This window comes from Nocardia gipuzkoensis (assembly GCF_021183645.1).
Lineage (GTDB): Bacteria > Actinomycetota > Actinomycetes > Mycobacteriales > Mycobacteriaceae > Nocardia > Nocardia abscessus.
In genome coordinates, this window is sequence record NZ_CP089225.1 from 2,569,280 (window position 1) to 2,626,950 (window position 57,671).

The 57,671-nt window shown below is 66.6% G+C and carries 51 protein-coding genes and 1 tRNA gene (1 of these 52 cut by a window edge); 41 read left to right on the forward strand and 11 right to left on the reverse strand.

The features are described from left to right. Positions 1-69 precede the first annotated feature (69 nt). The 5 genes from LTT66_RS11765 to rpmH form a co-directional block, all read right to left on the reverse strand. Positions 70-576 (reverse strand): Jag family protein, encoded by a 507-nt coding sequence (locus LTT66_RS11765; RefSeq protein WP_181722293.1) that lies wholly within the window; start codon positions 574-576, stop codon positions 70-72. Between the two features lie 158 nt (positions 577-734). Next, positions 735-1,811, reverse strand: a complete 1,077-nt coding sequence (gene yidC / locus LTT66_RS11770) for a membrane protein insertase YidC (protein WP_195067104.1) — start codon at positions 1,809-1,811, stop codon at positions 735-737. A 4-nt stretch (positions 1,812-1,815) separates the two neighbouring features. Continuing rightward, complete coding sequence (yidD, locus tag LTT66_RS11775; protein ID WP_233066731.1) at positions 1,816-2,214, reverse strand: membrane protein insertion efficiency factor YidD; 399 nt, start codon at positions 2,212-2,214, stop codon at positions 1,816-1,818. Beyond that, on the reverse strand, positions 2,211-2,642 hold the full coding sequence (rnpA, locus tag LTT66_RS11780; RefSeq protein ID WP_233066733.1) for a ribonuclease P protein component: 432 nt from the start codon (positions 2,640-2,642) through the stop codon (positions 2,211-2,213). Before rnpA ends, yidD begins: the two co-directional genes overlap by 4 nt. Positions 2,643-2,663: 21 nt before the next feature. Then, on the reverse strand, positions 2,664-2,807 hold the full coding sequence (rpmH, locus tag LTT66_RS11785; protein ID WP_003942540.1) for a 50S ribosomal protein L34: 144 nt from the start codon (positions 2,805-2,807) through the stop codon (positions 2,664-2,666). Positions 2,808-3,441: 634 nt separating this feature from the next. On the opposite strand from rpmH, the gene dnaA reads away from it, so the two are divergent. The 14 genes from dnaA (at position 3,442) to LTT66_RS11855 (ending at position 24,609) form a co-directional block, all read left to right on the forward strand. After that, complete coding sequence (gene dnaA / locus LTT66_RS11790) at positions 3,442-5,379, forward strand: chromosomal replication initiator protein DnaA (RefSeq protein WP_233066736.1); 1,938 nt, start codon at positions 3,442-3,444, stop codon at positions 5,377-5,379. An 880-nt stretch (positions 5,380-6,259) separates the two neighbouring features. Then, the gene (gene dnaN / locus LTT66_RS11795; protein WP_233066738.1) at positions 6,260-7,435 is read left to right on the forward strand and encodes a DNA polymerase III subunit beta; all 1,176 of its coding nucleotides are present in this window, start codon (positions 6,260-6,262) and stop codon (positions 7,433-7,435) included. Between the two features lie 243 nt (positions 7,436-7,678). Further along, positions 7,679-8,944, forward strand: a complete 1,266-nt coding sequence (gene recF / locus LTT66_RS11800) for a DNA replication/repair protein RecF (protein WP_233066741.1) — start codon at positions 7,679-7,681, stop codon at positions 8,942-8,944. A gap of 361 nt (positions 8,945-9,305) precedes the next feature. Continuing rightward, the gene (locus LTT66_RS11805; protein ID WP_195067100.1) at positions 9,306-9,866 is read left to right on the forward strand and encodes a DUF721 family protein; all 561 of its coding nucleotides are present in this window, start codon (positions 9,306-9,308) and stop codon (positions 9,864-9,866) included. Positions 9,867-9,998: 132 nt separating this feature from the next. Then, positions 9,999-10,910: an alpha/beta fold hydrolase gene (locus LTT66_RS11810; RefSeq protein ID WP_233066743.1), complete on the forward strand. Its 912-nt coding sequence runs from the start codon at positions 9,999-10,001 to the stop codon at positions 10,908-10,910. Between the two features lie 300 nt (positions 10,911-11,210). Further along, the gene (gene gyrB / locus LTT66_RS11815) at positions 11,211-13,256 is read left to right on the forward strand and encodes a DNA topoisomerase (ATP-hydrolyzing) subunit B (protein WP_181722261.1); all 2,046 of its coding nucleotides are present in this window, start codon (positions 11,211-11,213) and stop codon (positions 13,254-13,256) included. Positions 13,257-13,315: 59 nt separating this feature from the next. Further along, positions 13,316-15,835 (forward strand): DNA gyrase subunit A, encoded by a 2,520-nt coding sequence (gyrA, locus tag LTT66_RS11820; RefSeq protein ID WP_195100970.1) that lies wholly within the window; start codon positions 13,316-13,318, stop codon positions 15,833-15,835. A 39-nt stretch (positions 15,836-15,874) separates the two neighbouring features. Continuing rightward, entirely contained in the window at positions 15,875-17,122 is a 1,248-nt protein-coding gene (locus tag LTT66_RS11825; protein ID WP_233066747.1) for a DUF3566 domain-containing protein, read from the forward strand. A gap of 198 nt (positions 17,123-17,320) precedes the next feature. Next, positions 17,321-17,394: transfer RNA gene (locus LTT66_RS11830), tRNA-Ile, on the forward strand. A 124-nt stretch (positions 17,395-17,518) separates the two neighbouring features. Further along, the gene (locus LTT66_RS11835; RefSeq protein WP_233066750.1) at positions 17,519-18,763 is read left to right on the forward strand and encodes a tyrosine-type recombinase/integrase; all 1,245 of its coding nucleotides are present in this window, start codon (positions 17,519-17,521) and stop codon (positions 18,761-18,763) included. A gap of 86 nt (positions 18,764-18,849) precedes the next feature. Next, positions 18,850-19,809, forward strand: coding sequence for a hypothetical protein (locus LTT66_RS11840; protein WP_233066753.1), 960 nt, complete (start codon positions 18,850-18,852; stop codon positions 19,807-19,809). 1,065 nt (positions 19,810-20,874) lie between these two features. Continuing rightward, complete coding sequence (locus LTT66_RS11845) at positions 20,875-21,798, forward strand: abortive infection family protein (RefSeq protein WP_233066756.1); 924 nt, start codon at positions 20,875-20,877, stop codon at positions 21,796-21,798. Between the two features lie 1,177 nt (positions 21,799-22,975). Next, a complete protein-coding gene (locus LTT66_RS11850) occupies positions 22,976-23,182 on the forward strand; it encodes a hypothetical protein (protein WP_233066760.1) in 207 nt (68 codons plus the stop codon). Positions 23,183-23,796: 614 nt separating this feature from the next. Then, positions 23,797-24,609 (forward strand): hypothetical protein, encoded by an 813-nt coding sequence (locus LTT66_RS11855; protein ID WP_233066762.1) that lies wholly within the window; start codon positions 23,797-23,799, stop codon positions 24,607-24,609. A 266-nt stretch (positions 24,610-24,875) separates the two neighbouring features. On the opposite strand, the gene LTT66_RS11860 is transcribed toward LTT66_RS11855, so the two are convergent. Further along, positions 24,876-25,169, reverse strand: a complete 294-nt coding sequence (locus LTT66_RS11860) for a hypothetical protein (protein WP_233066765.1) — start codon at positions 25,167-25,169, stop codon at positions 24,876-24,878. A 152-nt stretch (positions 25,170-25,321) separates the two neighbouring features. Between LTT66_RS11860 and LTT66_RS11865 the strand changes: the two genes are divergently transcribed. Next, a complete protein-coding gene (locus tag LTT66_RS11865) occupies positions 25,322-26,137 on the forward strand; it encodes a hypothetical protein (RefSeq protein WP_233066767.1) in 816 nt (271 codons plus the stop codon). After that, positions 26,115-27,239, forward strand: coding sequence for an XRE family transcriptional regulator (locus LTT66_RS11870; RefSeq protein WP_233069153.1), 1,125 nt, complete (start codon positions 26,115-26,117; stop codon positions 27,237-27,239). The genes LTT66_RS11865 and LTT66_RS11870 overlap by 23 nt, the downstream gene beginning before the upstream one ends. A gap of 20 nt (positions 27,240-27,259) precedes the next feature. On the opposite strand, the gene LTT66_RS11875 is transcribed toward LTT66_RS11870, so the two are convergent. The 3 genes from LTT66_RS11875 to LTT66_RS11885 all read right to left on the reverse strand — a co-directional run bounded on the left by LTT66_RS11875 (position 27,260) and on the right by LTT66_RS11885 (position 30,416). After that, positions 27,260-29,041, reverse strand: coding sequence for a hypothetical protein (locus LTT66_RS11875; RefSeq protein ID WP_233066768.1), 1,782 nt, complete (start codon positions 29,039-29,041; stop codon positions 27,260-27,262). A 251-nt stretch (positions 29,042-29,292) separates the two neighbouring features. Beyond that, entirely contained in the window at positions 29,293-29,505 is a 213-nt protein-coding gene (locus tag LTT66_RS11880; RefSeq protein WP_233066770.1) for a hypothetical protein, read from the reverse strand. 119 nt (positions 29,506-29,624) lie between these two features. Further along, complete coding sequence (locus tag LTT66_RS11885) at positions 29,625-30,416, reverse strand: hypothetical protein (protein ID WP_233066772.1); 792 nt, start codon at positions 30,414-30,416, stop codon at positions 29,625-29,627. A gap of 256 nt (positions 30,417-30,672) precedes the next feature. Here LTT66_RS11885 and LTT66_RS11890 point away from each other — a divergent pair, with 256 nt between their 5' ends. Next, entirely contained in the window at positions 30,673-31,329 is a 657-nt protein-coding gene (locus LTT66_RS11890; protein WP_233066774.1) for a histidine phosphatase family protein, read from the forward strand. 84 nt (positions 31,330-31,413) lie between these two features. Here LTT66_RS11890 and LTT66_RS11895 read toward each other — a convergent pair whose 3' ends face one another. Continuing rightward, positions 31,414-32,172 carry a helix-turn-helix domain-containing protein gene (locus tag LTT66_RS11895; RefSeq protein ID WP_233066777.1) on the reverse strand — a complete coding sequence of 253 codons (759 nt, stop codon included), beginning with the start codon at positions 32,170-32,172 and terminating at the stop codon, positions 31,414-31,416. Positions 32,173-32,427: 255 nt separating this feature from the next. Next, on the reverse strand, positions 32,428-33,285 hold the full coding sequence (locus LTT66_RS11900; RefSeq protein WP_332909676.1) for an SDR family oxidoreductase: 858 nt from the start codon (positions 33,283-33,285) through the stop codon (positions 32,428-32,430). Positions 33,286-33,616: 331 nt separating this feature from the next. Here LTT66_RS11900 and LTT66_RS11905 point away from each other — a divergent pair, with 331 nt between their 5' ends. The 24 genes from LTT66_RS11905 to LTT66_RS12020 all read left to right on the forward strand — a co-directional run. Continuing rightward, the gene (locus LTT66_RS11905; RefSeq protein ID WP_233066780.1) at positions 33,617-34,345 is read left to right on the forward strand and encodes a helix-turn-helix domain-containing protein; all 729 of its coding nucleotides are present in this window, start codon (positions 33,617-33,619) and stop codon (positions 34,343-34,345) included. Positions 34,346-35,715: 1,370 nt separating this feature from the next. Further along, on the forward strand, positions 35,716-36,531 hold the full coding sequence (locus tag LTT66_RS11910; RefSeq protein ID WP_233066783.1) for a hypothetical protein: 816 nt from the start codon (positions 35,716-35,718) through the stop codon (positions 36,529-36,531). A gap of 11 nt (positions 36,532-36,542) precedes the next feature. Beyond that, a complete protein-coding gene (locus tag LTT66_RS11915; RefSeq protein WP_233066786.1) occupies positions 36,543-37,781 on the forward strand; it encodes a cutinase family protein in 1,239 nt (412 codons plus the stop codon). Then, complete coding sequence (locus LTT66_RS11920) at positions 37,778-38,899, forward strand: lipase family protein (RefSeq protein ID WP_233066789.1); 1,122 nt, start codon at positions 37,778-37,780, stop codon at positions 38,897-38,899. Before LTT66_RS11915 ends, LTT66_RS11920 begins: the two co-directional genes overlap by 4 nt. 137 nt (positions 38,900-39,036) lie before the next feature. Then, complete coding sequence (locus LTT66_RS11925; RefSeq protein ID WP_233066793.1) at positions 39,037-40,491, forward strand: cutinase family protein; 1,455 nt, start codon at positions 39,037-39,039, stop codon at positions 40,489-40,491. 129 nt (positions 40,492-40,620) lie between these two features. Further along, positions 40,621-41,331 (forward strand): hypothetical protein, encoded by a 711-nt coding sequence (locus tag LTT66_RS11930; RefSeq protein WP_233066796.1) that lies wholly within the window; start codon positions 40,621-40,623, stop codon positions 41,329-41,331. A gap of 45 nt (positions 41,332-41,376) precedes the next feature. After that, the gene (locus LTT66_RS11935) at positions 41,377-41,991 is read left to right on the forward strand and encodes a hypothetical protein (protein WP_233066799.1); all 615 of its coding nucleotides are present in this window, start codon (positions 41,377-41,379) and stop codon (positions 41,989-41,991) included. Further along, the gene (locus LTT66_RS11940; RefSeq protein WP_043739091.1) at positions 41,988-42,284 is read left to right on the forward strand and encodes a hypothetical protein; all 297 of its coding nucleotides are present in this window, start codon (positions 41,988-41,990) and stop codon (positions 42,282-42,284) included. The genes LTT66_RS11935 and LTT66_RS11940 overlap by 4 nt, the downstream gene beginning before the upstream one ends. Positions 42,285-42,451: 167 nt before the next feature. Continuing rightward, positions 42,452-43,237, forward strand: a complete 786-nt coding sequence (locus LTT66_RS11945; protein ID WP_233066801.1) for an alpha/beta fold hydrolase — start codon at positions 42,452-42,454, stop codon at positions 43,235-43,237. Further along, entirely contained in the window at positions 43,234-43,467 is a 234-nt protein-coding gene (locus LTT66_RS11950; protein WP_233066804.1) for a hypothetical protein, read from the forward strand. Before LTT66_RS11945 ends, LTT66_RS11950 begins: the two co-directional genes overlap by 4 nt. A 314-nt stretch (positions 43,468-43,781) precedes the next feature. Next, positions 43,782-44,129, forward strand: coding sequence for a hypothetical protein (locus LTT66_RS11955; protein WP_233066806.1), 348 nt, complete (start codon positions 43,782-43,784; stop codon positions 44,127-44,129). An 18-nt stretch (positions 44,130-44,147) separates the two neighbouring features. Continuing rightward, positions 44,148-44,948, forward strand: a complete 801-nt coding sequence (locus LTT66_RS11960) for a hypothetical protein (protein WP_051047565.1) — start codon at positions 44,148-44,150, stop codon at positions 44,946-44,948. A gap of 152 nt (positions 44,949-45,100) precedes the next feature. Continuing rightward, positions 45,101-46,396: a hypothetical protein gene (locus LTT66_RS11965; RefSeq protein WP_051047564.1), complete on the forward strand. Its 1,296-nt coding sequence runs from the start codon at positions 45,101-45,103 to the stop codon at positions 46,394-46,396. Beyond that, positions 46,393-47,859, forward strand: coding sequence for an SCO6880 family protein (locus LTT66_RS11970; protein ID WP_233066808.1), 1,467 nt, complete (start codon positions 46,393-46,395; stop codon positions 47,857-47,859). Before LTT66_RS11965 ends, LTT66_RS11970 begins: the two co-directional genes overlap by 4 nt. Beyond that, complete coding sequence (locus tag LTT66_RS11975) at positions 47,856-49,568, forward strand: hypothetical protein (protein WP_233066810.1); 1,713 nt, start codon at positions 47,856-47,858, stop codon at positions 49,566-49,568. The genes LTT66_RS11970 and LTT66_RS11975 overlap by 4 nt, the downstream gene beginning before the upstream one ends. A 6-nt stretch (positions 49,569-49,574) precedes the next feature. Continuing rightward, positions 49,575-50,702 carry a C40 family peptidase gene (locus tag LTT66_RS37055; RefSeq protein WP_269822002.1) on the forward strand — a complete coding sequence of 376 codons (1,128 nt, stop codon included), beginning with the start codon at positions 49,575-49,577 and terminating at the stop codon, positions 50,700-50,702. 118 nt (positions 50,703-50,820) lie between these two features. Then, positions 50,821-51,789: a hypothetical protein gene (locus LTT66_RS11985; protein WP_233066812.1), complete on the forward strand. Its 969-nt coding sequence runs from the start codon at positions 50,821-50,823 to the stop codon at positions 51,787-51,789. Between the two features lie 167 nt (positions 51,790-51,956). Beyond that, positions 51,957-52,331, forward strand: a complete 375-nt coding sequence (locus LTT66_RS11990) for a hypothetical protein (protein ID WP_051047562.1) — start codon at positions 51,957-51,959, stop codon at positions 52,329-52,331. Further along, on the forward strand, positions 52,328-53,407 hold the full coding sequence (locus LTT66_RS11995; RefSeq protein ID WP_233066813.1) for a hypothetical protein: 1,080 nt from the start codon (positions 52,328-52,330) through the stop codon (positions 53,405-53,407). The genes LTT66_RS11990 and LTT66_RS11995 overlap by 4 nt, the downstream gene beginning before the upstream one ends. Before the next feature lie 48 nt (positions 53,408-53,455). Continuing rightward, on the forward strand, positions 53,456-53,752 hold the full coding sequence (locus LTT66_RS12000) for a hypothetical protein (RefSeq protein ID WP_233066816.1): 297 nt from the start codon (positions 53,456-53,458) through the stop codon (positions 53,750-53,752). A 29-nt stretch (positions 53,753-53,781) separates the two neighbouring features. Then, positions 53,782-54,360, forward strand: a complete 579-nt coding sequence (locus LTT66_RS12005) for a hypothetical protein (RefSeq protein ID WP_233066819.1) — start codon at positions 53,782-53,784, stop codon at positions 54,358-54,360. Positions 54,361-54,422: 62 nt separating this feature from the next. Beyond that, a complete protein-coding gene (locus tag LTT66_RS12010; protein ID WP_233066822.1) occupies positions 54,423-55,361 on the forward strand; it encodes a hypothetical protein in 939 nt (312 codons plus the stop codon). 12 nt (positions 55,362-55,373) lie between these two features. Then, on the forward strand, positions 55,374-56,345 hold the full coding sequence (locus LTT66_RS12015; RefSeq protein WP_233066825.1) for a hypothetical protein: 972 nt from the start codon (positions 55,374-55,376) through the stop codon (positions 56,343-56,345). Positions 56,346-56,627: 282 nt separating this feature from the next. After that, a protein-coding gene (locus tag LTT66_RS12020; RefSeq protein WP_233066827.1) for a hypothetical protein crosses the window boundary here: on the forward strand, positions 56,628-57,671 show its 5' portion. The gene runs 51 nt beyond the window's last position; only the first 1,044 of its 1,095 coding nucleotides appear in the window; it begins with the start codon at positions 56,628-56,630; its stop codon lies beyond the right edge, outside the window.

The following is a 57,671-nucleotide window of genomic DNA, read 5'->3' on the forward strand; positions in this document are numbered from 1 at the left end:
CAGAGGCCCTATCCAACCACTACCCAGGCGGGGCGCGAAACATGCCGCCCGCTTCGGGAATACCGTCGCTCAGCCGGGAACGACCACCACGTGGCGGTTCGGTTCGACGCCTTCGCTCTCGCTGCTGACGCCTTCCACCGCGGCCACGGCGTCGTGCACGATCTTGCGCTCGAACGGAGTCATGGCCGCGAGCGACTCCGGCTCACCGGACTCCAGCACGCGCTGCGCCGCAGCCGCGCCGAGTTCGCTCAGTTCGGACCGCCGCTTCGCGCGCCAGCCCGCCACGTCCAGCATCAGGCGGCTGCGCACGCCGGTCGTCTGCTGGACGGCGAGGCGAGTCAGTTCCTGCAGGGCGTCGAGCACCTCGCCGTTGCGGCCGACGAGCTTCGTCAGGTCACGGCCGCCGTCGATGCTCACCACGGCACGGTCGCCTTCGACGTCGAGATCGATGTCGCCGTCGAAGTCGAGCACGTCGAGCAACTGCTCGAGGTAGTCGCCGGCGATCTCGCCTTCCTCGATGAGAGCTTCCTCGGTATCACTCACGGCATCGCCGGTGTCCGCCCCGGCGTTCACCATCGTCGTCGCCACGGTGGCGTCCCCTCCGTCGGTCTCCACAGTCATTTGATTTCCTTCATCTGCTCATCGCGCGCGCCGGGCAATCGCCGCCGGGCGGTATTCGCGATCAAGGGTTGCTCAGTGCTCCAGGCGGGCGGCTCGTCCCGCCGATCATGAGGTCAGCGCCTGCGCTTCTGGTTCGCCCTGCCCCGGTTGCCCGGCCGTTTCTGGCCCGCTGGACGGCGTTGCCCCGATGCCTGCTTCGACGGCTTAGCGGTGCCGTTCGTCGACGGAGCAGCGGTGTCCTCGTCCGGTGCGGTATCGGTGGCGGATGCCGGCTTCTTCTTGACGTTGACCGGTTTGGCGCCGGGCTTCGGCGCGTTCTGCGCGCGCTGCTCCAGCTTCGCCTGCTTCTTGGCTTCCTCTTCCTTCTCCATGCGGCCGAAGACGAGGTGCTGCTGCCCGTAGGTCCAGATGTTGTTGGCGACCCAGTAGAGCAGGATGGCGATCGGCAGGAACGGACCACCGACGAGCACGCCGAGCGGGAACACCCAGAGCGCGAGCTTGTTCATCATCGCGGCCTGAGGGTTGGCCGCAGCTTCCGGTGTCTGCCGCGCCACGGAAGCGCGCGCGTTGAAGTGGGTGGCCAGACCGGCGATGACCATCAAGGGGATCGCGACGAGCGCGATGCTCAACCGGCTCGGCACGCCGCCGTAATCGGCGAACGCCTGCAACTCGCTGACGGGTGTGGTGATGAACGCCGAGATCGGTGCGCCGAAGATGCGCGCGCTCAGGAAGGACTGGACGTCGGTGGCGCTGAACACATAGTTCGCGGTGTTCGCGTTCTGCTCGGGCGTCAGGCCCAACTGCCCGAAGCCGTGACCGGTTCGGTTGAACGAGCGCAACACGTGGAACAGTCCGAGGAAGACCGGCACCTGGGCGAGGATCGGCAGGCAACCCATCAGCGGGTTGAAGCCGTTCTCCTTCTGCAGCTTCTGCATCTCGAGCGCCATCTTCTGGCGATCGTTCTTGTACTTCTTCTGCAGCTCTTTGATCTGCGGCTGCAATTCCTGCATCTGCTTGGTGGTGCGCACCTGCTTGACGAACGGCTTGTAGAGCACCAGGCGCAAGGTGAACACCAGGAACACCACGGCCAGCGCCCAGGTGAGACCGTTGTCCGCGCCGAACGCGAACCCGAAGACCCGATGCCAGAACCAGAGGATCCAGGACACCGGGTAATAAATGAAGTCGAGCACGGCTCTATGCACTCCCGTCGTTCGTGTCGCCGATCACCGCGTGCGGCGATCCTTTACAAGCGTTCGGCTCCGACCGAGGTCCGGCGGGCAGGCTCGGGTCCTGCGGCGCCGCGTCGGTCGCTGCCCCGTCCGCCGGATCGGCGCGCACGGTGCTCCGCGTCCGTTCCGGGACGGGGTCCCACCCACCAGGGTGCCAGGGCGCGCATTTGGCCAAGCGCACGACCGTCAGTCCGAGCCCGATGAACATGCCTCGGGTGCGTAGTGCGGTCACCGCGTACTCGCTACAGGTCGGTGTGAATCGGCACACCGGCATGCGGGTGGGGGAGACGTAGGTCCGATACAGCTCGATCAGAAAGATCAGCACGTTCGCGGGCAGTCTGGCGATCGTCGCCGAGCGGCTCATACCGAACCACCCGTTGCCACGCCCGCCGCGGCGCCGACGCCGAGCTTGCGCAGGGCGGTGCGCAGTTGGCGCAGCAGGTCCTCCGACGACGCCGTAGCCGCGCCCGGGAGCGCACGGATCACGACATCGGTCCCGGGTGGCACTTCATCGACCACCTGGGCGCACATATGACGCAGGCGGCGGGCCACGCGATGTCGAATCACCGCGTTGCCCACCGCCTTGCTGACGATCAGCCCGAAGCGCGGTCCGCCTACGCGGACCAGCACGTCGTCCGGGATCTGATCATGTCGTCCCTTCGCGCCCATACCTCCGTCATACTCGTGCACGAGCGCATGCACGACCAGATCGCGCCTCCCGATTCGCTGGCCGCGGCGCACCGTCCGGGAGAAGTCGGCACGATGATGCAACCGATACGGCTCAGGCAACACCCGAGCGTCCGAGAGCGAAGATCAGGCAGTGAGGGAATCGCGGCCCTTACGGCGACGCGCCGAAACGATGGCGCGGCCCGCACGGGTGCGCATCCGGAGGCGGAAGCCGTGAACCCGCGCCCGACGACGGTTGTTCGGCTGGAACGTCCGCTTGCCCTTGGCCACGGTCAACACTCCTCGAGTAGGCGGGCACCAGGTAGTGCCCGAAGCTTGTCGGTGATACGTATATTGCGCGAATGAATCGCAGGTCTGGTCATCATCGGCGCGCGTCGGTCCTGGCGCACAGTCGGTCGATCACGACCTAAACGCGGTCAGCACAAGACCGCCACCGCACCAAGGGGTGACTGTACGAGGGTACTGATCGGCTCGGGTCGGGTCAAACTCGCCCCACCCCATCGGCCCGGTCCCGACGACCAGGCAGAACCGGCTCCCGCGTCAGGCTTTTTGGCAATGACCGTGACCTCGTCCACACCCCTAGCCATCGCGCCGCCGGGGCCGGTAGGCTGCTTAGCCAGGCGATTGCTACAGAACCGCAGGTCGTGGCGTTGCTCCTCTCGCGCGTACGCGCGTTCCACAGCTCCCCAGGGTTCTCCACATCTGTGGATAATTGTGTGGAAAGACCCCTGGAGTGGCATATTCGTAGGGCCGACGGTGCCACGCCGCTGTCCAGATGGGGGACCCGGGCAGCGTCCGAACCGGTTACGGACGCACGCAGGATCACGGGACCGACCAAGAGCGTCGCACTCCACGCGTGCCCCGGCCGTCTGCTCCTATCGACCTACTCCGGGGAGGAAACTGCATGGACGACGAGCAGAACGTGTTGGCCACCGTATGGCCCGAGGTTGTCACCGAGCTGACCACCGGCTCACCCGACGGCGCGATTCCTCCGGTGACCCGAGCACAGCAGGCCTGGCTGAAGCTGGTCAAGCCGCTGACGGTCGCACAGGGGTTCGCCCTGCTCTCGGTGCCCTCGTCACTGGCTCAGGAGGCCATCGAACGCGATCTGCGCGAGCCCATCCTCCGTTCCCTCGCCCGTCGGCTCGGTCCCCAGGTGGAAGGACTCGGTGTGCGCATCGCCGCCCCGACGACTCCGACCGTCGACCGGCAGACCAACACGCCACGGCACGCGCGGATGACGAGCAGGCCCGAGCGCACCAGGGAAGGCCGCGGCCCCGCCGCCTATCCCGGTTCGGAATTCCCCGGCCGGGATGCCTACCCGGGGCCGCGTTATGCACAGCCCGCCGACTTCGCACAGGCCTCGCCGTATCACGACGGCTCCGACTACCCGGGCACCGAATACGGCCAGGACTTCGCACCGCCGGAGGAGTACCGCCAGTCCGATTACGCCCACGCCGACTACCCGCCGCGCGGCGAGTACTCCACGACGGCCGAGCTGCCGACGATGTCCGGGCCGGACGTCGCCCCCCGCCGCGAGTCCGGGCTCCCGCCGCGCCGGGAGCCGGCCATCCCGCCGGGGCAGGAGTCTTTGTTCAATCCCGAACCGTCCCCGGGCGGCATGCGCAATCCGATCCGCGCTCAAGTACGCGAAACCACCGACGACGACACGGGACTGGCCCACGATCCGGTGCGTGAGCCGGTGGGTGACCACCAGCGCGGCGATCACGACGACGAGCCCGTGGTGAACGTCCGTAACTCCTGGCCCACCTACTTCGCCAAGTCGCAGGAAACGCCTGCTCCTTCGACGTCCTCGGCCAGCCTGAACGCGAAGTACACCTTCGAGACCTTCGTCATCGGCGCGTCCAATCGTTTCGCCCACGCTGCCGCCGTCGCCATCGCCGAAGCCCCCGCCCGCGCCTACAATCCGCTGTTCGTCTGGGGCGCTTCGGGGTTGGGCAAGACCCACCTGCTGCACGCGGCGGGCCACTACGCGCAGCGTCTGTTTCCGGGCATGCGGGTCAAATACGTGTCGACCGAAGAGTTCACCAACGACTTCATCAACAGCCTGCGCGACGACCGCAAGGTGGCGTTCAAGCGCCGCTACCGCGAGACCGACATCCTGCTGGTCGACGACATCCAGTTCATCGAGGGCAAGGAAGGCATCCAAGAGGAGTTCTTCCACACCTTCAACACCCTGCACAACGCGAACAAACAGATCGTCGTCTCCTCGGACCGTCCGCCCAAGCAGCTGGCCACGCTGGAGGAGCGGCTGCGGACGCGATTCGAGTGGGGCCTGATCACCGACGTGCAGCCGCCGGAGCTGGAGACGCGCATCGCCATCCTGCGCAAGAAGGCGCGGATGGACCGGCTCGATGTGCCGCACGACGTGCTGGAGCTGATCGCCAGCCGGGTGGAGCGCAACATCCGGGAGTTGGAGGGCGCGCTGATCCGAGTGACCGCGTTCGCCTCGTTGAACGGCCAGCCCCTGGATCTGCCGCTGGCCGAAGTGGTGTTGCGCGATCTGATGCCGGACACCGCGACGCTGGAGATCAACGCGGCCACCATCATGGCCGTCACGGCGGAGTACTTCAACACCACCTTGGAAGAGCTCACCGGTCCCGGCAAAGCGCGGCCGCTGGCGCAGGCCAGGCAGATCGCCATGTACCTGTGCCGTGAGCTGACCGATCTATCCCTGCCGAAGATCGGGCAGGCGTTCGGCCGCGACCACACCACGGTGATGTACGCGGAGAAGAAGGTGCGCAAGGAGATGACCGAGCGGCGCCGCGTCTACGACCAGGTGCAGGAACTCACAGCCCGGATCAAGCAGCGTTCCCGCTGAGCGCTATACACACCTGAGCACCGCCCCTGACCTGGGGCGGTGCTTTTTTGTGCCTGTGGATTCCTCGAGGAATTCTTGTGGAGTCCTCGAGGAATCCCCTGGTTTGTCCACCGATTCGTGCACAGGCTGGGGCGATGGCCCCCGCGGGTTCCCTCACAGGCCGAATTCAACAGTTTCCCCAGGCTCGGTTGCGCACAGGCGCTGACCAGCGGAGTGTCCGGATCAGGCCCTGTGGATTCCTCGAGGAGTCCATGTGGAGTCCTCGAGGATTCCTCGAGCTGTCCACGATTTCGTGCACATGTGTGAACAACTGGGTGAATCCGGTGGAACAACTCGAGGAGTGCTCGAGGATGAATCTGGGACAACCTGGGAACTCCACAGACGCCTCGTGTTCATCCTCGAGACACCCCATAGCCATCCCCACGGCACCACGCCCTCTGACCAGCAGATTCGGCCGCAGTCCACAGAATCCACAGTGCCTACTACTACTTCAGTTCTTCTCATTAGAGATCTCTCTTGAAAACAGGGTGTGTGGAAAGTCGGTCGAGCAGCGCACCTTCGGCACCGGGCGGGTTTCCCGCAAGGACGACAGCGCGGACGGAACACGGACTCGTCGATCCGATGGGCGATCGGGGCACGCGATCCGCGTCGCCATGGCGTGTGCGGCGATCCCGCGTGGCCGCCCTCTCGTCCCTGCTCCGGACGTGACCGTCCGTCACGCCGGAGGGTCGGGCTAGGTGCACGTCCCGCGCGCGGGTACGGTTTGATGTCGGTCGCCTGTGCCAGACTGCGAAGGCGGCCGATTCGGCAGGACCCTTTCGAGCACCGACACTGACGAGCCGACAACAGATCACGGAACCGGGAGAGGACAGATCGGGCCATGGAGCTTGCAAGCATGAAGTTTCGGGTCGCCCGCGAGGATTTCGCCGAGTCCGTCGCCTGGGTGGCGCGCAGTCTTCCGTCCCGGCCTCCGGTTCCGGTGCTCGGCGGTGTACTGCTGGTCGCCGACGAGGACGGTCTCACCGTGTCCGGCTTCGACTACGAGGTCTCCGCGCAGGTGCGGGTCGCCGCCGAGGTCGCCGGCCCCGGCCAGGTGCTCGTCTCCGGTCGTCTGCTGGCCGACATCACCAAGGCGCTGTCCAACAAGCCGGTCGACGTCTCGGTGGACGGCACCCGCGTCCTGATCGCCTGTGGCAGTGCGAAGTTCTCGCTGCCCACCATGCCGGTCGAGGACTATCCCCAGCTGCCCGAGGTGCCACAGCAGACCGGTGAACTGAGTGTGGAGGTCTTCGCCGAGGCCGTCGGTCAGGTCGCCGTCGCCGCGGGCCGGGACGACACCTTGCCCATGCTGACCGGTATCCGGGTGGAGATCGAGGGATCGCAGGTCGTTCTCGCGGCGACCGACCGGTTCCGCCTCGCCGTCCGGCACATCGAATGGCAGCCCGCGCGCGCCGACATCGAGACTTCGGTGCTGATTCCGGCCAGGACGCTGTCGGAAGCCGCCAAGACACTCGGCCCCTCCGACGCTCCCGTTCAGCTGTCCCTCGGCAGCGGCGCGGGGTCGGACGGACTGCTCGGCATCGTGAACGCGGGCCGCCGGACCACCACCCGCCTGCTCGACGCGGAATTCCCCAAGTTCCGCCAGTTGCTCCCCAAGGAGCACACCTCGATCGCCACCCTTGCCGTCGCCGCGCTCACCGAAGCGATCAAGCGCGTCGCGCTGGTCGCCGAGCGAGGCGCCCAGGTGCGGCTGGAGTTCTCCGCCGACGGCCTGCTGCTGTCCGCGGGCGGTGACGACGCGGGCCGGGCCGAGGAATGGCTGGAGGCCGATTTCCGCGGCGAATCGCTCACCATCGCGTTCAATCCCGGTTACCTCATCGACGGCTTGTCCGCGCTGCACGCGGACCGGGTCACCTTCGGATTCACCACGCCGAGCAGGCCGGCGGTGTTGCTGCCCGCGTCCGAGGAAGAGCCCGAGGCGCTCGATTCCGGGACGTTCGCGGCGCTGTCGAGTCCGTACATCTACCTGCTGATGCCGGTCCGGCTCCCGGGCTGATCCCCTGTGCACGAGTGGGTATCGTGCGGATCCGCGCCGCGTGATCCAGTGCGGGTGAGCGGCCACGCCGCTGGAGAATCCCCAGCGACGTCGGAGAACTCGGTTTCGGCGGGTCTGGGGGCAGACGTTATCCACAGGTGTTCCACAGGGGTGCGGCCAACAGCACGGCATTCGTCGGACGCGGTGCCGACGTGCCGTTCGGCGGAAATGTCCGCTTCGGCCCAGGCAGGGGCACGATAGCGGATGTTCGTCCGAACTCTGTCGGTGCGTGACTTCCGCTCGTGGGAGCATGCGGAACTCGAATTATCCCCAGGTCGAACCGTTTTCTTGGGATCGAACGGCAACGGTAAGACAAACCTGCTGGAAGCGATCGGCTATCTCGCCACCCTGGGTTCGCATCGTGTCGCCACGGAAGCTCCGTTGATCCGCACCGGGACCGAGCGAGCCCGGATCGGCGCCACGGTGGTCAACCTCGGCCGCGAGCTGCGCATCGATGTCGAGCTGAACCAGGGCAGCCCCAATCGCGCGCAGATCAACCGCTCACCGGTCCGCCGGACCAGGGAGATCCTCGGGATTCTGCAGACGGTGTTGTTCGCGCCGGAGGATCTCGCACTGGTGCGCGGCGATCCCGGGGAACGCCGTCGATTCATGGACGAGTTGTGCACAACCCGCCTGCCCAGATTGGCCGCGGTCCGCGGCGACTACGACCGGGTCCTGCGCCAGCGTTCGGCGCTGCTGAAAACCGCCGGGCGCCAAGCCAGATCGAAGGCGGATCTCAGCACCCTCGACGTCTGGGACGGGCACCTGGCCGAGCATGCCGCCGTCCTGCTCGCACAGCGGCTGCGCTTGGTGCACGATCTCGCGCCTTATCTCGCCCGGTCCTATGCCTCGATCGCTCCGGAGTCGCGGCCGGCCTCGATCGTCTATCGCAGCGCCGCGCTGCCCCCAGAGTTCCTGGATCCGGCCAGACCGCCACGCCCGGAGGACACCGGGGACCTGGAGGCGATCGTGCTGCGCGAACTCGCCGCCGCGCGACCGAAGGAACTCGAGCGCGGGGTGTGCCTGGTCGGCCCGCATCGCGACGAACTGGACCTGATGCTCGGGGATTCCCCCGCGAAGGGATTCGCCAGCCACGGTGAATCCTGGTCGTTCGCGCTGGCCCTTCGGTTGGGCGCGTTCGAACTACTGCGTGCCACCGGCGCCGAACCGGTACTGCTGCTCGACGATGTGTTCGCCGAACTCGATCGCCGTCGCCGCGCCGCGCTCGCGGCCGTCGCGGCGGACGCGGAGCAAGTGCTGATCACGGCGGCCGTGCCGGAGGACGTGCCCGCCGAGCTGGCTGCCGTGCCGCTGCGGGTGGAAACCGCGGGCGGCCCCGATAGCCGTGTCTCGCGGATCGTTCAGGGCGGGTCCGAGAGCGGCGAATCGGGGAACGACGATGCCGAGTATCCGCCGCTCGAGCGAGAGGGAGATCCGCTCACCGGTGCGCCGGAATCCCGCACACCATAGTTATCCACAGGAGGAATGGACAGGTGATCCGAGCGTCGGCGTCGGCCGCTCCCGTCCACGACAGTGACCTGTCATCGGGAAGACCGCTCGAGCTTTCAACAGCCGAATCCGATTCCCTAACACCTGTGGAAAACTCCTCCGGCCATGACGGAACGATTCTGTGGAACGTGACTTGGCAACAGCCGAGCAAGCGACCCGTGTCGTTGGGAAATCCGGCCTTCTGGGCGTCGAACAGGGCATTTTGGCACGCCGGATCAGTGGTCGGCCCACATGGTCTGCGGGACTGGCAACCTTCCGTACAGGCTGGGGACAACTTGAACAAAACTGGGGACAAACTACCGGCCGCGAAGGGAGAGGGGCGATGAGCGATCAGCCCGCGGAACCCGAATCCGCAGGCCCGGAGCCTGAATTGCGCGGGATCGATCTGGCGCGGCGGGCCCTGGAGGAGGCGCGCGCCGCGGCACGGGCGAGCGGCAAGGCGGTCGGGCAGGGGCGTTCGTCGCCCCAGCGCAGGCTGCGGGCCGGCGGCCGCAGGCGGACCGGCTGGTCCGGCGCAGGCCCGGACGACCGTGATCCACAGCCGCTGTTCAAGCTGACCGGCTCCATCGCCAAGAACCGCGGATGGTCGAACAAGGTGGCCGAGGGCATGGTGTTCGGCCGCTGGGCGGCAGTGGTCGGCGAGGACATCGCCGCGCACGCCACGCCGGTCACCCTGAAGGACGGCGTGTTGAGCATCGCCGCCGAGTCGACCGCTTGGGCGACCCAGTTGCGCATGCTGCAGGGCCAGATCCTCGCGAAGATCAACGCCGCCGTCGGCCAGGGCGTGGTGACCTCGCTGAAGATCTCGGGGCCTGCGGCGCCGAGCTGGCGCAAGGGCGAGCGTCATATCAAAGGTCGCGGACCCCGCGACACCTACGGGTGACCACCCCGAGCGGTATCTGATACTTGGTGTTACGTTTACCTTGTGCCAGCGTTTCACGTGGAACGCCTCGCCCGACGTCGCGCCCGGAGCTCGCCACGTCGGATCGGAATCGTCCGGGCAGAAGGGGGTTCGATGACCATCACCACGGCGGTCGGCCCATTTCCGGCGACCGCGACCCGGACCGTTCGCCGGGACGACGTCGAACTAGCGGTCTTCGAATGCGGCAATCCCCAGGGGGTGCCGGTCCTGTTGATCCACGGGTGGCCCGATACCCATCTGCTGTGGAGCCGGGTGGCCGCCCTACTCGGCGGCCGGTACCGCGTGATCGCCTTCGACAACCGGGGCGCGGGCGACAGTTCGATGCCGACCGCGGTCGAGGCATACCGGATCGAGGAGCTCGCGGCCGATGTTCGCGCGGTCATCGACGCGGTGGCGCCGGGCGAACGGGTGCATGTGCTCGGACACGACTGGGGATCGGTGATCGGGTGGGAGGTGGTCGCCGCCGCGGAGGCCGCCTCGGCAATCGCGTCGTTCACCTCGGTGTCGGGTCCGAATCTGGACTTCCTCGGCGCCTACCTGCGTGGCCCTCTCACCGCGGCTCGGCTGCGGGGCGCGCTAGCCCAAGCCGTCGCCTCGGCCTACACCGTCGCGTTCCAGATCCCCAAGTTGCCGGATCCGGTGCTGCGGCTGTTGTCCGGCCGCTGGCCGCGCTTCCTCGCGTTCTTCGACGGCCTCGACCCCGCGCTGGTGGAGACGGCGCCGACGCTGCGCGCCGATATGATCAACAGTCTGAAGCTCTACCGTGCGAACATCCGCTCCCACCTGCGCCATCCGCGCCCGCGTCGGATCGAGGTGCCCGTCCAGCTGATCGTCGCCACCGGTGACCGTGCCGTGCGGCCGGTGGTGAACGCCGAGGCCGACCGATGGGTCCCGCGTTTGTCCCGGGTGGAGATACCGGCGCGGCACTGGTCGCCGATCTCACACCCGGCGGAACTGGCGCGGCACACCGCCGCGTTCATCGCTCGGATCGACGCCGGGCGCTGATCCGCGCCTACGATTCGCCACGCATCTCTCAGCCCACTTCTGATGGATCAAAAATGCCGCAAGGCTGATCCGAGTCGCCGAGATCCGTTTTCTCGCATCCACGGCGCTGTGAGGGGTGTCGTAGGTGGGCTGTAAGTTGGGTGTACCAGTAGGATGGTGACGTAACTAGCGGCGACACCTTCGGCGCGTTCCGCACAGTCCGCGCGTGGACCCTAATTCTCGAGCAGGCATATCGGGGCCTCACGCGCGCTGTCCGATCGCTCTATGCCGGGATCAGCAAGTAAGGAGAGCTACCGACCAGTGGCTGCCAAAGACTCCACCGCATCGGGTTCGACCAGAGCGACCGGGAAGCAGGACTACGGTGCCTCCTCCATTACGGTTCTCGAGGGGCTCGAGGCGGTTCGCAAGCGTCCGGGCATGTACATCGGCTCTACCGGTGAGCGTGGTCTGCACCACCTGATCTGGGAGGTCGTCGACAACTCCGTCGACGAGGCGATGGCCGGGTACGCGACGAAGGTCGAGGTCACCCTGCTGGCCGACGGCGGCGTCGAAGTGGTGGACGACGGTCGCGGCATCCCCGTGGCGATGCACGCCCAGGGCGTGCCGACCATCGAGGTCGTCATGACGCAGCTCCATGCGGGCGGCAAGTTCGACTCGGATTCCTACGCGGTGTCCGGTGGTCTGCACGGCGTCGGTATCTCCGTGGTCAACGCGCTGTCGAGTCGGCTGGAGGCCGAGATCGACCGCGACGGTTACCACTGGAGCCAGACCTACAAGGATTCCACCCCCGGCAAGCTGGTCCAGGGTGAGCCGACCAAGAAGACCGGTACGACCATCCGTTTCTGGGCGGACCCCGAGATCTTCGAAACCACCACCTACAACTTCGAGACGGTGGCCCGCAGGCTGCAGGAGATGGCATTCCTGAACAAGGGACTGACCATCAAGCTCACGGACGAACGCGTCAGCGAATCCGACGTCACCGACGAGGTGGTCAGCGAAACCGCCGAAGCGCCCAAGCACGCCGACGAGAGCGCCGCGCCCGCCGAGCACAAGGTGAAGACCCGGACCTATCACTATCCGGGCGGTCTGGAGGACTTCGTCCGCCACATCAACCGCACCAAGCAGGCGATCCACAACTCGGTCGTCGGGTTCACCGGCAAGGGCACCGGCCACGAGCTCGAGGTGGCGATGCAGTGGAACTCCGGTTACTCCGAGTCGGTGCACACCTTCGCCAACACCATCAACACCCACGAGGGCGGCACGCACGAAGAGGGCTTCCGCGCGGCGTTGACCACGGTGGTCAACAAGTACGCGAAGGACAAGAAGCTCCTCAAGGAGAAGGACGGCAACCTCACCGGTGACGACATCCGTGAGGGCCTGGCCGCCATCGTGAGCGTCAAGGTCGGCGAGCCGCAGTTCGAGGGCCAGACGAAGACCAAGCTCGGCAACACCGAGGTGAAGTCGTTCGTGCAGCGCACCTGCAACGAGCACCTCACCCACTGGTTCGAGGCCAACCCGGCCGACGCGAAGACCATTGTGAACAAGGCGGTCTCCTCGGCGCAGGCCCGTGTCGCGGCGCGCAAGGCGCGCGAGCTGGTGCGGCGCAAGTCCGCGACCGACCTGGGCGGCCTGCCCGGCAAGCTGGCCGACTGCCGGTCCAAGGATCCGAGCAAGTCCGAGATCTACATCGTCGAGGGTGACTCCGCGGGCGGCTCGGCCAAGTCCGGCCGCGACTCGATGTACCAGGCGATCCTGCCGCTGCGCGGCAAGATCATCAATGTCGAGAAGGCGCGAATCGACAAGGTTCTCAAGAACAACGAGGTCCAGTCGATCATCACCGCGTTCGGCACGGGTATCCATGACGAGTTCGACATCGGCAAGCTGCGGTATCACAAGATCGTGCTGATGGCCGACGCCGACGTCGACGGCCAGCACATCTCGACGCTGCTGCTCACGCTGCTGTTCCGTTTCATGCGCCCGCTGGTGGAGCACGGGCACGTGTACCTGGCGCAGCCTCCGCTCTACAAGCTCAAGTGGCAGCGCAGCGATCCGGAGTTCGCCTATTCCGATCGCGAGCGTGACGGTCTGCTCGAAGCGGGGCTCGCCGCGGGCAAGAAGATCAACAAGGACGACGGCGTGCAGCGCTACAAGGGCCTCGGTGAGATGAACGCCAAGGAGCTGTGGGAGACGACCATGGATCCCGCGGTGCGGGTGCTTCGTCAAGTGACGCTCGATGACGCGGCTGCTGCGGACGAACTGTTCTCGGTCCTGATGGGCGAGGACGTGGAGGCGCGTCGCAGCTTCATCACCCGCAATGCCAAGGACGTTCGCTTCCTCGACGTATAGGCCGGCGTGCGTTCACTGCTGCACAGCCCCTTTGACGTCAGGCCCGGTAAGGAGACCGCATGACCGAGACCACGCTGCCCCCCAACGGCGGTGCGGGCGACCGTATCGAACCGGTCGACATTCAGAACGAGATGCAGAGCAGTTACATCGATTACGCGATGAGCGTGATCGTCGGCCGCGCGCTACCGGATGTGCGCGACGGCCTCAAGCCGGTGCACCGGCGCGTGCTCTACGCGATGTACGACAACGGCTACCGCCCGGACCGCGGTTACGTGAAATCCGCCCGCCCGGTCGCCGAGACCATGGGTAACTATCACCCGCACGGTGACGCGTCGATCTACGACACGCTGGTCCGCATGGCCCAACCGTGGTCGCTGCGTTATCCGCTCGTCGACGGGCAGGGCAACTTCGGTTCCCGCGGCAACGACGGTGCCGCCGCGATGCGGTACACCGAGTGCCGACTGACCCCCCTCGCGATGGAACTGCTGCGGGAAATCGACCATGAGACGGTCGATTTCACGCCCAACTACGACGGCCGTTCCCAGGAACCCGTGGTGCTTCCGAGCCGGGTGCCGAACCTGCTCATGAACGGCAGCAACGGCATCGCGGTGGGCATGGCGACGAACATCCCGCCGCACAACCTGAACGAGCTCGCGGACGCGATCTATTGGGCTCTGGACAACTACGACGCGGACGAGGAAGCCACGCTGGCGGCCTGCATGGAGCGCGTCAAGGGTCCGGACTTCCCCACGCACGGACTGATCGTCGGTAGTCAGGGCATCCACGACGCCTACACGACCGGCCGCGGCTCGATCCGGATGCGCGGTGTCGTCGAGATCGAAGAGGACAACCGGGGCCGCACGACGATTGTCATCACCGAGCTCCCGTACCAGGTCAACACCGACAACTTCATCAACTCGATCGCCGAGCAGGTGAAGGACGGCAAGATCGCGGGTATCTCCGACATCCACGACGAGTCCTCCGACCGCGTGGGGATGCGGATCGTGGTGACGGTGAAGCGCGATGCCGTCGCCAAGGTGGTGCTGAACAATCTCTACAAGCACACCCAGCTGCAGACGAGCTTCGGCGCGAACATGCTGTCGATCGTCGACGGTGTGCCGCGGACGCTGCGACTCGACCAGATGATCCGGTTCTACGTCGAGCACCAGTTGAACGTCATCGTCCGGCGGACCCGCTACTTGCTGCGCAAGGCGGAGGAGCGGGCCCACATCCTGCGCGGTCTGGTCAAGGCGCTCGACGCGCTGGACGAGGTCATCGCACTGATCCGGCGGTCGGCCAACACCGACACCGCACGGCTCGGGCTGATGGAGCTGCTGGATATCGACGAGATCCAGGCGACGGCGATTCTCGACATGCAGCTGCGTCGCCTGTCCGCCCTGGAGCGGCAGAAGATCATCGATGAGCTGGCCAAAATCGAGGCCGAGATCGCCGACTTGAAGGACATCCTGGACAAGCCGGAGCGCCAGCGCGCCATCGTGCGCGACGAACTGGCCGAGATCGTCGACAAGTACGGCGACGACCGCCGGACCCGCATCATCGCGGCGGACGGCGACGTGGCCGACGAGGATCTGATCGCCCGCGAGGACGTGGTCGTCACGATCACCGAGACCGGCTACGCCAAGCGCACCAAGACCGACCTCTACCGCAGCCAGAAGCGCGGCGGCAAGGGCGTGCAGGGCGCCGGCCTCAAGCAGGACGACATCGTCAAGCACTTCTTCGTCACCTCGACGCACGACTGGCTGCTGTTCTTCACCAACAAGGGCCGGGTCTACCGCGCCAAGGCCTACGAACTGCCCGAGGCCAACCGCACCGCGCGCGGCCAGCACGTGGCGAACCTGCTGGCCTTCCAGCCGGATGAGAAGATCGCTCAGATCATCCAGATCAAGTCCTACGAAGACGCCCCGTATTTGGTGCTCGCCACCAAGAACGGCTTGGTGAAGAAGTCCAAGCTCACCGACTTCGACTCCAACCGCAGCGGCGGCATCGTCGCGGTGAATCTGCGCGACGAGGACGAGTTGGTCGGCGCCGTACTCTGCTCGGCCTACGAAGACCTGCTCCTGGTTTCCGCGCTCGGACAGTCGATTCGCTTCTCGGCGACCGACGAGGCGTTGCGTCCGATGGGGCGCGCCACCTCCGGCGTGCAGGGCATGCGGTTCAACACCAGCGATGAACTGCTGTCCCTCAATGTGGTTCGCGACGGCACATATCTGCTGGTCGCGACATCCGGCGGCTACGCGAAGCGGACCGCGATCGAGGAGTACACCGCGCAGGGCCGCGGCGGTAAAGGCGTATTGACCATCCAGTTCGACGCGAAACGTGGCACGCTGGTCGGGGCGCTCATCGTCGACGACGACGACGAGTTGTACGCGATCACCTCCGGGGGCGGCGTCATCCGGACGGCGGCGAAGCAGGTTCGTAAGGCTGGACGACAGACCAAGGGCGTGCGATTGATGAACCTCGCGGATGGCGATACCTTGCTTGCGATCGCGCGCAATGCCGACGAGCCCGATCCCGATCAGGTCCTCGGTGGCGGCGACACCGGCTCCTCCGAGAATTAATCCATCAGCGGCGGCAACGAACGGATCTAAGGATTCCCATTGACCACTCCGAATCAGCCGAATGACGAGCGGCACCAGACGAACGGTGTGACCGAGCGGATCGCACCGTCACCGATCCCGCCGCGGCCGATCCCACGGCCGGTCGCCTCGGCCGAGAACGGTCAGCCCGGTGGCGGCCAGCAAAGCGCCGGTCAGCCGGGCGGTCACCCTGGTGGCGGTCACCCCGGTGGCGGACAACCCGGTGCCGGACAACCCGGCGGTCACCCCGGTGGCGGTCAGCCGGGTAGTCACCCGGGCCAGCCGAACGGGCCGCAGTCCGGCGGGCATCCGGGTAACCAGCCCGGCGGCAACCAGCCGCACGCCCAGCCGCACGAGATTCGCGAGCAGCAGGGTGATTTCGCACCGCAGCAGGGCGGGCCGAACCAGGCGCCCGATGGTGACGGTCAGGACCGTTTCGACCAGAAGACGGCGCGGATCAGCAACCAGGCTCCGCAGTCCGCGCCCGAGAACGAGGACAAGCAGCCGGTCGGCGCTGCCACCAACGGCGGACAGCAGTCCCCGTACCAGGACGGGTGGGCGCAGCTGCCGCAGCGGGAGCCGCAGTCCAATCTGTACCGTCCCGGTCAGGCGCCGGTCACCGGCCGCCCGAACTCGAGCGGCGGGGGTGGTCTCGGCGGCGGCACGTCCAACGCGCGCACTACCGCCGACTTGGCGGCCAAGGCGGCACGCAAGGAAGCTGCCATGGTGAAGTCGGTCGGCATCGACGGGCCCACCCGCAGCATCGCGCGACCGGAGCTGATCAAGGACATGCCGGACCTGTCCGAGATCCGGCATCCACTACCGCCGAGCGAAGCTCCCGGGGGCCCGCAGTCCGGGCCGGTCTCACCCGCGGTTCCGGTCGCGGTGGCCGCCGCGGTCGCCGCCGGTGAGCCGCTGCGGGCCACGGTGCAGATCCGTCGCATCGACCCGTGGTCGACGCTGAAGATCTCGCTGGTCATCAGCGTGGCCATGTTCTTCGTGTGGATGCTGGCGGTCGGCCTGCTGTACATCGTGCTCGAGGGCATGGGCGTGTGGGAGCGGCTGAACAACACCTTCACCGACATGGTGTCCCAGGACAGCGGCTCGGTGGGGCTGATCGACGCGGGCACCGTCTTCGGCTACGCGGGCGTGATCGGCCTGATCAACGTCGTGCTGTTCACCGCGCTCGGTACCGTCGGCACCTTCATCTACAACCAGTGCTGCGATCTCGTCGGCGGCATCCAGGTCACCCTGGCCGACCCCGACTAGTACGGCGTCGAGAACGGCCGGTACTCCCACCGCGGGGGTACCGGCCGTTTCCGTTCGTGCCGTCCGACCATGTGGACCGACACTGCCGTTGCGGCCGCAAGTGAGGGTAAGTGGGGCTTCTACCAGCCGTTTTGGTCCAGTGGAGAGGTGTTGTGTAGTCTCTACACGTTGTTGTTCACCGCGAACGACACCAGGTACGGGCCTATAGCTCAGGCGGTTAGAGCGCTTCGCTGATAACGAAGAGGTCGGAGGTTCAAGTCCTCCTAGGCCCACCCACGAACCTGCAGGTCAGGACCACATTCGCGGCTCTGAGCACCTGCGTTATGTCACAATGGTGTCACAGCAGGGCTTTTGACCCGCATCTCGAGGCGTTTCCGACCCAGGAGACACCTTCACATGTTCACTCCACGCCCCCGGCGCCGCTCCGACGGTTCGATCGCCTGGCAGGTCCAGTTCGAATACCACGACGAGGACGGCGTCCGTCGCCGCTCCTCGGAAACCTTCGACGACTTCGCGCCCGCGGAACGCTGGGCCGGACTCGTCGATCGCATCGGCGTCCACGAGGCGCTGAAAGTGCTGGAAGTCCAGCGCCGCGATGGCAGCGGTGTCCGCTTGACCGACTGGCTGACCCGCTACACCGACCGGCTGCGCGGCGTCTCCGAACCTGTCCGGCGCAAGTACCACGCCTACATCCGCAACGACATCGCGCCGTTCTTCGGCGACACCACCGTCGACGCCGTCACCCAGGATCTCGACGCCGCGTGGATCGGATACCTGGAACAGGACAAGGGCAACTCACCCAAGACCATCCACAACAAGCACGGCTTCCTCTCGGGCGGGATGCGGGCGGCCACGCTGGAACGACCCGAACCGCTGATCACCTACAACCCCTGCGCGGGCATGCGGCTGCCCCGCCACGACGCGCCCGAACTCGACATCTTCGACAACGACGAGTGGGAACTGTTCGAACAATTGCTCGGACAGCGCTGGCGCGCGCTGGCGGAGTTCGGCCTGGTATCCATGGCCCGGCCCAGCGAGATCTTCGCCCTGCTCGTCGACGACATCGAGCCCGACACCGGCGCGGTGCGCATCAGCAAGGCGTGGAAGGACAGCGGCAGCCGCCTCACCCTCGGCAAGCCCAAGACGAAACGCGGCGTGCGCACGATTCACGTGCCGCTGGCGACACTCGAGCGACTGGACCTCGATCGTCCCGGCGACGAGCTGCTGTTCCACACCGTCAACGACACGCCGATCACGGCGGGCTACTTCCACAATCGCGGCTGGCAGCCCGCGTTGCGCCGACTGAAGGCCCTCGCGGAAGGTGATTTCGAGCCGTTCAGCAAGAAGGCGTTGTGGCGCGGCGCGAGCCCCGAGCAGTTGATCGCCCACTACAGCAAGGCGATCACAACACTGCAGCGCAAGCGCCTGACTCCGTACACGCTGCGGCACACCGGCATCTCGTGGAAGTTGCAGGACGGCGTACCGATCTTCGTGGTCTCCCGTGACGCCGGACACGAATCGGTCACCATCACCGACCGCCGCTACGGCCACAACGACCGCACCGCGAGCGCCTCCGCGGCCCAGGTCATCGCCGCGCGACTTCCCCAAGTCCGCGCGCGCATGCTCACCCTCGTCGCCTGACCGACCGCATCCAGCCCCCTGATCCGCATTCCGTTCCATTCCAGAGATGGAATGGAACGGAATGCAACGGAATGGAATGGAATCCCATGCTGACAGCCGTTGACCTCGCGGCGACCGGCACCGAACCGGCCCGCTGCCACTTCCCCCACTGCACAGCCCCCGTCCCGCCACGCGCACCCGGACAGCCCGGAGCGCCGCGCCAATACTGCGACAACCCCGAGCACAACGCGCAGAAGGCACTGCGCCGCCGGATGAAAGAAGCCGACCGCGATGCCAGCGCTGCACCCACGCGGCCGTCGCTGCGGCCGGTCACCGACGGCATGCTCACTCTCGCCGCGCTTCTGGACCGCTACGAGCACCTTCGAGGAGACCTCGCTGCGGTCGCCACCGACACCGCCGAGCTGATCACCGAACTGACCGACCCGGGCGTGGTCGACCGGGAGATCGCCGAGATCCAGCGCGAGGCCACCCGCCGCATCACCGCCGCCGAACAAGCCCGCGCCGACGCCGAGCAAGCGGCAGCGACGATGCGCGAGCGCCTCGATCGAGCCGTCGAGCTCGAACAGCTCGCCATCGCCGCTGCCGAGGAAGCGACCGAGAATGCCGAGCAGGCCACCGCCCGCCTCGCGCAGGTGGAGTCGGAGGCAGCGGCGCGGATCGCCGAGGCCGAGGCGGACCGGGACCGGGTGTATGAGGAAGCCGAAACGGTACTCGCCGAGATGCGCGGCCACGTCGACAACGCTCGCGTCGCACACGCGCGAGCCGAGGCAGAACGCGATGCGGCTCGTCAGCAAGTCGAGTCGACCGCTGCGGAGAACCAGCGGCTAAGTGACCAACTCGACCACGAGAGAACCGAACACCGCCAGCAGCTCGAACGCCGGGATGCCGACTACTCTCGCGCGATCACCGCAGCCCACGCAATGGCCGACCGCGCGGCCCGCGAGCACCGTCAGCAGCTGACCGAGGTGCTACGCGGAAACAGCCACGGGGAACAACCGCCCGTTCTGCTCGCGGGCGCAGCTGGCGAGGACGATGACGATCGCTGACTCATAGGTCTCACCGTTCGCAGGTGGACCCGGCACCGCCCTGGGTTCGGGCCAGGAGGATAAAACTCCTGGCCCGAACCCATGGCGCACCCGTCACGCTCCTGCTCATCCTCCATCAGGACAACGCGGCGAGAGACCCAGTGCGCTAGATCCATCATTGCAGTCGGGAGAACACCTGGAGGACTCGTCTCCTTGCCCTGCGGATCGTGCGGCATCGCGGCGTTGACGGAGAAACTCGGACCAGATTCGGGCCGATTCCGCAGACGTAGGTCCGCCGTTGAGCGGCGGTTCAGGGTTCGGCGCAGGACGCAGGTGAAGTGTCATGCATTCTTTGACGTGCCCGCTGCTAAGCCGGTTCCGCTGTCGCCGATGCTCTCAATGCGCGTTGGCGCACGGCGGTCCGACGGATTCGCGGTGAGGCCCCGGTTGCACCTGCCGGTCACGCTCTCGCCCAACTCGATCGCGAGCTCGACGCGCACATGGTCACGCAGCGCGACGGTGTCCGTAGTCGCTCAGCGGAATCCGCTGGTCAAGCGCTGGGCTCGGTAGCTGTGGTACGACGTATACCGCGGCCATCCCCAGGAACTCGACAGTTGATCAACACGTGCAGCCAAGTTATCCACAGCTGCGTGCACAGCTCGGTTTGGTGTTAGCCGGTGGGGTCGCCTAGGTTCGCCCTCAGTTGCCCAGCGACAGAGGAAATTCGACGCCGCGATGGGGAGATATGTGTGTTTCACATCGCTGTTTCACGGCGCTCTTTTGCGTCGGCCCTCATGGCTAGGCTTCCACCCACCGAACGTCGATTGCGGCTTCCGCATCCCGGGAACCGCTGTGTCGCTATCGACCTCGGCACCAGCGCGGCCCCCGCCTGGGCATAGGCAGGGGCCGCAGTACACCTACACCTCCACTGTGTCAACAGATGAAAGGAAGTACAGGCAGCATGAGCTTATCGGTCGAGCCTGACAACACCCAGCCGTATCCCGTCGATCCGAAAGGGCCGGAGACCCATCCTCTGGTGGTGTTGTCTCTGACGCCGGGCTTGTCAGTGGCCATAAAGGTGGGGTCATGACCCGGTCCGAGTTGGTGAACAAACGCACTCGGGAGGCAGTGCGTGATCAGATGAGCGGCACTGTGCTGCGTGAAGTCGACGAGATGTGGCAAGACGAACTCTTCGCTCCACCGGAGCAAGATCCTGAGCCGGTCGGCGGTGAGCGTGTGACCCGCTTTCAGGGGTACCTGGATCAGGTCGACTGGACTGACCCGGGACAGGTCTCCCGCGCGCTACGTGTTTTCGAAGTGGCGCTACGACATCTCTTCCACCATCCCTGGGCGCCTGACTGGGACCCCTCCGAGAACATCGAGCGACTCCGAAGGCTCTTCGCGCGTGACGGCTATACCTTCGACAACCAAGGCCGGATCACTGGCGGGCCGCCGATCGTGCTGAGGCGGGAGGATTTGGGCGATCTCCGCGACGCAACGGTGATCTTCGAGCACCTGGACCGTATCGATCATGCCGTTTCCCGAGACGACCCTGCGCTGGCGATCGGTTCAGCGAAAGAACTTGTGGAGAGCACTGCGAAACTCGTGCTCCGGGAGCGGGGCGTGCCTTTCGACAGCGGCCACGACCTTCCGAAGCTCGCCCGTATGGCCGAAGAAGCGCTACTGGTCCATCCCTCCCAGGCGAAGCCCGGACCGGACGGCTCCTCGACCATCCGGAAGGTACTCGGCGCAGCGCTTACGATCACTAGCGGAATCGCCGAGCTGCGAAACGACTATGGCACCGGCCATGGACGAGACACTGCTCCGTCGGGCTTGGGACCTCGTCATGCGCGGCTGGCTGTGAACGGGGCACGGCTGTGGTGTCAGTTCATGCTCGACACCCTTGCCGATTCGAAGGCCCCCTGGCGTGGCACCGCGCCGGCCGGTGCTGGCGGTGCTCTCAACGACCAGCGCGTGGAGGACCAGAACGCATCGGAGCCGATCTTGTAAATCCGAAATGATGGGGTGTGGGTCGTTGTCCGGCAAACAGGAGATCGCAGCGTTCGCTGCGAGGGCCGGCGGCGATCCACCCCCTGTCAGCTTCTGCACCGCGGCGGGGAAGCCAGTCGGCCGCGCCATTGCTGCGGGCCAGGCGGTCGATTTCACCGTGTGGCCCGGCTACGTCAACCGAGAGGCGCTCTGGGAAGCGCTGGTGGAGTACGCCGACGCCGCGGCCGAGCTGCGCAGCATGGCCGACTACCTCGCCGAGGGCAACCTCACCGCGGTCGCGGCACGTGACGACGCGATCGCCCAGCGCCAGGCCGCCGCCAGCCACTGCACTTTCTGCGGGACGGCGTACCCCGGGGGGCGCGATGACCGACACCGTAGCCGTCGACTTGCACGCCATCGCTCGCCTCGACGACCCCGCGGATGCGGTCGCGATCTTTACGCCTGCGAGTTGTTCCACAGCGCCGACGGCAGCCTCTACGGCCGCCACGTCAGCTGCCGATGGGAATTCATTGCTACCGGACCTGGTGCGGCGGCCAGCCTCGACGCGCTCGACCAGGCGCTCACCGCCGCCGGGTACACCCGCACCAGCGACTGGCGGCGCAAGACGTGTGGTACTTCACCGTCGCCACCATCCGAATCGAGGACATCTGACCGACCCGTGAGGAGTTGCACTGCGACAGCCCTGGACTCGTTTCCGGGCTGTTCTTCGTGTTCGGCTACTTCCTGATGCAGATTGATCGAACCCCGGCTGGTACAGATCCGAACAGGTGTACAAGAAGTTCGCCGCGCATCCGAACACGGCGGTGACAAGCCGACGATCAAGCGCAGCGACACCAAATCCGTGTGCTTCACACCGGATAGAGAAGTGCCGCTATCCCGGGTAAACGTCGACCGGCGACCGGGCGATGGACCGGTTGGGTGACGGGATCTGGTTAGTCCTCAAGCCGTTTCGGATACTGCACCGCGCGACCGCGGGAGGGTCGGCGTAGGTATGCGTCGGCGAACTCCACTAAACTCTCACGGGTCCGACTCGGCAAGCTTCACGCTATCCGATTCCAGGTGCATGACGCCGTTCCCGGTCTCCGATCGGGATCGGGATGGCCCCGATCCGGGCCGCTCGCAAGGGCGGTCGGATACGCCCTTCGCGGGCGATCATACACCTCTAAGGAACCGAACAGTGGAAGACCACGGATCGGATGTTCCGAAGGCGAAAACCCCTTGGTGGGTCCGCCTGAGGAAAGCGGTCGTTAAGGGAGTTCAGATCGGCTCGTTCATGCTGAACGTCGAGCGGCTTCTCGAAAGAGAAGCGGACGCCAGCTGGATGACCACTGTCACTCAACTGGCGTCCGCGATGGTGCACGCGGTACTGGATGTCCTGCCCTGATCCACGTGTCCCGGTGTCCAAGAGCCCGGCGTAGGTCTGCAGCCTCGTCGGGCTTCTTGGCTCTCAGCGTTTGATTGCGCCGTGCAAAGTTAACCCGTTACGTTGACGACTTTACCAGCGGCCCGTGCATTTTGTGATCCGGGTCACGATGTGTCGAGTAGCTCAGATCACACCAAATCTGGACTCAACCACAGTTGATCTTCACAAAACCACTGGTCGAGCCACTTCAACCTTGACCTATCGCGCGGTGAGTAATGCCTCTCAGCTATATGTCACTCTGTGACGAAAACGGCCGATTGGCAACCTTTTACCGCTAGCTTTACCGCTAGCTTTTACCGGGCCTTCCCGGGGGTCCTTCATTGCGTCGGCGGTCAGGCTGCGGGCGACCTGGGACGCGCTTATGCAGTGAGCGGCACTCAGCCACCTGCGACTTGCCCGATTGCGATGGCGTCGGCGAAGTCTGGGAGGACGCTGTCGAGAGCTGGGTGGAAGGCTGTGCTCACGCCGACGAGGTTCCGCCGAGTTTCCGGATATAGTCGGCGAGCTCGGGGTCGCATTGATCCCAGCACACGGACCCCGGCGGTGAAGCGGGCGGCCCCGTACATTTTCAGCGCATGAGCTTTCTGGATGCGATCTCGGCTGAGCGCGCCGAGCGGATCAGGCACGACCATGAGAAGACGAGCCAGCGGCTCGAATGGCTGGGCTCGCCGCACCCGCCAGCGGCAGGCAGCGCACTGGCCGGGGACGACAGGCTCTACCCGGCGTGGCCGACAAGTCAGGTCGCGCTCCAAGGGCTCATCTCAGCAACCGATCACCTCAGCCTGTTGTTCGAGTCGGTCCAGGTCCGGACCCGACCTATCGCACAGTTCACCCCGGCGCGGGCTTCCCTGTTCGCGGCATCGTGCACCATCTGGGTACTGAGTCCGAAACTCCGTGCGGACCGCCAGAGTCGCGCACTCTCTCTTGCCCATGAAGATTTCCGACAACTGCGAGCGTTGGTGACCGATATCGAAGGTGGCTCGATGGCGAGGCTCCTCACGCCTGAGCAGGCTTCCGCTGTGCGGACATACGTCGACACGCAGGTCAGCACAATCGAGCAGGTTCAAGGCTTCGACGGTGGAAAGCCCAGCGACACCCAGATTATCGAGCAGGCCGCCGCGTACATCGATTCCCAGAATGAAGGCGCCGCGCACGCCCTCAAGTTGCTGTGGCGCGTCAACTCTGGCCACGCCCACGGCCTCGGCTGGCCAGAACTACTGCGACACCCAGAGATCGTGTCGAGGAGCCAGAGCGATCCGAGCATCTACTACCGACAGGTCAAGGCTGATCCCGATGCCATCGCGCAGGCCATTGAAGCCGCCACCCTCGCCAGCGACGTGGCATTCCGGCTCTACCAACAGCGAGCAGCCTCACCCACATGTGACTGAAACACGAGAGTCTCAAACCGATTCTGTCTCGAAACCAAGATCAAAAAAATTCTAAGTCTGGTCAGACGCATCTTCACGATCAGCCTCACCTGCATAGAGGCCCTTCCGTGTATGTGACATGGCATCGAGTCTTGGCTGCTGTGACCGTGCCTGACATCTCGAGGCAGTCGCCGCCCACTACCAATTGCACGCTCGGCTGGCCATGTGGCCCCGGTGGCAAGCGGAGCTCGTGCGGCAGCGCCTTCAAGGCAACCCAGTCTGCGTAGTCACGCGCGCAGCGACGTCCACCAACCGCCGTCCACCAACGGGTCGGCCGATCCGCTCAGCAACGCTTCCAGATTCCCGCTGCGCCAGTAGGTGCCCCACGAGGCGAGCTCCTTGGGAGTGAGCATCCGCTCCGGCCGGAGCTGAAACCGCACGCCCTGAACGTCGACGTGGGTGTAGTGCTTGTCCTCCGTCGCGAAGTCGAACGTCACATCGCCGGGCCGCAGGGCTGTGGTCAGCTCGTCGTCGGCCGAGGCGTTGACCAAGTACTGGATCACCTCGATCTCGCTCGGCACAGGACCTCGCCATGACAGCACGAACCCTGGGTCGATCGGGCTGGGCCACAGATGAAATCCCAGGCTTCGTCCGAGAGGCCCGATGGAATCGAGCAGCAGGCTCAAGACCCGCCCGGCCACCTCGAAGGTGTGGGCATCTTCTCGCCGCGGCGATGAGGTCCTGCTTCGCGCGCCTGCCGTCATGCCGCGCGATCTTCCTCTCCTGCCCCGTCAATACCGCGACGGCACGCCGCAACACCCACGCATCTGCGATCCGCAACCAGCCCTGTGACCGCCATGGTCGAACGGATGTACGTATTAACTTTTGTCGTGATAATATCTGCGCCATGATTAAGGTTCATGTGGAGCGTGTCCGTGCGGCCTTGTCGGATCTGTGTGAGCCGCTACACGACACGTTCACGTGGGCTGAGCAGATCCGTCGAGAGCGGCTGCCTGAACTCGACGAGGCCGAGCTCTATGGTTGGCATGCGACGCACACGATCCGCGCGCTGGCCCACCACAAGCTTCGGCAGAAGAAGGGTCTGCTGGGTGCGTGGAAGCTGAGTGGCAAGCATTCGCAGAACGGTGCGTTGTGGTTGACCGATGACCACTATCGGGTGCAGTTGCTTCACGCGCACGTAGACGACCACATCCCTCCGCCTGGCACGAACGCGGCGCGGCGGGCGTACTACAGCAATCCGCCGCTGCCGCGTCAGCTGTCTTTGACCGGGGAGGCGAACGACCATCTGCTGGGGCTGTGGCGTATCGATCCGGAGTTGGCGACACCGAGCTTCCGGATCGTCCGTACGATCGGCCCGTGGAAGTGGGGCGAGAAGGCGAAGGTGGATCTCGAGTTCGTGCTTCCCGAGACGGCTGAGGAGTTGTCGGATCTGGAGTTCCAGCCGACCGATGAGGGGCTGGATCTGATGATGCCGCCCGCGGATGGCGACGAGGAAGGCGGTGGTGATGCTCGCGGCGTCTCCGGGTGAACGGATACGCGCGCTGCGTGAGCTATTCGGGTTCACGCAGAAGCAGCTTGCTGAGATGACGGGGTTGGGACAGTCGCGGTTATCCGATGCCGAGAATCAGTTCCGCGATGTAACCGACGCGGAGCTGGAAGTCATCGCGACAGCGACCGGGACACCGCTGAGCTTTTTCTACGTCGAGTCGAACGCGATTCCGCTGGATTCGCTGCGCTTTCGCAAGCTGGCAGGCGCGAGCATCACGATGACTCGCCGGATACATCGCTGGTATCGCGAGAGCTACCGCGTGTCCGACGGGCTGATCACCGAGAGCAAGTACCCTGTCGCCGACCTACCTTTCGTCACTCAGGAATCGGTCAGTGACGACGAGATCAACGAGTTGGCCGACCAGACGCGGGAATCGCTGCGGCTCGCTCCGGACGCGCCGATTCCCCACCTGACGCGGGCACTGGAACGCGCAGGCGTCGCGGTGGCCCCCATCGTTCCTCCCCACATCGACGGTGATGAGGCGCCTGCGGGGGGCGGGCATTTCGGCGCGTCGTATTGGGGCGGTCTCGGCGCGAGTGCCCTGGTGGGATTCTTCCCTGGAACCCACGGCGATCGGCAGCGATTCACGATCGCGCACGAGGTCGGGCATTTGGTGCTGCACTCTTTCCGCCCCCGCGCGGCCGACCCGGAAGGCGAGGCCAACAAGTTCGCCGCAGCCTTGTTGGTGCCCCGCTCACGCGCTGTCGAAATACTCTCCGACGCGACGACCCTGACCGACTTCGGACGGATCAAGGCAACGTGGGGTGTATCGATGCAAGCGCTGATCATGAGGGCTTCAGCGCTGGAGTTGATCACCGACAGCCGCAAACGGTCATTGTTCGTGCAGTTGTCGGCCAAAGGATGGCGACGAGAAGAACCTGTGGAGGTCGGCAACGAGAGTCCGTTGCTGCTGTGGACACTTCTCAGCCGACGGTTCGGGCCGCGGCCGTACCGCGCCGCCGCCGACGCCCTCGCAATTCCCCCGGCCGTGCTGCGATCGGTGGTGCCCACGCCTTACGAAAACCGCGGCGGCAAACCGACCACTGGATCGGTCTACGCCCTCGGTTCAAGCTCCAGCTAGATGGATGACCGTTGTCGCGCTCAGCGCAGGAATTGCAGCATGGCGATGTAGTTCAGGGGCACGTGGATCGGGTCGCGACAGGGCTGGATCTCGAGCAGCAGGGTTGCGTGGTCGTTGGTGAGGCCGTGCAGGATGGCGGGGACATCGATCAGCCCAGCATGTGTGAGGGCGGGTGGGTTTTCGATGGCCGGCACCTGGTTCGAATAGCGTTGCACACGCGGGGGCGTTCCTGCGGGTATTCGGAGCCGCACCTGGACCTCGAGAGTCTCGTACATCTCTGATTGGACGAAACCGAGGGCGAACCGCTCGAGATCATCGATGCCGGGGACGAAGACCGAACCACGGCGGTGGAATGCGGCGCGTGCTGTCCATGGTGTCCATTCGCCGCTGCGGTCGTGGACGTGCGGGGGAAGGTCGGCGCCATGGGTGAATGGCCTGGGGTTCGCTTGGAAGGGTGTGTCGGCGATCGCGGTGGCCAGCCGGGTTCGTTCCGATTCGACCAGCCGCGATGGCCGGGTCGTCGGAGGCAGATCGGTCGGATGGACGACGACCCCGTAGTCGCGCAACAGCCGGGACGCCGCGACGAGGGGGTCGGTGCCGGCTGCCAAGACAGTGGAGCGGATGTTGCTGGAGACGGCGTGGGCTTGCTCGGCGGCGGCTTCGGGCACCCGCAGTATTGCCACACAGGTCTCGGTGGAAGGAAATTGCCAGTCGGCGCTTCCGACGATCCGTAAGGGCGCCAGCAGCATTGGGTATTGGCTCAGGTAGGCCAAGCGTGCACAGGAGTCGTGGTGCAGGGGCCATCCGGTAACCAGCAGCGCGCGGTCCGGCTCGGCGTTGCTGCTTGTGCGGTGTGCGTCGCGCAGGCTGTGAAGGGTCATCTCGGCCCGCTCAATCCACACGGTGACCGTGCGGTCGCGAAGGACAGCGAGGACGCGGTCGGCCCAGCTCTGCGGAGTATCGGCAGGGTGCGGTGCCACCTTCGGGTCTATGGGCAGTTGGGTCAAGTCGCGGACGTGGGGGAGACGTTCGGCAAGAGATTGTTTGGCGCGTGCGGTGATGATGTCGGGATGGTTGGTCCCCTGCCGGTGTGCGCCCAGCCAGAGGTCGGCGACGTATGTCCACGCGTCGAAGCCGCGGTTTTTCGCAACGTAGGCTCGATGGTTCGGATCGGCGGCGCAGGTGATCCTCTGGAGCTGTTCGCTTTCGGCGCAGGCCGGTGTTTCAGTGGCGACGATATCGATTGCGCGATCGAACAGCCCGTCCTCGGAGTCGGTGCCGAGCCGCTCGGCGAGCTGCGCCAGCAGGGCGTCGAACTGGCCCGAGTATTCCAGGGCAGCGCGGTTGACAGCCGCGACAGTGCGGGCCCACCCGCGGACGCCACGCATAGGGGCGGTCAAAGCTGGCAATGACTCGTCGGTGATGGGTCGCCCAGCCCGGCGACGGGCGTAGTCGAGCCATTCGAAAGACCTGCCAGGGTCGGCCAGTTCTTCAGCGAACGCACTGACGGCCGCGCTCATCTCGGAGAGAGTGGCAACGGAACGCAGGGCGCAAGTGTGCAGTGGATCAACATCTTGCGTGGGGGCGCAGTTGCCGCACAGATCGCCCCACCTGACCTCGAGCAGTGGCACCGACTGGCCCGCATGCTCACGTGCGTACCTGCAGCCGCCGGGGACATGCCATTTTCCGGACGGCGCTGGGATCAGCAGTGTGGTCGCGCGTTCGATCGCGTCGGGAATTGGGATCTGGTGCTGCTGGAAATGATGGCGACCGATCGGGCCGGACAGCGATACATGATTCATATGGGGCGGTGCACCATCAGGCGTACGGCTCCGTCCAGCGGAGCTGTACGGATCGTGGTGAGGCGGCGATCGCATGTTCCACAGAGCAAGCCTAGCTCCAGTGCCACTCATTCCGGGGCGCTGTGCGCGCGTTGCGACTGCGGGCACGATGTCATCAGGGCGACCCTGATACTCGGCTAACCTCGATCGCACGCGACGTGGCAGGAGAATGTGCGGACGCGATCTAGTCACGAGCGAACGGGGTTGGTTACTCACGCCGGCTTGACGGAGTCCCAGGGCACCCATTGTCGGACGGTGAGTGCGACGTGGCCGTTGACCGACCGGAGTTCGAGTTCGACTTCGAGAAACCATACGGGCTCAGTCCCGAACCGCAGGCGTGCCCACCGGTAGCCGAGCGCGGGAATCCATGTCTCGCCCATGCGCAGATCCAGGGCGGCGGCTTTCTCTCCGAGAGTGAACGGCACCGTTCGGGCGGGACTGCGAGTTGGAGGTACCCATATTCGCCAGGGGTCGACGAGGACCCTGCGTGGAGGGGTGAGCATTCTGGTGCTGGCGTGGTGGGATGATCCGGATTCGTTCATGGTCACCCCGTCCGGCTGATCGCGGTAGTAGCGGTGTGGGGGTCGGCTGGTCGGCGGGTCCAGCACGATCGCTGCGTCCCGGCAGCGCCCAGTCGTAGTGAGGTGCTGCGGGGGCGGCGCGCTGTGCGGCCGGAAACCTGGATCGTGTAGGTCATCGATCGCAGCCGTCCGCGTCCGCGGCCGATCCCCTCGCACTCGAGAAGTTCGCTGTGGATTTCCAGGTCGGGGCGGGCCCAGCCGGTGTGGGTGGTGACCAGGATGGCGTCATGGCTGCGAAGCCGGGCGAGGACCGCTCGTGTGCGGGTGGCGGCTGGGGTGGTGGGGTGGTCGAGTACGACGAGGGGAAGGCCGTCGAGGAGGATGGCGGCGACATCGAGGGGGTCGTCACCCGGGTTGGAGATGTGGGCCAGGCGGGACAGGTTTCCGCCCATCTCCGCGACGGCGAGCAACCCCAGCCGCGGGCAGCCGAGGACGGCGGTCCATTCCCCGGCGGCGGTGGCCGCGGCGAGCAATCCGAGGAGAGGGCCGAGGCGTCCGGTGCAAGCGATCAGCGATCCGCGCGGTAGGCCACCGGCGGGCAGCGCCTCACCCAGTGCCCCGGGGATCGGCAGGGTGTTCGCTGGTGCGGTAGTGGGCATCGGTGGGGCTTCGCGGGCGCCGACTCGGCCGTGGATGGCGTCCATGCGGGCGCGCAGGAGCGCGAGTTGCTCGGTACGTGGGAGGTCGGTCAGCGGTGCTGCGGCTGTGGTGCCGTCGGACCGTTGACTGCCCTCCAACTGCGAGCTATCGAACATATGTGCGAAATGATTGCATACCGCGTGATTGGCCGTCGAGACAGGCACGCTGATCGATAACTAACGGTCACCGAACTGCGGCCGAGCCGCCATTGCAGCTGGCCTTCGACTGCAGCGAATGTGGTGGCTGGCGCGGCGGTACAACATGCTGTTGTACAACGCCCTGTTGTTGGCGACGAGTGTTCGACGCGGGCGATGGTTGGGAGGTGGGCGGGAACGTCCGGAGCTTCGAGATTGTCAGGTAGGTGGCGGATTGGTGGACCGATGCGACGGGGGTGCGCGTGCCGGAGTACGGCTGCTGCTTATTCGCTGCGCCCACGGTGAGACCCACGCCGCCGGAGTCGCCGAGGGCGAAGAGACCGAGCGTGGACTAAGCGCGACGGGCAGAAGCCAAGCCGCGAGGCTGGCGGAGCGGTTGGCCGCCGAGCAATCGAGCCTGCAAGTCAGCCGCGTGTACAGCACCGGCATACGCCGGGCGGCGCAAACCGCCACGATCGTGGCCCAGCTGCTGGGGCTATCGGTCGAGACGACTCCGCTCGGGCCGGCGCACGGGAAGCCGGTCGAGCGCGCGATGTCGGGTGGTGAAGGTGGGCAGCTGTGGGGGCAGTGGGCACCACGGGTGGGGCGGGAGTTGGAGTTGATCGCGGGGAGGCATCCCGGCGAGACGGTTGTGGTGGTCTGCCACCAATCCACCGCGCTCGCCGCGGCCCAGTACTTCCTGGAAGGAACGTACTCCCGCGCGCATGCCTCGATCGAGGTCGACCACACCGCGATCACCGAATGGCAGCTGCGCCCGGCTCGCCACCAGTCTGCAGAGGCCGAAGGGTCGCGGTGGGTGTTGGTCCGCGCGAACGACGCCGAGCATTTGAGAGCGCAACCGCACCGCATCACCCGGCGCAAGCGACACGTATGACCGACGTGTCAACCCTGCCGCCGCAGTCGTCGACGCCGCCGCCGTGGTATCGGCGTGATGGCTTCCGAGGCGGCCCGGCGCTGGTCAGCTCTGCGGCACTGTTGCCTGCAATACGAGCACGTTGTACGGACGCGGGGGGTATTTGAAGGTGTAGGCGGTGATGATGCGGTTCTCGTAGCACTCGGTCTCCGGGTCCCAGAGATAAATCCGTTGGTTGAGGACGTGCTCGTCGGTGGCGCGGATCCTGGAGATTTCCGGCCATTCGGGTGCTTGCTCGCAGGAGGTGATGATCTGCTGGATGCGTCGCTCGGGGATCCGGCCTGGCGCGACGATGAGAAAGGCGTTGGCCATGACGGTGGCCCGCTCCTCCCAGTTCCCGATCACCTTCTTCGCGGCAGGATCGCGGACCACCCACTCGAGCAAGTTCGGCCGCACTGTGGCATCGGGTTCGGGGGCGACGAACCCGGGGAACCGGTCAAGCAGTGGCCCGTTGGCGGCATACAGGTCGAAGGCGTCGTCGTGGTAGCAGGCGGGGTCGAGGTTGCGGTCCAAGCCGAGCTGATCGTCCGGAGTGACGACCGGCGACATGTCCCAGTTGAGCTGGTTGAGCAGCGGCTGTGCCAGCGCGGCGTACTTGGGTCTTCGCCACTGAGGGACTTCGAGGCCGTTCAAGAATGCCTCGAGTGTCTCGGCTGAGGGAGTCCGCCCTTTGCGCTCCCACGCGTAGATCAAGCCCTTCGAGACTTTGATAATCTGGGCAGCTTCTTCGCGCGTCAGTTGGGCGGCTTCGCGCTCGGCCCGAAGTAGCCTGGCCAGTACGGGTAGATCGTCATCCTCAACCATCGCATACGCCTTTACTTGGCTTCCAACAGCCTCGGGAGCGTGCGCGGTGCATCGATGGAAGTGCAGACTCGCGGGACGCTTCGTGGCTGCCTAACAGGCCAGGCTATGGCAACGAAGCCAATCGTTTCACCGTGAACCGGCTATCGGCGCCCCGAAGGTGGCACAAATCATATTGGCGCACAGTGTATTCCACATGTGCGCGGCCGAACATGCGCGAGCTGGGTCAGGGTGTCGCTCTGTGTCGAGGCGATAGATCTAGTCATCGATGAAGATGTCGTTGGTCAGCGGGCCTGTTCCAGGAGTCACGCGGTACTTCTCCAGATCGGTCACTCCGTGGTTGGCGAGCACTTCGTCATCGAGCAGCAGCTCGCCGGTACAGGCCGAGCGTGTAAGCACGAGCAGTGCTGCATCAGCCATAACCCACACGTTGCGTGACGTCGCCGCGACTTGATCGCCGCCGAGCTTGTTCCGCACGGCCGCGGTGTCGATCGTGGTGCGTGGCCACAGTGAGTTGACTGCGATGCCCAGATCAGTGAACTGATGAGCCATTCCGATGGTCAGCAAGGAGGTGCCGTACTTGCTGACGGTGTATCCGGGGAACCTACCGATCTGCTCAGCAGCCATGTTCAACGGTGGGGAGATATTCAGGACATGGGGTGCTCGACCGGCCTGCGCTGAGAGTTGAAGCGCTGGCAGACATAGCTTCGTCATCAACAGCGTTGCGCGACAGTTAATGTCCTGCATGTAGTCATATTGGTTCATCGTCAGTGTCGCTACAGGTGCTGGTTCGATCACCGCTGCCACGTTCAGCAACATGTCGATACCGCCGAACCGCTCGATGGTCCGCTGCACAGCATCCGCCATTGCCTTGTCATCGCGGACGTCGGCCGCGATCGGCAGGACATCCCCGCCGGCGGCCTCCGCTTCGGCGGCCGCGGTGTGGATGGTGCCGCGATACTTGGGATGTGCCTGGGCGGTGCGGCCGATCATCGTCACGTTGGCTTCCTCCGCGGCCAGCCGTATCGCGATCGCGGCACCTATGCCGCGGCTGGCTCCTGTGATGATCGCTGTCTTGCCAGCTAACGTCCCGGTCCTCAACTCGATTGTGCTCACCGGATCCCCCATCTGTGCATGATCGACTTCTTGCACACTAACGGCTGCCAAAGCTTGGTGGCGGGTACGCAGGTATCAAAGATTGTGATATTGACGCCCGGCGGGCGGGCGGCAAAGGTTGAGCAGAAAGGACCGCCAGGCCGCAGCAACCTGTTGCGGCTCAGCAGATCTGAGGTAACCCGCGGGGGCGATTGTTGGTCGAGCCTCCCGCGCTAACCGTAGCGGAGGTCATTGCATGAGAGGGGGAGTTCGCTTGAGTCGGCGTCCAGCACACCGCCAGCCCAGTCGCAGCGCGCAGCCGAGCATACCGACGCTGTCGACGACATGCTGGATGATCAGAGATCACCTGGGGCTGTCACGTGTCGGGAGCTACGAGCGCACCAGGGTCAGTGCGTCCTACTTGAGCCAAATCGAAAGCGGCGAGCGGGTACCCAGCCTGGAAACGCTCGACAAGCTCATCCGGGGATACCGGCTGGACGCTGCGCAAGCACGTCACCTTCTCGAGCTTCGCGCTCCCGCCGAAGATCTCGCTCCCGCCGAGAACCTTCGTCGGCTCGTTCGGGAGAACGGCGGACTGATGACCCATATCCATGCCCTTGAGGAACGGGGAGTGCTCGGGGCCTACATGGATCCTATGTGGAACGTTTTGGCCTGTAATGATTCGTTCCGGTCAGCACTGCCTGGGCTGGATTCGAGCGAGTCGGTGCCGGTATGGCTGTTCAGTCCGGCTGCGCGAGACACGGTATTCGATTGGGATCGGGAGGCTGCTCATTCGGTCGCTACCACCAAAGCAGTACTCGGGCGTTACCGGACTTCGGAGCAGGCCCGAGACTTGATGCGACGGCTGCGTCCCAACAGTACGTTCGCCCGGCTCTGGTCCAGCAGCATCAGTATTTCCTACGGCCGCAACTCCGGAGACCAGCTCCACTGGCGCAACACCGATACCGGAGAGCTGATCTCCTACAGCCTGACCATGTCAGAGATCAGTCAGACTGGAGACGTATTGCTGGTCACCGCGCTTCCGGTGCCATACTGCGGACCCAACATCGAGGTGGCCTAGCTGCATCCTCCACGAAATGACGTGTGAAGCGATGTCCATGCTGCTGTGTGCACCCACGATCGATTTTTCGCGACGCGCGGGGCATTCGTGGTCTGGCCGGGATGCGGCGGACTGGCGACCTTCGTTGAATTATTCGCATCGGCCCCGCAGGTATTCTGGATGCAGTGACTCTCGTAGTCGCTCGCCAGCTCGTCCTTAATTTCCTATCTGATGCTGGCAGAAATGGCAGGCAGGTCTGGGAAATGAGCGAGCATGGAAACGCCGGATCAGCGGATCCGTCGGAAAATGGTGCCACCGATCTGCTGCATGAGCCGACATATCCCGTGGCAGTTGGCGCTCAGGCGTTGCGGAAGTCCACACGCTGGTACGAAGAACAGCTGAGAAAGGGACGCCTGCCAGGCCACAAAGCCGGCCGATCGTGGTACCTGACCGCAAGCGACATCGCTGCGGCAATTCAGTCGACCGCGCGCCGTCCCCACGCCCGTGCGGCGCCAGATCCTGCGAAACCGCAAACAGCCGATCGCCGACGTCCGACTCGTAGGCGGAGGCAGCGCCGCCGCCCGATACCTCCGCAACGCGCATTCGAATAGTCGGCCGTCCTTTCCTGGCTCACGTCACAGTTGATGGTCCCGGGCTTCCAGCCGCGTCAGTAAGCGTTCTATGCGCTTCATGTGCTGCGGCTATCCGCCGTCGCAGCCCTTTTCATCGTCAGCGGTTCGACGTTTCTCGTGCACGCTGATCGGCGACGCTCGGGAACGCTTCGGCCTATCCAACCTATTCACGGCCAACCTGGGTCGTTTCGGTGTCGGAGGCTTCCGGGTGGACAAAAGAAATTCGTTTATCGCTGGCTGCGTAAAATGGTGTGCAACGCCGCAGCGTATCACCCCTTTTGCAGCTTTACGCTGGCTGCGTTAACGCAAATTCGGTTCGCCGAAACACTGGTTTTGCTGCTCGGGAGGGGTTTTGATGGACATGCAAGTTCGACCACTGAAAGGAAACCGATGGACCCGCTGATCATTCTGGGATGGGTGAATACCGGCCTGTCTGTGCTCTCCAACGGGTTGTCCGTGGCAGCCCAGGCACTGGCGCTCATCCTTCCGTTCATCTGACCATCTCGCCTCGAGATGCGGCCTCCCAGCGGCGGTTTCGCTGCTGGGAGGTAGGAACCATCGAGCGCCACGGCGCATTCTGATCATAAGAATTCCCTTTCCATACTTTCCCAACGGGGTCTATTCGGCATGCAAAAAATCAGAAGACATACTTACTTCGCCTATTGCGACGACGCAGCACTCGGGGACCAGGAGAACAACGCGCGCTCTCGGCGAGATTGCTCCAGCCTTGGCCGAGGTAGCCGCGCGATCCTGGTGGCCGTGGTGCCCGCAGTGGTGATGATGGCAGCCGCAGGCGCCGCCAGCGCCAGCCAAAGCCTTGCCGCGATCGCTGATCAGCCCGGCGTCACCAATCCCGCCCAGCCCGGCACGACCACACCGCCCCCGCCGCCCCCACCGGCACCGGAGCCCGAGCCGGTACCCGCGCCGCCAGAGCCCGAGCCCCCGGTGTACTACTCGCAACCGCCGGAGGTCCGCAACGCCGCGCCCTCGCGTCCGGCGCCACCGCCGGAGCAGCAGGTGGAACCGGTCCGGATCGAGGAACTGCACCTGCCCGAGCCGGTGGCACCGGTGGCACCGATCGAGCCGCCGGAGAACACGATTCGGGTCGGTCAGTGGCAGGCCCCGCGCCCGGAGTGGCTGGCGCCGGAATATGCGGACGTCATCAATGACGTCGCCGCGAACGCCGAAGCGCAGGTCGCGACCGCGCTGGATTCGATCGGGATTCCAGCCGGGCGCTCCGACCGCGTCAGTGGCGCCACGCTCGCCGGCGCGGGTATCGGTGGCGCGGTCGGCGCTGCCGTGGCCGGTGTCCCAGCTGCTGCCGCGGGCGCGGTGGTCGGTGGGCTGATCGGCGGCACCGTCGGTGGCATCGCCGGAGCCGCACTCGGCACGGTGGTGCCGGTCCCGGTCATCGGCGAAGTGACCTCCGGCATCGCCGGCACAGCGCTCGGCGCCGCCGCCGGCGCCGCCGCCGGTGCCGCGATCGCTGGTATCCCGGCCGCGGCGGTCGGCGCGGTCGCCGCCGGAACCGTCGGTGCGGGCTTCGGCGCAGGCGTGGGGGTCGGGCAGCCATGACCCTCTCATCGTTGAGCCGCCGGCGCACCGTCGCCGCCGCGATCGCAGCCTCCGCCGCCCTCGGGGTGGCCACCGGGACCACCAGCAGCGCCACTGCTGCGGCCGTGCCGATCGGTCCGGGATGTCCCGCGCTGTACATGCTCGGTGTTCAAGGCACCGGCCAGTCCTCACCCACCGCGGACCCGCTCGCCGACACCGGTGTCGTGGGCGCCCTGATCGCCCCCGTCTTGGCAGCTGCTCCTGGCCTGGTGCAGCGCAGCTACATCCCCTATGGCGCGGGCTTCGGTGGCGCGGTGCCCGGCGGGGGCCCGGAACCGTATGCGGTGTCGGTGACCGATGCTCGCCGTCAGCTGGATGCCGCCGCGGTGCAGATCGCTGAAACCTGCCCCAGCACGTTGATCGCAGGCATCGGATATTCACAAGGCGCGCAGGCGATGTCGTCGTTCGCCCACGATGTCGGCTCCGGCGCCGGACCGGTGGCCCCGGAGCGTGTCGCAGGGATCGCGCTGTATGCCCATCCTGATCGCGCACCAGGCGCGCCGATTTTTCCAGGGCGGCCGGGGCAGATGGTCCCGGATCCTGCGCCGGGCACGAGCGGGGCTGCGGTGTCAGCGGTGCAGATGTCCAACCCGCCCGCCGGTGGGGGTGGTATCGCCGATGGCGCGACCAGCTACGGGGAACTCACTGGGCGGGTCGCCGATATCTGCACCGACGGAGACCTGGCCTGTTCTGCGCCCGACCGCGCGGCGGTGCTGCGCGTTGGGGCGGAGATCGCCGCCCAAGCCGACCTGCGCAATCCGCTGGCCGCGATCGCCTCGCTCAATGGTCTATTCTCCGCCGCGCTGGGTGATGCCTGGACGACCGTGGTGCTCAACGACTTCCAGGTCGGTGGCGGCAACGTCGATTACCTTCCGCAGTTGCCGCTGGCAGCTCGGCTGGTGGACGCGGCTGACCCGCGCAACCCGGCACCGAGCGCGGAGGAGATCGGGGCTGCTGCCGCGCGGTGGAACGAGATCACCGCCATCGTGGCGGCGGATCCGATCGGGTTGCTGCCCAAGGTGGCCGGTCAGCTGTCGGCGGCGTGGAGCCAGTTGGTCGCCGATAACGCCGACTTGGTCGATCCCGCGGTGTGGGTGCGTTTTGCAGACACCGTCGCCCGGCACAACAACTACGCCGTCAACGGCCAGCTGAACTCGGGCATCGCCTGGATGGTCGCTCTCGCCCACGACATCGCGGGAGATAGGCCATGACCGATCCCATCGCGATCGATGACGGCTTCTACAGCAGTCCTGATAACGGTATCGCCGCACCAGCCGGGCAGCTCCTGCGCCGCCGCCCAATCACCTTGGCGGGTCTGAGAGGCGCGGGTCCGGCGTGGCAGGTCGTATATGCCACGACAGGTTCCCGCGCACCGATGGCTGCCTCCGGCACGGTAATCACCGCCAGTCCGGTCGCTGGAGTTGCCGATCCGGGCCCGGTCCTGGTGTATTGCCCGTCCTTCCACGGTCTCGGTGGTCGCTGCGCCCCGTCGCAACTTCTGGCTGAGGGGCGCGAGCCGGAATCTCTCTTCATCGCCACAGCTCTGGAGCGCGGATGGACCGTTGCGGTACCGGACGGGCCATGCCTGGGCGTAACCGGTCTGGGGCCGCACCAGTTCCTGGCCGGAGCTGCAGGCGCGCACGCCGTGCTGGACCTGGCGCGTGCAACCCGCCACCTGCCCGAACTCAGCGATGCGGGGCCGTGCGTGGTGTGGGGGTACGGCGACGGCGGACGAAGCGCGGTGTGGGCCGCCGAACAACAACCGGCCTACGCCCCGGAGCTGGATCTGCGGGGTGTGGCCGCCGGTGGCGTCGTGGCCGATCCGGGCGCAGTCATCGCGGGAATCGACGGCGGGCCGTGGGCGGGGCTAGCTCTGGCCGGGCTCATCGGGCTTAGTCGCGCGTACTCCCACCTGCCGACCGGGCACCTGCTCACCGACGCCGGCCGCGAGACGGTCCAGCAGGCTCGAGTGCTCGATGCGGCAGAGTTGCTGCTTACCTACCGTAACCAGTCCTTGGGCGGCTGGTGTGAGCGGCCTGATCCGTGGAACGACCCTCTTTGGCGCTATGTGCTGGCCAACGAGACCAGCGGCCGCGCCGCCCCCCAGGTGCCCGTGCATCTCTACCACGGCATCGAAGACGCCCTTGTGCCGGTCGAGATCGGCCGCAGCTTGTTCACCGAATACCGCGCGCTCGGCGTGGATCTGAGCTGGCGGGAGTACTCGACCAGCCATGTGGGCGCCGCCCGGGACGGTGCCGCTGAAGCCGTCGCCCGGTTGGCCGGCTACCTGCAACGCCGACCCACGCCATCCAGCCCGCAGACCACCTGAATCGGCCTGCCCGCCCTACGACCCCTTGCCGTGGGTGCGGGCAGGTCCCAGGCCGGATCGAATCGAGGTCAACACTTATGCGCCCCAGCAACAGCACAAGCACTCGTGCGCGGTGCCACGCCGCTGCGGCGGTGCTCATGGCGGTCATTGTTTCGTTCACCATTGCCATCAGCACCGCGCACGCCGAGCCCACCGGCGTTCCGCTCGGTGAGACATGCCCCGTTCTGTATGCGTTCGGGGTGCAGGGCAGCGAGGAAGCTTCCCCGGAGGCCGGGCTCAGCAGCGATTCAGGTGCACTGGGGCAACTGTTCGGCCCGTTGGCCGTCACGGCCGGTGATCTGGTGCAACGCGCGTACGTTCCCTACGGTCGCGCACCCGACGGGACGGCATTGCCTTATGAGGCGGCGATCACCGCTGCGGCTGAGCGGTTGGAACAGATGGCCGTCGAAGTCGTAGCGCGCTGCCCGAACACGAAGATCGCCGCCGCCGGATACGCCCACGGTGCACCCGCGGTCTCGCGGTTCGCCGAGCGCGTTGGTACAGGTGGCGCACGCGTCAGCGCTGATCACATCGCCGCGATCGCGTTGTTGGCCAACCCGAACCGCGCCACCAACACCCCGGTGCTGCCCGGCCGGCCCGGCAGCACCATCCCCGCGCCCGCGCCCGGAACCGCGGGGCGGAAGGTTGCCACGGTCTCGCTGTTGAACCAGCCGTTGACCGGTGCCGGAATCGCAGCCACACCGGCGGCATCGAGCGGGTTCGGGGCCTTGACCGGTCGTGTCGCGGACCTGTGCGTGGCCGGTGACGCAACGTGTGACACCCCGCCCGGAAGCAGCTTGGCCGCCACGGCCGCGAACATCGCCGCCCGCTCGGACCTGCGTGACCCGATCGCAGCGATTTCCACCATCGCCGAAGCCTTGACCACCACGGTGTTCACCACCGCGGTGAACGTCATCAACGAGGACGTCACCGGGACCAGCCTGGATCAACTGTCGTATCAGCCTGAGAAACCGCTCGGGCAGCGACTGGCCGAAGCCTCGCAACCTGACATCGTCCCACCCGGGCCGGGAGAGGCTTTGGCGGCGCTGTTCAAGATCGGCACCATCGGGTTGAACGCGGTGGTGACGGTCGCGCGGAAAGTGTTCACTCCAGCCACGATCGCCGAGTTGGCGACCATCGGGCTGGCCAACCCATGGGCGGCGGTCGCCACGTTGGGCGCGAAACTCGCCACCGCGGCAGTCGAGTTGATTCCGCCGCAGACGGCCAGCCGCTGGGTGAACGAAGCTTTCGACGCGATCACCAGCACCATCACCGACCAGCAGCAGCTCTACACCCTTGCCGCCGCTGCGCAATACAGCGACACCAGTGGCCGTCATGGCTCCTACCGCGCCACACCGGTCACACCGACTGGCCGATCGGCTCTGGCAGCGACCGCCGACTGGTTCACCGCCGTCGCCCGTGACCTCGCGGCCACCGGTTCGCCGTCGGCCGTACCGCAGTCCGGCGCCCCCTGGACGTCTTCCGCGCCCGCGACGGCACCGGTCACTAGCACCGCCGTACCGGGGGTGCCTACGTCCAGCGGCGGTCCGTGAAGACCCCTTCGGGCGGATCCCGCCCAATCCGCAGACGTACCCAAGCCTTGTCTGCTGATTCTCCCCTGGCACCCCGCCCGAAGGGCCCACAATCCCGCGCCACCACACACCGAGGAGGTGAAACCTACGATGCCGAACACCCGAGCCCACACCGACGCCAGCAGCGACCACGGCTGGGGCTGGCTGGATCCCACCGAACTCACCACACTCTCGCCGCTCTTGGACACGACCGACGAGCCGGAGCGTGATGGGGAGCAATGGCGGTGGATCAACGCACAGCAGCTCTCACCACCACGGCCAGTCCGAGGGGCGGTGCGCACGCAGGTGCCGCGCCGCGTGTGGGTCTGGCTTGCCGCCAGCCTCAGCGGAGCGGCCGTGCTAGCCGGGCTGGATTTCAGCTGGGTCGCCGACACCCCGGATCCCGTCACGGCGATCCCGACCCTGACCGCAGCTCCACCGACTACCACGCCGCACCTCAGCGGTGCGTGCACGGGGTTGTCCGGGCAGACGGTCACCGATTCCGCGGGAGACACCCACAGCGTGGCTGGGGTGATCGCGGCGTTCGAGCACGCCTACTACGTCCAGCGCAGCGCTGACGCAGCGCTGCGGCTCGTCGCCCCCGAGGCCGGACTCGTCGCCGAGGCCTTGGCCGCGGGCATCGCCTCTATCCCGGCCGGGACCACACACTGCGTCGCGATCACCCCGATCACCGACACCGCCGCGGAGGTGCACGTAGTCCAACAGCACCCCGACGGGCAACGCGTCGACTACCTGCAACTGATCAACCTCCGCCACGACCCTGCCGGCGTCATCATCACCAACATCCAGAAGCGGGGCTGACCGATGGCCGCACCGCTACACCTGCACCGAGACGACCACCCTCGGGTGACGGGGCGACTCGAGCCGGGAACCGTCGCCGCACCGCAACGGCTGGCGCCGGTGCGGGAGACCCCGCTGCCGACTACGGGAGCTCATCCGCCGTTGTTCGCGGTGCTCGGCGCACACGGCGGCGCAGGGACTTCCACCCTGGCGCGGTGGTGGGCACCCGCCGCCGACACCGGCCTGGCCTGGCCCGCCTCGCCGGCCACCACCCAACAGGTCATCGTCGCCGCACGCTTGTGCATGCCCGGCCTGACTGCCGCGGCCGACCGCCTGCGGGAATGGCATGCCGGACTGGCCCCGGACGGCGTGCATGTGATCGGCCTCGTGCTAACGGCCGCGCGCCCAGGGCGAGTCCCCATGGTCGTGCGCCGGTACTGCGCGGTCGTGGCGGATCTGATCGAGCATGTCCACCAGATCGCCTGGCACGACGAACTGCTCAGCTGCGAGCTCACCGACCTAGCCCAGTATGTGCCATTCGACCGGCCGCCACCGCGGCGCTCACGGTTGACCGAGGCAGTTCCCGCCGATGTGCACCGCGCGGGGTCTCAAATCATCACTCACCTTGCCGCACGTCGTATAGCGATTGCGGCACAACATGATTTGGAGTCATCGTCATGACTACCGCGTACGCGGTTGCCGGGGCCGTCTCTGTGCTCGCCCAGCAGATTCAGATCACCCCGACGACGCCGCCAGGAGCGGACAAGTTGGTCAATCTTGTCAACTACCTGTCCTGGATTGTCACCCTGGTCGGAATCGGAGCCTTGATATACGCCGGCGGCAAATTCGGGTGGGAACGATTCCACGGCGGCGCTGTCGAATCACCCAAGATCATCATGGGTGCTTTGGTCGGCGGCATCATCGCTACCAGCGCCGGGCAGATCATGGACGCAGCCATCACCGGAGGCGGATAGGCATGCTCCGCCAACGGATTCGTTCCTGTCCAGCCACAGCCACACCGCCCGCCGCCGTGACACGCGAAACAGCCACGACCGGTCATCGCGACTCGATTCCGCTCACCATTCACACCCGGGACCGGACCCGCCTCTCGGGCACCCGACTGGGTGCCTCGACAGCACCGGTGACGGTGGCCTACGTCCACGGCACACTCACCGACTCCAGCTACTGGAAGCCGCTGACCGACTACCTGGACCAGCGCCTTGACGGAGGTATCGCACAGATCGCCTACGACCAGCGCGGGCACGGCACGAGCGCACCGCCTGGTCGCGGAGCAGGGACCGGGCTGCCGGTGCTCATCGACGACCTCGACACCGTCCTGACGCACACGCACGGCGCGGTCGTTCTGGTGGCGCACTCGGTGGCGTCGTTACTGGTGCAGGCATGGGCCGGGCGACATCCGCGCCGCGCCCGTGCCCTGGCTGGCATCGTGCTGTTCAACGCCAGCCCCGCATTTCCCTGGTCGTCGCAGTCCGTTAATTGTGAGACCGGCAGGCACTGGGAGAGTCGGCTCGTCGAAGAACTGACGACCTACCTCTATCCAGGTAGCTACAGGTCGCCGCGCCGCCGCTCGCGCCCGATCCACAGCCGGGGCAGGATGCGCGCCGCCGACATGGATGTGGATGTGGTGAGGGCGGAGCTGGCCGCCTACAGCGGTGCGAGGTTGTCCGGCGAGATCGTCAGCATCTTGCGCAGCGTGCCGACGTGGATTGTGACCGGTGAACTCGACCTCGTCGTACATCCGCGCATGTCTCAGGAGCTGGCCGAACTCATCTGGGGCGACTACAGCTGTGTTGCCGATGCGGGGCATTCCTTGCCTCACCTCGAGCCCGCCGCGGCCGCCGCGGCGATCCTAGCCGCGCTCGAAGTCGCCTACCGCGGCCAGCAACGTAGCGGCGGTGCGCCGTGATCGCCAAACCACTTCCCGTGCAGGTTCTTTCACCGCTGACGCAGCTATTGGGTTGGCTGGCCTGGTTCGTGCTGCTGCTGTGTATCGCCCGGACGGTGTGGGTCGGAGGGCTGCTGGTCGTCCGCCTCTACCGCGACGAAGCCGTCGAAGGGCTCGTTGGCGCCCTGTTCGGCGCCGTGCTGCTCGGCAGCGCCAGCTCGCTGGCCTTGGCCGTGCTGCCTCCGACCTGATCCTGCCGAGGAGAACCCATCCCGTGAATTCGATCCGAACACACCAGACCACCAGCGCTGCTGTGCTGGCTGTAGCGGTACTGGTCACTGCTGCCGGTTTGCTTGGCTGCGGCCGCGAAAACCACCCCCCGATCGGTGAACCAACTTCCAATGCACTCGTGGCCGCACCTACCGGTCTGCGATGGCAGCCCTTCCAAGGGGTCGACCTACCGGTCGGAAAAGAAGGCCCCCGCCACATCGAACAACCCGTTGCTGTCGGATTCGACCGATCACCGGCAGGAGCCGCGCTAGCCGCCATCCACGCCACAGTGCGAATGTCCATCGCCACCGACAACCAATGGCCGATCGTCGGACAGCGGATGCTCGCTCCAGGTCCAGGCCGCGACGCCTGGGCGACCGCGCGCGCACAGATCTCGATTACCAGCCCGACCACCGACCGCCCGCCGAAACTTCTCGGCTACGTGATCACCCGTTACACGCTCGACGCCACAGACGTCGACATCTACAGCATCCATCCCGACAACACCGTCACATGCAACCACACCGGCGTCGTCTGGCATGGCGACGACTGGCGCCTACAGCTACCCGACAGCCCCACCACTGCGGCGGTTACCGCCATGACGGTGCCCCCTCCTGACCTAGTCCCGCTCACACGACGCTGAGAAAGAAACCCAGCCCAGATGAAAGCTCATCGTCTACTGACAATCCTCCTCGCCAGCATCACCGCTGTCGTGATCGCGGTATTCGTCCTGACCATCACCCACGACTCCCGCTCATCCGAGCAGCCCCCCGATCCCAGCAGCCCGCCCTCCCCAACGGTGCGGACGTTTCCCGATCTTCCTCCCGCCACGCCGCCACCGACCATCGACCTGTTCGGCAACAGGCTGGAAGTAATCAGCGACGACGAGGGTGCCGCGCTGCCGCAAGACCCGAGCACCCGTCCGGACCCCGCCCGCCCCGACTACCTGACCACCCCACCCGCCCAAATGCGCTGGCAGCGTGGCTGGGGCGGGGCCGCCCTGCCGGTATCGGGCAGCGACGGTCCCAGCCGTGTTGAGCACGGCATCGCATCCGGCTTTGCTCATACACCCCACGGGGCGGCGCTGGCTGCCGCGGACGCGCTCGCACGTGTGCTGGCTGCACCGGAGGGGGTGTGGCAGCAGGTAGTGCGTGAGCGCTACTACGGCGGCGGCCGGGCACTCACCGATCGGTTCGCCCGCTCACGCGAGCGCACCCCGGGTGTCGCACGCTATGTCGTGGTCCCCGACGGCGTGCGGATCCAGCCCGGCTACCGCGACGACCTCGCCATCGTTCAGTTCGCCACTCACGACGATCTGGGCTACACCGTCTCCACCTGGCCCATGGCCTGGATCGACGGGGATTGGCGCGTCCGCGTACCCGACGACATCCAAGCACTGTGGGGTCCGGGCACGTCGACATCCACGTTGACCGGTTTCGGCTCATGGAAGGCCGCACCGTGACCGAAAGCTCCCTCGCGCAGGCATCATTCGCGTCAGGGCCGTGGCGCGCACAGCTGCCACCGCTTCCACCGTCGGATGTGTGCGACATACCGCTAGGACCCCAGCAGGCGTGCGAACAACTCGGCCAAGCTGCCTCCGAGGCAGCCAACTCGGTGCTCGACGACCTGACCTCGCAGCTCGGGGAGAGTTTCGGCAAGCTTCTGCGATTCGTCATGACGTGGTGGACAGCCTTGCCATCTCCGCAACTGGCGGACAGCCGGGGCGGATTGGGACCGGCGCTGGCGGGAATCCGGGACTACACCAGCGGGCTGCAGGTGCTGCTGCTGACCTGCGGAATCATCTTCGCTGCGGCGCGACTGGCGCTGGCCAAACGCGGCGGGGTCGCGGGCGAGGCCCAGGAAAGCTTCCTCATGTTGGCCCGCGCGGTGTTCACCTCGATGGCCTTCGCGGCAATCGTCACCACCGGAACCCGTGCCGGTGATGCCTTCGCCGAGTGGGTGCTGTTCGACGCATCCAGGGGAGATGCGCACAACATCGTCGCCGGGATCGCCGAATTCGAGTTCGAGACGAAATCCGGGTTAGGGATTGGGACCTATCTGGTGTTGTTCCTGCTCGGGATCATCAGCATGCTGATTCAACTGGTGATGCTGGTTCTCCGGCAAGCGCTGCTGATCGTGGTGGTGGCGGTGATTCCGATCGCGGCGGCCGCCTCGGGTACCGGACCTGGTTCCCAAGCGTACAAACGCCTGCTGAGTTGGTCACTGGCCTTCGTGTTGTGGAAACCGGTCGGGGCATTGGTCTATGCGATCGCCTTTACCGTGGCGGGCCGTGACCAGCAAGACCCACAGTTGGTGCTGCTCGGCTTGATCCTGCTGGTCATGACAGTGATTGTCCTGCCCGCGCTGATCCGTCTGGTCGCCCCCGCTGTCGCGACACTCGGTGGCGGGGGCGGCGCGGCGGCTGTTGTGGCCGGCGGTGCGGCCGGGATGGCTATGGCGGCGATCGGTGAGCGGTCGAATGCCCGCAAGGTCAGCGAGGGTGAGAACGCGCCTGGTGGTGGGGCCGTCGGCTCACCTGGTGCTGGAGGCCCGTCCAGAGATGGAGGGGGAGGGGGCGGTGGCCGCCCGATGCCTGGCGGCGGCGACGGTGCCGCGAGTAGCGCTGGGACCGGCGGCGGTAAGACCGGCGGATCGACTAACGGCAGCAGTGGTGCGCGTCCTGCCGGTGCCGGGGCAGTTCAGCCGCCGTCGGCGTCCGCAGCGAGTAGCGGCGGTGGTGAGGCAGTCGGTGTTGCGGGCGCGGGTGTGGCCGGTGCGGCGGCGATGGGCGCGCAGATGGTCAAAGACGCTGCACAGCAGACAGTCTCGGCAATCGAGAGCCAGACTCGTGAAGCAACCGCCACAAGCTTGGACCAGGACGCTTTGGGGCCGGGGGAGGTGCGGCGGTGACGACACGCATGTATGGCCGCTGGGAGCGTCCCCGTTCCGCGGGGTTCTTCGGGTTGACCTGGGGCGTGTCGATGCTCGGGCTCGGGCTGATCATCATGGTGATGGTCGGGTTCTTGATCACCCGATCCCTGCTGTCGGCCGGGGTGCTGATCCTCGGCAGCGCGGTGGTATTCACCCCGCTGGCGGTCACCCGCAATGGCCGCACCGGCTGGGAGATCGCGTTGTTGCGGCTGCAGTTCGCCGCCGCCCGCGCCCGCGGCGAGCACCTCTACCGTGCCGGACGATTCTCGCGGATCGCGGGAATCGCGAAACTTCCTGGCTTACTAGCGGATTCGCGACTGAGTGAGTTCGAGACGGCGGGCGGAAAGCGGTTCGCGATGCTCCACATCCGTCGCAGCGACCACTACACGGTGGTGCTGAAGGTGATCCCGCGTGGCAAGGAGTTGGTCGACCAAGCCCAGATCGACGCCTGGGTCGAAGGCTACGGGCAGTTCGTGGCCACCCAAAGCCGCGGTGGGGAAGTGGTCGCGGTGTGCTCGGTGCTGGAGAACGTCGTCGAAACCCGCCTCAAACAGTCACAGGAGGTCACCCGCCTGGTCCGCCCGAGCGCGCCGGACTACGCGCAGGCGGTGATGCGGGAAGCCGCCGCCGATATCGGCGGGGTCGGAGTGCGGGTTGAGGGCCGGATCGCGATCACCTACCGCGCCATCGGCAAAGGGCGTCGTGATGATGCCGAGCAGGCCCGCGAGATCGGCCAACGCCTGCAAGGCGTGTTGTCCCAACTCGCCCGTGCGGGACTTCCGGCGACGCCGTTGCAGGCGTGGGAGGTGCTCGGGCTGGTGCGTAGCCGCTACGACCTCGCTGCCCAGCGCGACGTGGAAGCCGCCGGCGCGGCGATCACGTCCACGCAATCGTGGGACTCCGTCGGGCCGCTCGCGCATCAGGATCGGTGGGATCACTACGTGCACGATGGTGCGAGGTCGATCACGTGGGAGATGGACGCCGCTCCGCGCGGCGCGGTGATGGAGACTGTGCTCGAGGAGTTGCTGCGCCCGCGCGCGGATGTTCCACGCAAGCGGGTGGCGATCGTGTACAGGTTGCATTCGGCGGCCGAGGCCACCACCCTGGTCGACTCCGACTTCCGTGACGCCGTCGCGGCCGAGCAGACCGAACGGGGCATCGCCTCGGCGTCGGCACGGATCCGGGTAGGCAACACCCAAGCCGCCCGCGAGGAACAAGCACGCGGCGCCGGGCTGACGCGGTTCGGGGTGCTGGTGACGGTCACCGATCACCTCGACGGGGACCTGCCCGGGATCGAAGCCTCGGTGAAGGGGATGGCCGCAGCGTCCCGGCTGAGTGTGCGCCGCTGCTACGGCACCCAAGCCGCCGCCTTCGCCGCCAGCTTGGGAATCGGGCTGATCCTGCCCGAGCACACCTCGATCTCCAAGCGGGTGTCGGCATGACCAAGCCCCGCAATGAGAAAACACCACGGCCCGCCCGGACCGAAATCGTCGCCGGTGTGCGGGTGCTCACGCCCTCGGCGCGCGCCGCGATCCAGGCGGCTGCCGCCCAGCCTGGCCTGCGCGGTTGGCGGGCGAGGCTGGCGATATCGAGCGATGATCATCGACGCGCCACCGCCGCCCGCCGCGCGGGAGACCGTGGCGGGGATGGCTTCGACCGATCGCTGGTGAGTCTGTCCGATCGCGGGTATCGCGGGCTCGGCGGCGGCCGCGCCGCCGTGGTGGCCACTACCCCGGAATGGCGGGCGACCACTGTGCAGGTCGCCGGGCTGTGGCCGTTCAGTGTCGGGGCGAGCGCACCTACCGTCGGCACTCCTGTCGGGGCGCATTACATCACGGGCACGCCCGTGCATTTCGACCCGATGTCGTGGTTCCTGAAAGGGTTCATCACCGCCCCGATCGTGTTTGTGCTGGCACTCAACGGGTTCGGAAAGTCTTCGCTGATCCGTCGGATGGTCACTGGCGCGGTCGCGGCCGGGGAAACCGTGCTGTGCATGGGCGACACCAAACCCGACTACCGCGACCTCGTCGAACAATTGGGTGGTCAGGTCGTCGATGTCGGCTATGGCCACGGCACCGTGAACCCTCTCGACGTCGGCACCCTCGGTGCCGTGGTCGAACAGCTCACCGACCCGGACCAGCGCCGCCAGGTCGCCGCTCGGGTGGAAGCCGGCCAAGTCAACATCGTCGCCGGACTTGTCGAACTCGTGCGCGGCTCCCGAGTCGCCGACTACGAAGAAGTGCTGCTCGCCGCTGGGCTGCGCCAGCTCTACAGCCCCACGGGCGGCTTCTCCTATCAGCGCCCGCCGCGGCTATCGGACCTGCTCGACGTCATCTCCGGTGGTGCCGAACAACTGCGCCAGTTCGCCGAAGAGGACGACGAGACCGCCTACCGCGCCAGCACCAAAACCCTGCGCCGCTCCCTACGGGCGCTGGTCGAAGGCCCGTTCGGAGCGATCTTCAACGGACCCACCACCACCCGGCTGGACCTCGGCAGTCCGGCGGTGTGTGTGGACGTCTCCCGCATCCCCGAAGGTGACACCAAACTACTGGCCGCGGTGTTGATGGTGTGCTGGAGCGAAGGCTTCGGCGCGGTCGCCGCCGCGCACGCCCTTGCCGACGCCGGACTCGCGCCGCCGCGCACGTTCGAGGTCGTCATGGACGAGATCTGGCGGGTCCTCGGGGTGGGGGAGTTCATGGTGGACCGGGTCGACGCCCTCACCCGGCTCAATCGCACTTTGGGCACTGGATTGATCATGTGCAGCCACACCATCAAAGACCTCGCCGCGTTCGACTCCGCCGCCGCGCAGGCGAAAGCCCTCGGGTTTTTCGAAAGGGCGCGAGCGAAGCTGATCGGCCCGGTCGGGCCGGAGGAGATCAACCGTATCCGCGCGGCGGTCGGCATCACCGACACCGAGAAGCTGCTGGTCACCTCCTGGGCTGCGCCGCGGCCACCCAGTGACGACGACCTGGATCCCGCCCGGCGTGAAACCCCGCCCGGCACGGGCTGCTTCCTGCTGAAGACCGGTGAAGCGAACGAGCCAGGAATCCCATTCCGGATGGTGTTCACCCCGAGCGAGCGGGCCGCGGACGTCCACAACACCAACCGACGTTTCGACAACCTTCCCGGTGCGGGGGAGGCGAGCAGGTGAGCACCGATGGACACCGCATCGAAAACCGTGACCGCGACCGCACTCGGGCTCCCGATCGCGCTGCTTCTGCTGATCTTGGTGATCCTCGGCGTCGAGCAGACGTCGTCGTGTGCGGCACCGTTGTCGGCGGGGGCGGCGGGCGGGGTGAGTGGCCCGACCGGCCGGACGGTGGCGGGGTTGTCGGAATCGCAGTTGCAGCTGGCGCGCAACGGGGTGGCGATCGGCAAGCAGCGCGGCATGCCGCAGAACGTGATCATCGCCGAACTCGCCGCCCAGGCAACCGAATCGACGTTCCGGAACCTGGCGAATCCGGCGGTGCCGGAGTCGTTGAACCACGCAAACGACGGGCTCGGGTTCGATCACGATTCGGTCGGCCCGCACCAGATGCGCGCCAGCGTCTGGGGGTCGGTCGGCATCGCGAAACTGATGGACCCCATCTACCAGATCAACTGGTTCTACGACCACGCCACACAACTGGGCGCCGCAGCGGAGCGGATGACACCGGCCGAACTGGCTCAGGCGATCGAACGGTCCGCCCCCAACGCCTATGCCGGGCAGTCGGAGTTGGCGCGGCGACTGTATGCGACGTTCGCCGACCTCGACCCAGCATCGATGGCCCGCACGCCGGCCGGGTCGCTCGCTGCCGGGTGCGGAACGACCGGCTCCGGCACTCCACTGCCAGTGGAGGCGAGCGCGTTCGGGCGGGCGGTGATCGAGCACGGCGCGCGTTGGATCGGCACACCGTACGTGTGGGGCGGCGGGGATGTGAACGGTCCGACCGGCGGAGGGTTCGACTGCTCGGGCCTGACTCTCTACGCCGTCTATCACGCCTCGGGCGGGCGGATCCGGTTGCCGCACTATACCCAAGCCCAGCAAGACCACCCCACCGCGCAGATAGTGCCGTTCGTGCAGCGGGCGCCGGGGGATCTGATCTTCTTCACCGCCCCGGGCGACGCGGATTCCCATCATGTCGGCATCTATTACGGCCGCGACGCCCAAGGCCGCGACCTGTTGCTGCACGCCCCGCAATCCGGGCAAACCGTCACCCTCACTCCGCTGAGCGCATGGGAGGGCGAACGCATGGACGTGCGCCGCTACACCAGCACACCACCACCAGGAGATCGAAATGCCTGACCGCGCCCTCACACCGACCGTGACTCGCCACACGAGCCGTTCCACATCGATCAGGAGTTCTTATGAACCGACAGGAGTCCCGTTCGCATTCGCGCGGCCGCGGCACGGAGGTCCGACAGTGACCGAGACGAGGCTGCCGTGGGAGGTCCTGCCGCCGTGGAAGGCGCGGCTGCTGGAAGACATTCAGGAGCTGTCGGTGGAACGTGCGCGTCTGCTGCGGCGCGGCTACCCGACCTACACCCCTGGCGGTGACGGAGAGTTTCGAATCCAGAGCTGGCGTAGCCGGTTGCGGGTGTTGGACGGACTACGGAACGAGGCCCAGATTCACGCTCGCGCGGTGGAAGTTCCGCCCCCGTGGATTGAGGCCGCCCGGCTGCTGGGGCGTCAAGGTGTGCGCTGGGCCGAGCGCGACCCGGCGCCACCGCGCCCGCCGTGCGGGCCCGAAGCCCGCCGAGTCTGGGTCCTCAACCTGCTCGCTGATGACGTGTGGCAGCTGGAACACATGGCTGCGATCACGGCCGCACGCCGCGCTCGGATGGCCGGCTGCGGCATCCATTCCGAGCCCGACCCAGTCATGGCCAGCCAATTTCACAACAACATGACCGCGGTATGGCAACGCGCGTGCGAGCTCGCACTGGCGATCAACCTTTTCGACAGCGAACGCGAACAGTTGTGGGTCAGGAGCGCGCACGGGTGGGGCGTGTTGCTCGCCGCCACGGTCCATACCTACGACGCCGACATTCTCGAGGAGCGGTGGCGCATCCACGCCTGGCCGGGCATCGAACGGGAAGCGCGCGACGGCGTCGACAATATCCGCGACACCCTCGACCGCCATCGGGCTCGGGTCCTGGACGCCGAGGTTTTGCCGCCACGGCCGCAGCAGTTGATCCAGCACGCGATGCATCACCTGTGGCACAGCGGCGCCGAAGGCGACGGCGTCGAGTACACGGCCAGTACGGCACCCGACGATGCGGCGGTCAACGCTGCCCTCCCGGATGAGCTGGAGCTGAGCTGGAGCGCCGAACCGGCCCACGAACCCGAGCCCGGCCCTGCGCGGTTCCCACGAGAGCCGGGGCGTGAACCGTGAGCACCCATATCCCCACGTTGGCATTGTTCATTGGCGTCGTCGCGGTAACGGTCGCTGGGTGCGGTGCAGCCATCACGGTGCCCGCTGCGGATAGTGAACAACTCTGCCGAGCGGAGCATTTCGCGACACCGTTCACCAGCGTGGACCCATGTTCGCCCGCGCAGGTCATGACTGCGGCGGTCACGGTGGTGTTCGGTTACCGGCCCAGCGAGCAGGTCGACCAGCGCGCAGCGTTGCGGGCGGCGCGCGCGTTGCTGGATCCCGGGTTCGCCGAACGCGCCGAACCCGCGGCGGTGGTGTGGGCGCCGGTCACCACGGCTCAGTGGCAGCAATGGCGCACCGATGCCACCACCATCACCACCACCGCACGGGTGACCAGCGACGACCATCCGGCCGACACCGCTACCTCCGTGCACCGGGTGCTGGCGGTCGAACTGCAGCCCACCGGTCAGCTACCAATCCGGTGGGCCGTTTACGCCTACACCACCCGCACCAGCGACCGGTCGGCGTGGTTGCTGTCGGGGTTGGAGGTGACAGGGTGACTGGCGATCCGGTCGAGGAATCCAGCCAGGCGATGCGCCAGGGATTCGTCCAAGCCCTGCAAACCGCGCACACAACCGCCGCGCTGATGCGTGGCCAGAGCGGACACGCCCGCTCGAAAGCGGAGTCCGACCAGCGAATACGCCACGCCGACGCGAAAGAGCACCGTTCCTCGGTCGAGCACTGGGTGCGTGTGACCAACGCGGTGGAAGTCGCAGGTCACGCGCGGGACCTCAACAGCGCCAGGGTCGAGGAAGTCCGTTCTCGGATCCAGCGCGGCGGTGAGCAGCACACGCTCGAACAGCAGCAGAAGCAGCGGCAGATCGAACGTGCCGACGCCGATCTCACGCGGCGGAATATGGCGGGCTCGCTCGAACGCAGACAAAGCCGTGAACTTCACGACGTGAAGATCACCGCCTACAAGAATCGGGAGACCCGCGCCAACGAGCTACACGGCCTCGACGTCGAATACAAGAAGCTGCTCATCGACATCCGCCGCCGTGCAGCTGGTTTCAGCGACACGTTGAGTGCGCACGGTGATACGGGGGAGGCGATGGCCTCGGCGGCGGCGTTCGCTGCGGCGAAAGGCGCCGAAGGGCTATCGCAGCAGCACGCAGACGAATCCGATGCCTACGCCGAGCGGTTCACCGAAGACACCGGCGGTGATCCTTCCATCGTCATCGACGCCGCCCTCGTCGATGACATCGACCCCGTCGACGGCAGTGCGCATGAGTTGTCACCGCTGGCGATCGAGAGTGGCCCGTCCATCATCGACGCCACCCTCGTCGATGACATCGACTCCACGCTGGGCACTGCCCGCCAGCGGTCGCCGGTGGCGATCGAGGACGTCATCGGGCTGACCGAGGAACTATCGGTCGCCACGCACCTTGCCCACGAGTTCGCTGATCTCATTGGTGAGCCGGGCACCGCATCGGGTGAAGGGTCGGCGATCGGCGACGCGGTTGATACCGCTGGACTCACCGACAACGGCGTGACACAGGTGCTGGAACTCGGGATCGAGGCCGAACTCCCCGGTGCTGCGATGCCGCCCACACCCGATCTTGGTCACGAGTTATGACCAGCTCAAGCAGCGAGGCAACGCAGCGGCGGGGCGGAGGCCGGTGAGATGGACACCCCCACTCCGTTGCAGGCGCACCTGCTCAAAGCGGTGCAGAACCTCGCCTACGACAGCCAGCAGCTGCTCGAACGCGCCCATCATGCCGGTCACACCAGTCCGCCACCGGAAGTAGTGGAGCAAGTACGGATCGGGCAGCGCTCCCGCGACCAGTGCGAAGCGGTCGCCCTGGCGGTCGGGTACCGAAGTCGTGGATCGACTACGCGCGCGCCGCCGGGGAACGCGGCACCCGCTGGCAGCCCGGACAAGCCCTCCTCGGTTCCGGGCAGGTCGAGCGGGCCACGCTGATTACCGCGCTGCGACGCGAGGTTCACCGGTTGCAGGACATGGCCGGGATCGGCGCCGCCTACCCGCACCGCGCCGCGCTCGATGAGGACGCGGTAGCGCGGTTTCGGCGAGTGATGGGCATGACCTGGCAGCGCCTTGGCGCGGTCTCCCACGCGCTGGGATTGAGCGAGGACGAACGCCACCAGGTGTGGCAGCGCGGATACGGGCACTGGGCAACGACGGTAGCCCAGCAGCTGCGCGGGCAGAGCGACCAGCAGCTTGCGAAGCGGTGGAAGCAAGTGGCGGGCGCGGACTTCACCGCCGTGGCGATGCCGATGCTGGTGTTGCAAGCCGCGGGCATCACCCCTGACGACATCACCGCCCAGATGCCGATCTCACCCGACCGCATGGTCGAACACGCCGCGGCCGCGCTCACCGCCACCGACCGCACCATCACCAGGCTGATCGTCGTCGACCCGGGCCGCGACCCCCGGCACGCCGCGGATATCACCGCCGCCATCGACGCCGCCGGCCTGTCCGACACCCGCGGCGCGGACCCTAACCCGGTCGATGACGCGCTCGAGGTGACCGGCTCGCCGCCCGAACTCACCCCCGGACCCGAGCCGTGACACGCCCGGAACGCACCACCAGACCAGCAGGCCCCAGCATCGCAGAAGAAAGGTTCATGCCCGTGAGTCGTCCCATACCTGATCTGGAGAGGCTGCCCAGCTGGAAGCTGCGGCTGCTCGAACGCATCCAGAACACCGCCGCCGACCACACCCGCGTCCTGCACCAGGGATATCCGAACTACCAGCCGCACTACGGCAGCGGCGAGATCCAAGTGCAGAGCTGGCGCACCCACCTACGCGCCCTGGACGCTGACCGCAGCGAGATCGAGATACACGCCGCCGCCGTGGGCCTACCGCAGACGGCGATCACCGCAGCCCGCGCCGCCGGACAGCGCGGGCAGCGGTGGGGCGACAGCGTGCACTCCCCACCCACGATGCGTCACGGGGAAGACCCGGTGCGCGCGCACATGGTCGAAGGTATCGCCGCGGACATCTGGCAGCTCGAGCACATGGCCGCGGTCAAGGTCGAGCACCGTCTGCGCGGCCTCGATGACACCGTGGCCGACGACCCCGCCGCGCGCGAGCAGTTCGACCGGAACATGGCCGCGTTGTGGACCCGGGCGACAGAAACCGCCCACGTCATCGGGTTGAGCGCTGAGGAACGCGCGCAGTTGTGGGAGCGTGACGGCGCGGGCTGGTTGAAGCTGGTGTCGGTGACCGTGCGCGGCTACGACGACACCGCCTTATCCGAGCGGTGGCGCACCTACGCCTGGCGTGGCATCGAACACGACGTCCGGCGCAGCATCGACACACTCGCCGTCGACCAGGCGATGACGCAGGAACCGGGAACATCGCCACCCACCCCGCACCTGCTCATCGACCGCGCTACCGAAGCGTTGTCGACCATCACACCTGGGCAGGTGGCCGCCGAGGCCGGTATCGGTGCGGCGGTGGACGCGGCGCTGCCTACCGACGTGACCGCGGTGTGGGACAGCGAACCGGCCAGCGAACCCGACATTCGGCCACCGGAATCCGGGTCGTCGGTCGAGCGTGATTGGTGAGGCGGTACGACGATGACCGTTCCTGAATCGGAATTCTCGCCCGAACAGACCGTGGCGCAGTGGCAGGCGCAGCTGCTGATGCGCATCCGTTTGCTGGCCGCCGAACACACCCGTATCGCCGATGCCGGGTGGGAGAAGTTCGAAGCGCTCACCAGCGACGGCGACCAGCAGGCCGCGTGGCAAGCGCATCTGGACGGGCTGGAAGCGCAACGTGAGCAGGCTGAGCAAACCGCGCTGACCGCGGGGATCGAGCCGGCGTGGATCGCCGATGCCCGCGAACTCGGCACCGCCAGCACCCGACCCCGGGTGGAAGCCGGGGTGCGGCAGAACCCGATGCGCGACAACGCTGCCCAGGACTTCTACATCGACATGCTCAGCCTCGACCTGTGGCACCTGGAACGGATGGCCGCGCTCGCAGCGGCCCGTGCGGACCGGATCTCCACCGGGCGCTGGAGTTTCGGCACCGACCCCGCTCGTGCGGCACAGTTCTCGCGCAACATGCAGCTGTATCACCAGCGGGTCACCGCGCTGGCGCACGCCGCGAAGTTCACTGCCACCGAAGCCGACCTGTTCTGGGGGCCGGCCGCGGAAGGCGCGCGCCGTACGCACGCGGTGCATCTGGAAACCTACGACGAGCTGGATTTGGTGGCCCAATGGAACGCCTACGCTGCCCCGAGCCCCGACTTGGCGATCCCGCCCTACGTTCCCACCGACCCCGATACCGGCACCCCCATCGCTGGCGCCGAGCTGACGCCACCGACACCACACCAGATGATCGACACCGCCGCGGCGTCACTGCGCGCCCAGTTCATCGACGCCGCCCTCGGGGACGCCGACACAACAAACCCCGACGCCGCCGCCATCACCGAGGCCGTCGACGCCGCCCTGCCCGCCGGCACACACGTCTGGGACACCGAACCCGACCACACCGGCCCGGCCACCGAACCGGGCGGCACGACCGATCTCGGCATCGCCCCGTATTGACCGAACTCGAGAAGGGGACTCACACCTACCGACGACCCATCTGCTGACTCGAAGAACTCACCGCACACGATTTCTCGTCGACGTTCTGGTCACCGGGTACTGACCGGGACGTTCGAACCCGCACTGCCAGGGGACATCCCAGGCCGCGCACGCGCCGTCACGTGACGCAACGCGGTCCACGCCCTTCCTTCACCGGAGGTCGACGATGTCCGACACCACACCTGATGCCGCTGTTGCGCACCAGCATCGACCGATGTTTCGCGATGATCGGCGGGTACAGCGATGAGCTGGCCCGATCCCCGACACGGCACTACCGATCCGGCCTATTACCGCGACGCCACCGACCCCACTGAGGCCCAGATCCGGGCTGATTTCACCCACTACTACCAGTTGCGGTTGATCGCACCCCACGGCGAAACCCCCGACCAGCAGCAGCAATTCACCGCATGGGCCGATGAGCTGGCCGCACGGTGGGGCCGCCACGAATCACCTGAGCACCGCAGGCTTTGGGGACAATTGCAAGCCGCGGTCGCCGGATGGGAAGCGCGCCCGGAATTCACCCGCGCCGCCTACAACCGCATCACCCGCGCAAACCTCGAGGGAGACCTCGACGTCGAGCCGATGGTGTGGCGCAACCTGCGCCAAGCCGCCGAGATCACCGGCCACATCGAAACCACCACCACCGGCTCCGACCAAGACGGCGCCCGCTGGCAGCCACCTGCCCATTCACCCGAGCGCACGATGGAGCGCGTCAGCGTGCTCGAGCGTGCGCTCGGCGGCAGCGGCCCGGAACTGGCCAGCCTCGCCGAAGTCGATGCGATCATCGCCGCCACCGACCAGCTGCTGGAGGCCGAAGAAGCAACCGGAGACGCCGACAGCGGGCGCGAGGAACGCCTCACCCGCCAACGCGTGGCGTTGCGGCAATTGCAAGACGCGACCGCTGAACACACCCGTCTGGCGGATGCGTGGCCGGGCACCTCCCAGCGGGACCAAGCCCACCTCGCACGCCTGGAAACCCTCCTGCACGACGCCCGCACCGCCCGCGTCGACGCCGCAGCAGCCGCGGCATCATCGGTCGACATCGAGGCCGCCTACCACGCCGGACTCGCAGGCACCTATTCCCACCAGTCGCCGGCCAACCTTCCACAGACGACGGCGGCGGATCCGTGGACCGGACGCGACGCGACCGCGGCTGAACACCTCGTCGACCTCACCCCGGAGCCGGGTCTCGACTACGCCGCAGGCGCACAGACGAGCGAGGCCATCGACGCCGCACTGCCCGAGGCCGGATTCGCCGCATGGAGTCCGGCCGATGGTCACCAAGAG

What these genes read in the sequence shown, in the direction of transcription:
- LTT66_RS11765 (WP_181722293.1), bottom strand. Translation starts at nt 576, where the DNA reads ATGGTGAACGCCGGGGCGGACACCGGCGATGCCGTGAGTGATACCGAG.
- yidD (WP_233066731.1), bottom strand. Translation starts at nt 2,214, where the DNA reads ATGAGCCGCTCGGCGACGATCGCCAGACTGCCCGCGAACGTGCTGATC.
- dnaA (WP_233066736.1), top strand. Translation starts at nt 3,442, where the DNA reads ATGGACGACGAGCAGAACGTGTTGGCCACCGTATGGCCCGAGGTTGTC.
- dnaN (WP_233066738.1), top strand. Translation starts at nt 6,260, where the DNA reads ATGGAGCTTGCAAGCATGAAGTTTCGGGTCGCCCGCGAGGATTTCGCC.
- recF (WP_233066741.1), top strand. Translation starts at nt 7,679, where the DNA reads ATGTTCGTCCGAACTCTGTCGGTGCGTGACTTCCGCTCGTGGGAGCAT.
- LTT66_RS11805 (WP_195067100.1), top strand. Translation starts at nt 9,306, where the DNA reads ATGAGCGATCAGCCCGCGGAACCCGAATCCGCAGGCCCGGAGCCTGAA.
- LTT66_RS11810 (WP_233066743.1), top strand. Translation starts at nt 9,999, where the DNA reads ATGACCATCACCACGGCGGTCGGCCCATTTCCGGCGACCGCGACCCGG.
- gyrA (WP_195100970.1), top strand. Translation starts at nt 13,316, where the DNA reads ATGACCGAGACCACGCTGCCCCCCAACGGCGGTGCGGGCGACCGTATC.
- LTT66_RS11835 (WP_233066750.1), top strand. Translation starts at nt 17,519, where the DNA reads ATGTTCACTCCACGCCCCCGGCGCCGCTCCGACGGTTCGATCGCCTGG.
- LTT66_RS11840 (WP_233066753.1), top strand. Translation starts at nt 18,850, where the DNA reads ATGCTGACAGCCGTTGACCTCGCGGCGACCGGCACCGAACCGGCCCGC.
- LTT66_RS11845 (WP_233066756.1), top strand. Translation starts at nt 20,875, where the DNA reads ATGACCCGGTCCGAGTTGGTGAACAAACGCACTCGGGAGGCAGTGCGT.
- LTT66_RS11855 (WP_233066762.1), top strand. Translation starts at nt 23,797, where the DNA reads ATGAGCTTTCTGGATGCGATCTCGGCTGAGCGCGCCGAGCGGATCAGG.
- LTT66_RS11865 (WP_233066767.1), top strand. Translation starts at nt 25,322, where the DNA reads ATGAGGTCCTGCTTCGCGCGCCTGCCGTCATGCCGCGCGATCTTCCTC.
- LTT66_RS11870 (WP_233069153.1), top strand. Translation starts at nt 26,115, where the DNA reads ATGCTCGCGGCGTCTCCGGGTGAACGGATACGCGCGCTGCGTGAGCTA.
- LTT66_RS11875 (WP_233066768.1), bottom strand. Translation starts at nt 29,041, where the DNA reads ATGAATCATGTATCGCTGTCCGGCCCGATCGGTCGCCATCATTTCCAG.
- LTT66_RS11885 (WP_233066772.1), bottom strand. Translation starts at nt 30,416, where the DNA reads ATGTTCGATAGCTCGCAGTTGGAGGGCAGTCAACGGTCCGACGGCACC.
- LTT66_RS11895 (WP_233066777.1), bottom strand. Translation starts at nt 32,172, where the DNA reads ATGGTTGAGGATGACGATCTACCCGTACTGGCCAGGCTACTTCGGGCC.
- LTT66_RS11905 (WP_233066780.1), top strand. Translation starts at nt 33,617, where the DNA reads ATGATCAGAGATCACCTGGGGCTGTCACGTGTCGGGAGCTACGAGCGC.
- LTT66_RS11920 (WP_233066789.1), top strand. Translation starts at nt 37,778, where the DNA reads ATGACCGATCCCATCGCGATCGATGACGGCTTCTACAGCAGTCCTGAT.
- LTT66_RS11925 (WP_233066793.1), top strand. Translation starts at nt 39,037, where the DNA reads ATGGCGGTCATTGTTTCGTTCACCATTGCCATCAGCACCGCGCACGCC.
- LTT66_RS11930 (WP_233066796.1), top strand. Translation starts at nt 40,621, where the DNA reads ATGCCGAACACCCGAGCCCACACCGACGCCAGCAGCGACCACGGCTGG.
- LTT66_RS11940 (WP_043739091.1), top strand. Translation starts at nt 41,988, where the DNA reads ATGACTACCGCGTACGCGGTTGCCGGGGCCGTCTCTGTGCTCGCCCAG.
- LTT66_RS11955 (WP_233066806.1), top strand. Translation starts at nt 43,782, where the DNA reads ATGTCCATCGCCACCGACAACCAATGGCCGATCGTCGGACAGCGGATG.
- LTT66_RS11960 (WP_051047565.1), top strand. Translation starts at nt 44,148, where the DNA reads ATGAAAGCTCATCGTCTACTGACAATCCTCCTCGCCAGCATCACCGCT.
- LTT66_RS11975 (WP_233066810.1), top strand. Translation starts at nt 47,856, where the DNA reads ATGACCAAGCCCCGCAATGAGAAAACACCACGGCCCGCCCGGACCGAA.
- LTT66_RS37055 (WP_269822002.1), top strand. Translation starts at nt 49,575, where the DNA reads ATGGACACCGCATCGAAAACCGTGACCGCGACCGCACTCGGGCTCCCG.
- LTT66_RS11990 (WP_051047562.1), top strand. Translation starts at nt 51,957, where the DNA reads ATGACTGCGGCGGTCACGGTGGTGTTCGGTTACCGGCCCAGCGAGCAG.
- LTT66_RS12000 (WP_233066816.1), top strand. Translation starts at nt 53,456, where the DNA reads ATGGACACCCCCACTCCGTTGCAGGCGCACCTGCTCAAAGCGGTGCAG.
- LTT66_RS12015 (WP_233066825.1), top strand. Translation starts at nt 55,374, where the DNA reads ATGACCGTTCCTGAATCGGAATTCTCGCCCGAACAGACCGTGGCGCAG.